Below are 44,008 nucleotides of genomic sequence, written 5' to 3'. Positions count from 1 at the left end.
CCCGCCCGCCCGCGCGTTCACACCAGGGCCTGCGCCTCCATCTCCTCCCGCAAGCGGTACACCTCGACGGTTCCCTTCGCGGTGTAGAACCAGGCGTGCAGCCGCAGTTCGCCGGCGGCGCGGCGGTGGCGCACCTCCGGGTACTCGGACAGATGGGTCAGCTGGGTGACCAGATGGGCCCGGGAGGCCCGGTCCCAGGCCACCTCGTTCAGGGGGCCGGCCGCGAGCCGGCCGGCCGCCGTGTCGCAGGCCACCTTGGAGCGGCCTATCGCCAGCCAACGGCGCATCGCCGGCCGCACGGAGGCGGTGTGACGGTTGAGCAGGCAGGCGACCGCCGTGCAGCGGGAGTGCCCGCAGAGCACGACGTCCCGCACGCTGGGCTCGCGCAGCACGTGTTGGATGGCCGCGATCTCGCTGGAGATCACGTCGGTGCGGTAACGGGGCACGATGTTGCCCATGTTGCGCAGCTCGAACAGCCGCTCGGGGGCGATCCCGGTCAGCCGGGTGGCCACCAGCCGGGCGTCCGTGCAGCTGATGAACAGCGCCTGCTGGTGGCGGGTGAAGTGGGCGCGACGGCCCAGGGGTTCGTCGGTGCGAACGGCGATGGGGCGTGGCTGGTCCAGGCGTGAAGGCATTGCGCGTGCTTCCCCTTCTCTGGGTGGCGAACGGATCGTGGCGACGTGCGCTCACGGCCGGCGGTGCCGGGTCGGGAGCGCGTCGCGGTCAGGTCCGCCAGCTCTGGAGGACGGCTCGGGCGACCCCCGGCGGGGAGTCAACGAGCACCCAGGCGAAATGGAAGCCGGAGAGCGGCGGCCCTCGGCGCTGGTTGGCCGGGATGAGTCCGGGGTGGGAGCAGACCGCCATCGTCGGCAGGCCAGGGCCGCCCGGACCGGGCGCCGCCACCGGGATCGCCCTCCCCCGGCAGCCGCCCATCGCGCGGGCGTCCTCGCGGTCGGACTGGGTGTGCGTGTGCTGCGGCACCGGGCGCTGCAACAGCTCGCTGGCCAGGAAGTGCCCGGGCACCACGCTGTGCTGGTGGTCGAGCGTCAGGCCCCTGGGCGTGAAGGTCAGGCGGTCGACGCCCTGGGTGGGGGTGTGGATGAAGAGTCCCTGCCAGACCATGATGCCGATCAGCAGCGCGCACAGGGCACGCGCGCGGAGCATGGTCCCGGTCACGAAGCGACTCCCGAGTGAGCGCGGCGTCGACCGGTCGGGTCGAGGCGCGGTGAGTTGGGCTGTGCCGCCGCCGAGGCGGGCACGAGCGGCCCCGGCGGGGTGGACGGACGGTGCGGGTGAGCACCGCGAACGGGCGTGGCGGCCCGGAGGCTCAGCCTGACGTCCCGTCAGGCACGGTGGGCTCCACGGGAAGGGAGCCAACGGGCACAGATCGGTGAACGAGCGAGATTAGTTTCTGGCCTCGCGTGGGCATGATGCCCGAGGACGCGGCGCGGCGTTCTCCGCGGGCCGTCCGATCCCGTCTGCTTCCCCACGTCTCTTCCCCCTGCTTCGGTCCTGGTCGCGACCACAGTAACAGCCGACCGACCAGCCAGTCTAGTCCCGTTTATGGGCAACCGGCCCGCCAGACCGTCGAGTTGGGCAGGTGGCCCCTCAGAAGCCGGCGGGGGTGAACCGCACCGGGAGGGACCGTGGGCCACGGGTGAAGACGCCCCGCTCCACCGGCTCGAAGCCGTCGGCGAGGCGGAGGTCGGGCAGGGCGTCGAGGAGTTGGTTGACGCCCGTCTCCACCTCGGCTTTGGCGAGCAGCGCGCCGACGCAGAAGTGCCGGCCGAGCGCGAAGGCCAGGTGGTCGGCGGCGGCGGAGAAGGCGGTCGTGGTGGTGAGGTCGTCGCGGCGGATGTCGAAGCGGTCGGGGTCGCGGTAGCGGGTCTCGTCCCGGTTCGCGGCGCCGATCAGACAGGTGACGGTGGCCCCGGGAGGCACGGTGCCGCCGCTGAGCGTCACCTCGGCCGCCGACTGCCGCATGATCATGTGGACCGGCGGGGTGTGGCGCAGGGTCTCGGCGAAGGCCCGGGGGATCAGACCACGGTCGGCGCGGACGGCGGCGAACTGGTCGGGGTGGCGCAGCAGGTTGGCGAAGAGGCTGGCGATCGCCCTGTCGGTGGTCTCGCCGCCGGCGGCGAGCAGCAGGCTACAGAACGCCCTGATGTCCTCGTCGCTCATCCGCACGCCGTCGATCTCGGCGGCGCACAGCGTGGACAGCAGGTCGTCACCCGGGTTCTCGCGGCGTGCGCGGATGATCGGCAGCATGTACGCGGCGAACTCGACGCGGGTCCGCTCCCCCGCCGCCCTCACCTCCGGGTCGCCCGAGAGGTTGCCGAGGAAGGCGACGACGGACGTGTACCAACGGTGGAAGCGGGGGTGGTCGGCCTTGTCGAGGCCCAGCATGTCGGCGATCACATTGACCGGGAAGCGGGTGGCGTAGTCGGCGACGAGGTCGGCGGAGCCGGCGTGCCGGAAGGCGTCGATCAGTTCACGCGAGTCGCGCTCGATCACGGGGAGGAACCTCTCCCGCAGCTCGGCGCCCCGGAACGCGGGCGCGACCAGGGCGCGGCGCACGGCGTGCTCCCGGCCGTCGAGCTGGAGGATGGTCCTGCCGTGCACCGGCTCGATCTGCCAGGCGTAGTTGTCGGTCGTGAACTCGCCGTTCCTGTCCCGGAAGATCCGCTGGACGTCCTCGTAGCGCGAGACGAGGTAGCTCCGCGTGGCCTCGTGCCAGATGAGCGGCGCGCTCTCGCGCATCACGCGGTAGGCCGGGTAGGGGTCGGCCGCGAACTCGGGTGAGAGGATGTCGGGCACCTGGGGGAGAGACACGGAACGCTCCTCGGATCGGTGTGCGCCGCGGCCCTCCAGGTTATGGAGCGGCCGGCGGACGGAACAGACCGCCCGAAGGCCCCGCGCCGGGAGAGGCGCCCGGGGAACGGTTCTGTCGTTTGGCGATGGCGACCGACCGGGTTCGACGGAACGGTTTCCACGAAGGCCCGAAGCGGGCCCGGGAAACGCCGCATCCCGGGGCGCGTGTTTCCAAAGCACGCCCCGAACCCGCCCGTTCACACCTTCGAACCGGGAAATCAGAAATGCTTTCCCCTGATCGCCTCTTCGTGAATCGGCGCGCGGCCAGGCGCCCTCCCCCCGACGCCACCTCCGCCGGCAACGTCGCACGTCAGGGCCGTTCACGCCGTTCGCTCCGCCGGTGAACTCCCCGTGCGCCGGCGCGCGTTGACGCCACCGAGCGTCACCCACGGAAACACACCGCCTTTACCATGAGGGCACACGATCACATCACCGCACGACCACAGGAATGCCCCTCGGGATATTCCGGTTCTCTTGGCGTGTTGTCCTCTCCCGCGAAACGGCGGGACGGGCAAACGGTCCCCCCTCCTCCGGCTGACCCATCCCCGCGTCATCCCCGAAGGATCACCATGAAGAACTCCGTCCCCGTCCCCTCCTGCCCCGGTGCCCCCGCCTCCCCCGAATCCGGGGCCGACTCCAGGTCCGAATCCGCGTCCGAATTCGGCCCCGGCTCCGGCGGATTCGCCATTGTCGGCATCGGCTGCCGCTTCCCCGGCGGCGCCAACGACCACCGCTCCTACTGGCGCAACCTCGTCGAGGGCCGGGACTGCCTGACCCCCACGCCACGCGACCGCTACGACGTGGCCACCCTGGGCAGCGCCGACCGCGACAAGCCCGGCCGCCTGGTCGGCGGACGCGGCGGCTATATCGACGGCTTCGACGCCTTCGACCCCGCCTTCTTCGGCATCAGCCCCCGCGAGGCGGCCCATCTCGACCCGCAGCAGCGGAAGTTGCTCGAAGTGGCCTGGGAGGCGCTGGAGGACGGCGGCCAGCTCCCCGGGCGGCTGGCCGGCACCGATGTCGGCGTGTTCGTCGGGGCGTTCACCCTCGACTACAAGATCCTCCAGTTCGCCGACCTGGACTTCGAGACACTGGCCGCCCACACCGCGACCGGGACCATGATGACGATGGTCTCCAACCGGATCTCGTACTGCTTCGACTTCCGGGGCCCCAGCCTCTCCCTGGACACCGCGTGCAGCTCCTCGCTGGTCGCCGTCCACCTGGCCTGCGAGTCCCTGCGGCGGGGCGAGACCGGCCTGGCGCTGGCCGGCGGCACGCTGCTGCACTCCGCGCCTCAGTACACCATCGCCGAGACCAAGGGCGGCTTCCTCTCCCCCGCCGGCCGCTCCCGCCCCTGGGACGCCTCGGCCGACGGCTATGTGCGGGCGGAGGGCGTGGCGTTGGTCGCGATCCGGCGCCTGGCGGACGCGCTGGCCGACGGGGACCCCATCCACGCGGTGATCACCGGCAGCGGGGTCAACCAGGACGGCCACACGGCCGGGATCACCGTGCCCAGCGCCGACGCCCAGGTCCGGCTGATCGAACGGGTCTGCGCCGAGGCCGGGATCACCCCGGGCGACCTCCAGTACGTGGAGGCGCACGCCACCTCGACGGCCGTCGGCGACCCGATCGAGGCCGCCGCCCTGGCCCGCGCCCTGCCCGTCGGCCGAACTCCCGGGAACCTGCCCTACGTTGGCTCGGTCAAGGCCAACATCGGGCACACCGAGTCGGCCGCGGGCGTCGCCGGGCTGATCAAGGCCGCGCTGGCGCTGAAGCACCGCACGATCCCGCCGCAGCTCAACATTGAGCGGCTCAACCCGGCGATCGACGAGGCGGCGCTCCCGTTCCGCATCCCCCGGGAGGCGACGCCCTGGCCCGAGCACGAGGGGCCGGCCAGGGCCGGGGTCAACGCGTTCGGCTTCGGCGGCACCAACGCCCATGTGCTGCTGGAGGAGCCGCCGCCCCAGGCCCCGCCCGACGCGCCCGAGTCGCCCCAACCCGCCTACACCGTCCTGCCGTTGACCGCCCGCGCCGAGGAGGCGCTACCCGAGCTGGCCGGCGCGGTGCGGCGCGAGCTGAACGAGGGTCAGCTCGCCGACGTGGCCTGGACGTTGGCGCACCGCAGGGAGCACCTGGGGCGGCGGATGGCCGTCGCCTACTCCTCCGCCGAGGAGTTGGACGAGGCGCTGGCGGCGGCCGAGCGCGGCGAGCCGCACCCCCTGGTCGTCACCGGGCAGCGCCGGGAGGGGCTGCGCCGGCGGCTGGTGTGGGTGTTCACCGGGATGGGCCCGCAGTGGTGGGCGATGGGCCGGCGGCTCTACGCCGAAGAGCCGGTCTACCGGGAGGCGATCGACCGCTGCGACCGGGAGTTCTCGCGGCTGGTGGACTGGTCGCTGCGCGAGGAGCTGCTGGCCGACGAGGAGCGCTCCCTGATGGCGGAGACCTGGCTGGCGCAGCCGGCCAACTTCGCGCTCCAGACGGCGCTTTCGGCGCTCTGGCGGTCCCGGGGCGTGACCCCGGACGCGATCGTGGGGCACAGCACCGGGGAGATCGCCGCGTTCCACGAGGCCGGGGTGTACGACCTGGCGGACGCCGTCGCGGTGGCGGTGCACCGCAGCCGCCTCCAGCACCGGCTGGTGGGCACCGGCGGAATGCTGGCGGTGGGCCTGCCGCAGGCGGAGGCCGCCCGCAGGGCGCGGCGGTACGGCGGGCGGATCGACCTGGCGGCGGTCAACGGGCCCGGCTCGGTGACGCTCGCCGGCGAGTCGGCCGCGCTGGCCGAACTCGCCGAGGAGCTGGGCGGCGAGCGGGTCTTCGCCCGCTTCCTCGACGTGGACGTGCCCTACCACAGCGCCGGAATGCGCCTGATCGAGGGCGAGTTGCGCGAGGCGCTGGCCGACCTCAAGCCGCGCCGCGCCCAGGTGCCGCTCTATCTGACCGCGCTGCCGGGCGCGGTGGCGCGCGGCGAGGAGCTGGACGCCGACTACTGGTGGCGCAATGTGCGGGACACCGTCTGGTTCCAGGCGGCGGTTGACCGCCTCGTCGACGACGGCTTCGAACTGTTCCTGGAGATAGGCCCGCACCCGGTGTTGGGGCACTCCATCGGGGAGTGCCTGGCGCGCCGCGAGGTCGCCGGGCTGGCGCTGCCGTCGATCCGGCGGGGCGAGAACGAGCCGGAACGGTTCGCCCGCACGCTGGGCGCGCTGTTCACGCTGGGCGTTGAGCCGGACTGGCACGCGCTGCACCCCGCCGGCCGGCCCGTCGCCCTGCCGACCTATCCGTGGCGGCACGAGCGGTACTGGACGGAGCCGCCGGCGGTGGCCGGGGTGCGGCTCGGGGAGCGGGACCACCCGCTGCTCGGCCGCAGGCTGCCGGGCGCCGCGCCCGCCTGGGAGACCGCCCTCGACCTGGAACGCGCGCCCTATCTCCGCGACCACCGGGTCGAGGGGCGGGCGCTCTTCCCGGCGGCCGGCTATCTGGAGATGGCGGCGCAGGCGGTGCGCGCGCTGACCGGCGGGGAGCACACGGCCGTCGCGGAGGTGGAGCTGCGCCGGGCGCTGTTCCTGCCGGAGGACCGGGCGGTGCCGGTGCGGCTGACGTTCGCCCCGGAGTCGGCCGCGTTCCATGTGGTGGCCACGGGCGGGCCCGAGCCGGTCACGCACGCCTGTGGCACCGTGCGCAGCGGCCAACCCCGTTCCCTGGGTGCCCCGTTGGACCTGGCGGCGGAGCGGAGACGGGCGGCGGAACGACGCTCGGGGCCCGAGGTGTACGGGCTGCTGGCGGAGCACGGCTACCACTACGGGCCGGCGTTCCAGGGGATCGAGGAGCTGTGGCTGGGGCCCGACGGCGCGCTGGCCCGGCTGCGGCTGCCGGCTGCGGCGCATCAACACGACGGCGGGGACCACCAGTTGCACCCGGTGCTGCTGGACTCCTGCTTCCAGGCGCTGCTGGCCGGGGCGCTCGCCGGCGAGCCGGCGCGGGAGGGCGGCGCGGTGCGGCTGCCGGTGGCGATCGACGAGGTGCGGCTGGGCCCGGTGGGCGAGCGCCCGGTGTGGGTGCGGGCGAGGGTCACCGAGCGGACGGCCGAGCTGCTGGTCGGCGACCTGACGGTGTACGGGGACGACGGGGCGCCGCTGGGCGCGGTGGCCGGCTTCCGCGCCGCCGACGTGGAACGGGCGGCCGGCGCGGTCTCGACGGCCACCGTCGACGGCTGGCTCAGCGCGCCCGCCTGGGACGAACTGCCGCCGCTGGAGCGGGAGTCGGCGCCGCCGCCCGGGCGTCTGCTGGTCCTCGCCGACCCGCCCGGCGGGGTGGCCGACGCGCTGGCCGCGCTGGTCGCCGAGCGGGGCGGCCACTGCCACCTGGTGCGGGCCGACGGCCCGTTGGGGGCGGACGTCGCCGAGGAGGTGGCGCGCTCGCTGGACGGGCTCGGGGCGTGCGACGCGGTGGTGGACCTGAGGGCGCTCGACCAGCCGGCCGCCGATGCCCAACTGTCCCCCGCAGACGCCGCGTTGGGCCCGTATGGGCTGGTGGCGCTGGCCCGGACGCTGCTGGCCTCGGGGCGTTCCGGGCGGCTGCATGTGGTCACCAGGGGCAGCCAGGCGGTGCGCGCCGGGGAGCCGGTGGCGCCGTTCGGGGCGCGCGCCTGGGGCGTGGTGCGGGTGCTGCGCTACCAGGAGCTGACGGGCTGGCCCGGGGTGCTGGTCGACCTGGACGGCGCGGGCGCGGCCGGGCCGCGCGAGGAGGCCGAGGCGCTGCTGGCCGAGCTGTGGGCGGGCGGCGCCGGGGCTGACGGAGTCGGCGGGGCCGGCGAGGACGAGGTGGCGCTGCGCGGCGGGCGGCGGTTCGGCTGCCGGCTGCGGCCGCCGTCGGGGCTGACCCGGCCGCTGCCGCTGCGGCTGCGCGCCGACGGCTGCTATGTGGTGACGGGCGCCTTCGGCGCGCTGGGCCGGCTGCTGTGCCGGACGCTGGCGGCGCGCGGGGCCCGGCGGCTGGTGCTGCTGGGGCGCACCGCGCTGCCGGAGCGCTCCCGCTGGCGTGAGGTCGCCGGGCTGGACGAGCGGACCGCCGAACGGGTCCGGTTCGTCAGCGAGTTGGAGGCGCTGGGGGCACAGGTCACGCCCGTGACGGTGGACGTGACCGACGAGGCGGCGCTCGGCGCGTGGCTCGACGGGCACCGGGCGGCCGCGCTGCCGCCGGTGCGGGGCGTCTTCCACCTGGCGGGCGAGGTGCGGGACACGCTGCTGGCGGGGATGGACCGGGAGACGTTCGCCGCCGTGCACGACCCGAAGGTGCTGGGCGCCTGGGCGCTGCACCGGCGGCTGGCCGGGGAGCCGCTGGAGCACTTCGTGCTCTTCGCCTCGGTCGCGGCCTGGCTGCCGACGGCGGGACAGACCAACTACGCGGCGGGCAACGCGTTCCTGGACGCGCTGGCCCACCACCGCAGGGCGCTGGGGCTGCCGGCGCTGAGCGTGGACTGGGGCCCGTGGGCGACCGGGATGATCGAGGAGCTGGGGCTGGTCGAGCACTACCGGCAGGCCAGGGGCATGACCTCGCTGGCGCCGGCCGCCGGAATGGCGGTGCTGGAGCGGATCGTCGGGCAGGACGTTCCACAGCTGCTGGTGGCCACGGTGGCGGACTGGCCGACGTTCCTGTCCTGGTACACGACTCCGCCGCCGCTGGTCGCCGAGCTGGCCGCTGGCGCCGCCGCCGGCGGCACGGACGGGGCGGGTGGTCAAGGGGCGGCCGGCGCCGAGGAGTTCGCGGCCGCGTTCGCCGCGGCCGACGAGGCCGGGCGGGACCGGCTGCTGGGCGAGCGGTTCGCCGCCGTGGTGGGCGCGGTGCTGCGGGTGCCGGCCGAGCGGCTCGACGCGGAGACGGGACTCCAGCCCCTCGGCCTGGACTCGCTGTTGGCGATGGAGCTGCGGGCGCGGCTGGGTGCCGAGCTGGGGGTGACGCTGCCGGTGGTGGCGCTGCTGAGCGGCGCGACGGTCGGCGAGCTGCGGGGCCAGCTGCGCCAGGAGCTGCTGGCGCGGCTGGCGGAGGGCGATGAGGGCTCGGAGGGGGCGGCCGTTCCGGTTCTCACCGACCCGACCCGCTACCCGCTGACGCAGAACCAGAAGGCGCTGTGGTTCCTCAAGCAGCTCGACCCGGACGGCTTCGCCTACAACATCGGCGGCGCGGTCGAGGTGCGGGCCGCCCTCGACCCGGAGCTGATGCTGGAGGCGTTCCGCCGGCTGCTGGCCCGCCATCCGCAGCTGCGCGCCAACTTCCTTCTGGAGAACGGGAGTCCGGTGCAGCGGATCGCGCCGGAGCCGCGCGAGGACAGCGCGGTCTTCGACGTCGCCGACCAGCCGTGGGAGGCGATCCACCAGCTGATCATCCGCGAGTACCGCAGGCCCTACGACCTGGAACGCGACCCGCTGGTGCGGTTCCGGCTGCTGCGGCGGGCCGACGACCGCTGGATCATCACCAAGGGCGTCCACCACATCATCTCGGACGCCATCTCCACGTTCACCTTCATCGAGGAACTCCTCGCGGTCCACGAGGACCTGCGGCGCGGCGGCACCGGCGAACTGCCCGCGCCCACCACCCACTACCTGGACTTCCTCAACTGGCAGAACACGTTCCTGGCCAGCCCTGAGGCCGAGCGGATGTTCCGCTACTGGCGGGACCAACTGCCCGACACCACACCGGTGTTGACGCTCCCGACGGACCGGCCCCGGCCGGCGGTGCGGACCCACAACGGCGGCTCGGAGTTCTTCGCGCTGGACGAGGAGCTGAGCGCCCGGGTGCACGCGCTGGCCCGGGAGCACCACACCACCGTGTTCATGGTGCTGTTGGCGGCCTACTACCTGCTGCTGCACCGCTACGCGGGCCAGGAGCGGATCGTGGTGGGCAGCCCGGTGACCGGGCGGACCAGGGAGGAGTTCGGCTCGGTCTACGGCTACTTCGTCAACCCGCTGCCGCTCGCCCTGGACCTGTCCGGGGAGCCGACCGTCGCCGAACTCCTGCGCCGGGTGCGGACGGTGGTGCTGGGCGGCCTCGACCACCAGGAGTACCCGTTCGTGCTGCTGGTGGAGCGGCTGGGCCTCGCCCACGACCCGAGCCGCTCGGCGGTCTTCCAGGCGATGTTCATCCTGCTGCACCACCGGGTCGCCACCGAGAAGTACGGCTACCGGCTGGAGTACATCGAACTCCCCGAGGAGGAGGGGCAGTTCGACCTGACGCTCTCGGCGTACGAGGAGGCGGCCGACGGCCGGTTCCACTGCGTGCTCAAGTACAACTCGGACCTGTTCCTGCCCGAGACCGTGGCGCGGATGGCCGGCCACTACACCCGGCTGCTCGACGCGTTGACCCTTGCCGAGGCCGAACGTTCGGCTACCGCGCTGCCGATGCTGGCGGCGGACGAACGCGCCCGGCTGCTGGACGAGTTCAGCGGCGCGCGCGAGACCGTCACGGTGACCCGGCCGGTGCACGAGCTGGTCTCGGGCTGGGCGCGGCGCGCGCCGGAACGGGTGGCGGTGGTGCTGCCCGACGGTTCGGGCGAGGCGATCCGGCTCACCTACGGCGAGTTGGAGCGGCGGGCCGGCGCGCTGGCGCGGCGGCTGCGCGCCCGGGGCGTGCGGCCCGGCGCCGCGGTGGGCCTGTGCCTACCCAAGTCGCCCGCGCTGCTGGTGGCGTTGCTGGCGGTGTGGAAGGCCGGGGGCGCGTGCGTTCCGCTGGACCCCGGCTATCCGGCGGCGCGGCTGGCGACCATGGCGGCCACGGCCGGCGTCGCGCTGACCCTGGTCGACGGGCCGGCGCCCGAGGGGCTGCCCGGCGCCACGGCCGCGCTGGCCGACCTGGAGGGCGCGGCGGACGAGGAGACACCGGGCGGCGCCGGGGGCGGGCCCGCCGGCCTGGACGACCCGGCCTATCTGGTCTTCACCTCGGGATCGACGGGCCGGCCGCGCGCGGTGGCCGTCAGCCACCGCAACCTGGCCCACTCCTACGCCGGTTGGCGGGCCGCCTACCTGCTGGAGAGCGAGGTCGGGGTGCATCTCCAACTGGCCTCGCCGTCCTTCGACGTGTTCTTCGGCGACACCGCCCGCGCCCTGGGCTCCGGCGGCCGGCTGGTGCTGGTGGAGCGCGAGCTGCTCTTCCAGACCGAAGCCCTCTACCGGACGATGCGTCAGGAGAAGGTGGACTGCGCGGAGTTCGTGCCGGCCGTGGTGCGCACCCTCGCCGCCTACTGCGAGTCCACCGGCCAACGGCTGGACTTCCTGCGGCTGTTGGTGGTCGGCTCCGACTCCTGGAAGGTCGGCGAGTACCGGCGGCTGGTCGCCCTGGCCGGGCCCGAGACCCGGGTGGTCAACTCCTACGGCCTGACCGAGGCGGCCGTGGACAGCTGCTTCTTCGATGGCCCGACCGAGGGCATGGACGAGCACCGGATGGTGCCGATCGGCCGGCCGTTCCCCGGCGCCACGCTGTGGGTGCTGGACGAGCGGGGCGAGCCGGTGCCGCCCGGGGTGACCGGGGAGCTGTGGATCGGCGGCGGCGGGGTCGCGCTCGGCTATGTGGGCGAGCCCGAGCTGACCGCCGAACGGTTCCGCACCGACCTGCTGGGCGACGGCCGGCGGCGCTACCGCACCGGGGACCTGGCCACCTGGGACGCCGACGGGCTGGTGTGGCTGCTGGGCCGCGCCGACACACAGCTGAAGGTGCGCGGCCACCGGATCGAACCCGGCGAGGTCGAGGCCGAGTTGCTGACCGTCCCCGGCGTGGCCCAGGCCGTGGTGACCGTGCGGGCCGACGCGGCCGGCGAGCCGGCGCTCTGCGGCTACTGGGTGCCGGGCGTCCCCGGGGACGCGCCCGAGGAGGCCGAGCTGCGCCGCCACCTGGCCGCCGCGCTGCCGACCCAGCTGATCCCCGCGCACCTGGTGGCCGTGGAACGGCTGCCGCTCACCCCCAACGGCAAGGTCGACCTGGCCGCGCTGCCGGCCCCGGCCGCCGGCGGCGACGCCGTTCCCTACGAGGCGCCGGTCACCCTCTACGAGCAGCGGATGGCGGCGCACTGGCGGCGGCTGCTGGGCGTCGAACGCGCCGGGCTGCACCACGACTTCTTCGCGGTGGGCGGCAGCTCGGTGCGGCTGATCGAGCTGATCCACGCGCTCCAGGTCGAGTTCCAGGTGACGATCCCGGTCAGCGAGCTGTTCCGGGTGACCACGCTGCACGGGATGGCCGGCACGGTGGAGGCCGTCGTCACCGGACGGCTGGCCGGGGCCCGCCCCTGGCTGACGTTCAACGCCGACCGGGAGCCGACGCTGTTCTGCTTCCCGCCGGCCGGCGGCCACGGCCTGGTCTACCGGCGGCTCGCCGAGCGGCTGCCCGAGTGGCGGCTGGTCGCGTTCAACTACCTGGCCGGGGACGACAAGGTCGCCCGCTACGCCGACCAGGTCGCCGGGATCGCCCCCGAGGGGCCGCTCGACCTGCTGGGCTACTCGCTGGGCGGCAACCTCGCCTTCGAGGTCGCCAAGGCGCTTGAGGCGCGCGGCCGTTCGGTGCGACGCGTGGTGGTCGTGGACTCGCCCCGGCAGACCGCGACGTTCCAGCTCACCGAGCGGGTGCTCGACGCGTTCGACGAGGAACTCCACGACCATCTGCGCCGCCACACCGGCTCCCGCGTCGTGGCCGAGGAGACCCGCCAACAGGCCAGGGACTACCTGGAGTTCGCCAGCCGCACGCCCAACTCCGGCACGCTGCGCGCCGCGTTGGGCGTGATCACCGAGCGGGGCAACGCCGAGCTGTACGCGCCGGGCGGCGCCGGCAGCTGGCACGGCGCGGGCACGGCCGGAACGGTCGTGCTGCGCGGCGGGAGCGGTCACGCCGAACTGCTCGACGCCGACGGGGTGGAGCACACCGCCGCACTGGTGCGGTCGCTGCTGACCGGCCAGGACGCCGGACAGGACGCCGGCCCGTGCAACGGCGGGGCGCGAGACAGCACCAGGAGCGAGAACAGAGGGAGAGCGCAGGAGGATGGCAGATCCACGAGGGACCCGAGAGACCATGATCATCATCGGCGGCGGCCTGGGCGGCCTCGCCACCGGCGCCTACGCCAGGATGAACGGCTACCGCACCCACATCCTGGAGATGCACGAGATCCCCGGCGGCTCCTGCACCTCCTGGGCCAGGGGCGACTTCACCTTCGACTGGTGCGTCTCCTGGCTGCTGGGCAGCGGCCCGGGCAACGAGATGCACCAGATCTGGCTGGAGCTGGGCGCCCTCCAGGGCAAGACGATCCGGCAGTTCGACGTCTTCAACGTCGTCCGGGCCCGCGACGGGCGGGCCGTCTACTTCTACTCGGACCCCGAGCGGCTGCGCCGCCACCTGACCGCCATCTCCCCCGCCGACGCCCGCCAGATCCGGCACTTCTGCCGGAACCTGCGCACCTTCCAACGCGCCCTGGACGTCTACCCGTTCCTCAAACCCGTCGCGATGATGGGCCGCCTGGAGCGGTGGCGGATGATGGCCTCCTTCCTCCCCTACCTCAACGCCATCCGACGGTCCATCACCGAGCTGATGACCGACTACGCGCGGCGCTTCCAACACCCGTTGCTGCGCGAGGCGTTCAACTTCGTGCTCTACGAGAAGCACCCCGACTTCCCCGTCCTGCCGTTCTACTTCCAGCTCGCCTCGCACGCCAACGGCTCGGCCGGCGTGCCCGAGGGCGGCTCGCTGGGGCTGGCCCGTTCCATCGAGGAGCGGTACCGGCGGCTGGGCGGCGAGATCACCTACAACGCCAGGGTCGAGGAGATCCTGGTGGAGGACGACCGGGCCGTGGGCGTGCGGCTGAGCGACGGCCGGGAGTTCCGCGCCGACATCGTCGTCGCCGCCTGCGACATGCGCACCGCCGTGCTCGGGATGCTCGGCGGGCGCTACCTCAACGACACCTACCGCAGGCTCTACACCCGCACCATCGACGAGCCGGGGATGCTCTCGCCCGGCTATGTCTCCCTCTTCCTCGGGCTGCGCCGCGACTTCCCCGAGGCCGACCCCTGCACCACCTACCTCCTCGACCCCGAACTCGCCGACCGGCTCCCGGGGATGCGGCACCCGAGCGTCAACGTCCAGTTCCGCGACCGCCACTACCCCGAGCTGTCCCCCGCCGGAACCAGCGTGGTGTACGCGACGTACTTCTCCGAGGCCGCGCCCTGGCGCGCGCTGCGCGAGGGCCCCGAACAGGCCAGCCGGGTGCGGCGCGGCCAGGTCCTGCACACCCTGCCCGTGCGGCACGGCAAGGCGTACCTGGCGGCGAAGCGCCGCGTGCGCACAACCCTTGAGGCGTTTCTCGACGAGCGCTTCCCCGGGCTGCGGGACGCGGTGGCGGTGCGGGACGTCGCCACCCCGCTGACCCAGATCCGCTACACCGCCGCGCACAACGGGGCGTTCCCCGGCTGGCAGCCGTTCATGGAGGACGGCGGCGAGACCCTGGAACGCGAGATCAACCGCCTGGGCCCGGTCCTGCCGGGGCTGGCCAACTTCTACATGTCGGGCGTCTGGGTCACCGTCGGCGGGCTGATCCGCGCGGCGGCCGCCGGGCGGCAGGTCATGCAGTTCATCTGCCGTGACGACGGGCGGGAGTTCACCGCCGAGATCGACCGGCACCTCCCGCCACCCCGCCAACTCGTCATTCCCGTCGGCCCGTTGGCCGAACAGCCGGCCCCCGCACCGACCCGGCGGCCGGTCACCGTCCCCAACCTCACCGAGGAGCACTCACGTTGAAGAGCGAGAAGTGGGTCGTCCGCGAGCACGTTCCCGGCATCCCCGAGGCGAGCCGCATCTACGAGAAGGTCACCGAGGAGCTGAACGTCTCGCTGCGCGAGGACGAGATGCTGCTGCGGACCCGCTATGTCTCCGTCGACCCGTACCTGGTGGGGCTGTCGCTGGAGACGCCGCTGGGACACCACGTCGGCGGCGACTCCATCATGGAGGTGATCCAGGCCGGCCCCGAGGCGTCGTTCGCCGTCGGCGACCTGGTGCAGGGCTTCGGCGGCTGGCGCACCCACCTGGTCAGCGACGGCCGCGCCTGGGTCTGGCGGTACGGCGGCTTCCCGCTCCGGCTGCCGGCGATGCGCCGCCTGGACCCGGCCGACCACGACGAACGGCTCCCGCTCACCACGGCGTTGGGCATCATGGGCACGCCGGGGATCACGGCCTGGGGCACCGTGACGAAGTTCCTCGACGTCCAGCCGGGGAACACGGTGCTGATCAGCGGGGCCAGCGGCGCGATCGGCACGCTCGCCGCGCAGCTCGCCAAGCGCGCCGGTGCGGCGCGGGTGATCGGCACCACCAGCAGCGAGGAGAAGATCCCCTACCTGGAACGCTTCGGCTTCGACCGGGTGGTGCGCTACCGGCAGGGCGACGACGTGGACGCCACCCACCAGGCGCTGCTGACCGCGACCGACGGCATCGACCGCTACTTCGACAACCTCGGCGGCAGCGTCACCGACGCGGCGTTCCGGATGCTGCGGCCCTACAGCCGGGTCGCCGTGTGCTGGCAGTGGTCCACGACGGTCAACGGCGACTGGATGGGCCCGAGGCTGCTGCCGTACATCATGTTCCCGCGCACGACGATTCGCGGGATCTTCGCCGAGGAGTGGTTCACGGAGGAGAACCTGGCCACGCTCCGCCGCGAGGTGGGCGAACCGGTCCGACGCGGCGAGATCGCCTTCGACGAGACGATCCACCGGGGCTTCGACGCGTTCCCGACGGCGTACCAGAACCTGTATGCCCTGCGGGCGGCCAGCCGGGGGAAGGTGCTGGTGGAGGTCTGACGCTTTCCCTCCGGCGGGCCCATCCGGCGGGTTCCCTCCGGGGGTTTCGGGGAGCGCGCGGCGGCGCCGCCCGCCCCCGGCGGGGGCGGGCGGCGAAGACGGCAGGCGCGAGGTTTCAATTTATTCCTTGACACGAATATTCTCGATGGGGAATATTCGTGGCCATGCACGCACTCCTGATCGCGCTGGCCGATCCAGCCCGTTGGCGGCTCGTGGGACTGCTGGCCGAGCGACCCCGCTCGGTCGGCGTTCTCAGCCAGCTCGCCGAGGCGCGCCAGCCGCAGACGACCAAGCATCTCCAGACCCTTGAGCGCGCCGGGATCGTCTCCTCCCAGCGGAGCGGCCAGCGCCGCGTCTACGCCCTCAGGTCCGCCCCGCTGCGGGAGCTGGCGGCCGCGCTCAACCAACTCGCCGACACCGCCGACCAGGACGGCAGCTCGCACGCGACCTACGACCGCTACGGACTCCGCCTCCGCGAGGAACGGCTCGCCGCCGCGGAGCCGGGGTGGGCCGACGGCCGCTCGTTCGAGTTCCACCGTTCGCTGGCGGGGCCACCCGAGCTGGTCTGGCGCCACCTCACCGAGGTGCCCCTGCTCGCCCACTGGTGGACGCCGGACGACCTGCGCGTCTCGGAGCTGGTCTTCGAGGCACGGCCGGGCGGGCGGATCATCCAGGAGTATCGCGACGCCGAGGACTCAGGCGGCTCCGACCAGGTCGTCGGCCGCGCGGAGGGAGCCGTCGAGGTCCTCCTCCCGGGCGAGCGCCTCGTCTACCGACTCTCCCCCACGCTGCCCGGCGGTGGCGTCGCCTTCACCGCCCACATCGACCTCCGGCTCACGCCCACCGGCACCGGCACCGGCCTCGACGCCCACTGGCGGATCAGCGACAGCACCGTCGACGCGGCGGACTTCGTCGCCGGCATCGAGATCGGCTTCGGCCAGAGCCTCGACAAACTCGCGGCGACCCTCGCCGGGGACCCGCAAGACACCACCAGCACCAACACCAGGAGCACCACATGACTCACCCGACCAGCCGCAAGGTGACCGCGAACCTGGCCCTCAGCCTCGACGGGCGGTACAACGGCCCCGGCGGGGCGCACGACTTCGCCGCGTTCGCCCCCTATGTGACCTCCGAGGTCGCGCGCGACCACCTGACCCGCATCTGGGAGTGCGCGACGACGGCGCTGCTCGGCAGGGTCAACGCCGAGGGGTTCTTGGGGTACTGGCCGTCGGTCGCCGAGGACGAGAGTGCCGACCCACGTGACCGTGGCTACGCGAAGTGGCTGGTCGACGTGGAGAAGGTGATCCTCTCGACCACCCTGACCGAGGCGCCGTGGGAGCACACCCGCGTGGTGAACGCGCCGGCCTCGGACGTCGTCGCCGACCTCAGGGCCACCGGCGAGGGCGACATCCTCGTCAACAGCAGCGCCAGCGTCATCAAGCCGCTTCTCACGGCGGACCTGGTGGACCGGCTGTATCTCCTGATCGTTCCGGAGATCGTCGGGGGTGGGCAGCGGCTGTTCGAAGACGGCCTGCCGGGCTCGCGCTGGCACCTCGCGCACCAGGAGACCGGCGAGTTGGGCGAGATCGCCCTGGTCTACGACCGGTCGCGCTGATCCGGCCACCCCGGGAGGCCCCCGGGCCTCCCGGGCCAGGCGGCACCGCCCCCTCACACCCGCGGCGCGTCCGCCGCCCGGAGGGCCTCCCGCGCGGCGGCGATGAACGCGAACCGCGCGCGTTCCAGCTCGTCCAGGCCGCGCTCGCGGCGCAGCGCCTCCAGCAGGGCGCTCGCCTCGTTCGCCGCCGGGCCCTCCAACTGCACGGCGCCCATGGCGCGTTGGAGCGCGGCGCGGTCCTCGGCGGTGGAGCCGCCGACCCTGCGGGCCAGCAGCACCGTCTCGGCGGCGTCGAGGAAGCGGAGGTAGGTGGCCCGGCGCGCGGCCAGCGCGCGTTCCTGCCGCTGCTGCTCGACGGTGATGCGCACCGTCTCCAGCATCGCCGCCGCCTGCCGCCGGCCGGCCGACCGGGCGAAGATCCCGCTGATCAGGCTGGCCAGCAACGCCGAGCCGGCCGCGATCAACGCCACTCCCCACTCCGTCATGCCGGCATTCTTCCCAGGGCGGCTGGCCCTCCCACCCCCGACGAGTACGATCGAGCCATGCCGTCGGACAACCCATGCAACCGCCGGTGACCAGCGGCGACAGCCCCAGGTCCGCCGCCGGCGCGGCGACGGCGGACAACCGGCGCACGGCCCGGACGGTGCTCTTCGCGGCCCGCTCGGCGACCGCGCTCCACCGCCTGTTGGACGTGCTGCCGGTCTTCGCGGGGGACGACAGGATCGCCCGCAGGTTCACGCTGGTTCCCGGTTCGGAGTTCGACGCCGAGGCGCTGGTGGCGGTGGAGCGCGCCGGGGGCAGGACGGTGCCGTGGGGGCGGGCGAACGCCGACAGGTTTGACCTGATCGTGGCGGCCAGCCCCAAGGGCGAGCTGAGTTCCTTGAAGGGAACGCTGGCCCTGCTCCCGCACGGCGCGGGCTTCGGCAAGACCCTGCCGGACGAGGGCACCGAGGGCGCGCCCTCCGGGCTCGATCCGGCGTTCCTGCTGGCCGGCGGCGCGACCGTGGCCGCCCGGCATCTGTTGGCGCATCCCGAGCAGGTGACCCGGCTCGCCGAGGCCAGCCCGCAGGCCGCCGCCCGCGCCGTGGTGGTCGGGGACCCGACGCTGGAGCGGCTGCTGGCCTCGGTGGGGCACCGGGACCGGTACCGGGCGGCGTTGGGCACCGGGGCGCGGCGCCTGGTGGTGCTGGCCTCGACCTGGGGCACGGAGTCGCTGCTGGCCCAACGCCCGAGGCTGGCCACGGAGTTGCTGGGGTCGCTGCCGTGCGACGGCTATCAGCTGGCGCTGGTCGCCCACCCCAACGAGCGCAGCAAGCTGGGCTCGTTCGACCTGGAGCAGTGGCTGGGGCCGGCGTTGCGGGCGGGGCTGCTGGCGCCGGGGCCGCACGCCGAGTGGGCGACGCTGCTGGTGGCGGCGGACGCCGTGGTCACCGACCACGGTTCGACCGCGCTCTACGCCGCAGCGCTGGGCCGGCGGGTGATCGCGGCGTATGACGGCGGTCGGGAGCTGATCCCGGGCAGCCCGATGGCCCACCTACTGGCCGCCAGCCCCCGGTTGACCGCCGCCGAGGAGCTGCCAGCGCTGCTGTCGGCGCCGGTGCCGCCCGGTGTCGGGGCCGCCGCCGACGCGGCGTTCGCCCGGCGCGGGCGGGCGTTGGCGCTGCTACGCGAAGAGCTTTACGGGCTACTGGAGTTGGCACCCGTCGGCCCGCCGCCCGAGCCGGAGCCGCTGCCGGTGCTGGCCGAACCGCCGCGCGTGCCGGCGGCGTTCGCGGTGAACGCCACCGTGGCGGGCGAGCGGGTCACCGTGGAACGGCACCCGCCGTGGCGTGAGGCGCCGGCCCGTTTCCTCGCCGCCGAGCAGGGCGTGGCGGGTGAACGGCACGCCCAGAGCGCCGGGTTGCTCTATCGGCACGTCGAGCGTTCCGGCGCCGCGCACCGGGTCGCGTGGACGGCTGCCGGCTGGATCGACACGGCGCTTGACGACCATCCGGGGTGCGCCACGGCCGGCGTGGTGCTCTCCCCGGACCGGGTGGTGCTGCGGGCCAGGGGCGGCCCGTCGCTCGCGCTGGAACTGGGGCCGCTGGCGACGGGCGGGCGGCTGATCCACACCGACCCGGTGGCCGCGCTGTGCGCCGCGCACGCCCGGCTGCTCCAACGCCCGGACGGTGTGGGCGCGTTCACGGCCGTGGTCGGCGGCCGGCCGTTCCCCGTCGTGCTGCGTCGGGCCACGGCGGAGGAGGCCGGGCGGGCGGTGTGACGGGACGTCAGGCCGCATAGCATCGGCGGCGCGATCTCGGGGTCCCTTCACGCGGGACTGAAGCGCCGCCCAATCCCCCTCCCCCGGCGGCAAGCTGAGATCCCCCGCCGATCCCGGCGGGGTCGTGAACGGAGGGGGACCTCATGCGTTTTCGCAGGACCGTCGGCGCGGCGGGGGCCGCGCTCGCCGTCGCCGCCACCACCCTGACCCTGGCGCCCTCGGCGTCGGCCGCCAAGGCCGACTGTCCGCGCGGCTATGTGTGTGTCTGGGACACCCCGAGCTTCGAGGGCGAGCCGACGCGCATGTCGCAGGGGGACATCGAGACCAACCTCACATCCAACACGGGCATCCGCATCTACAACAACGGCGTGCACCACCAGAACGCCGACCACATCTGGTATCGCGTGACGAAAGGGGACGGCGAGGTGGTGGAGGGCTGCCCGCACTACCCGCCGGACACGCCGAACTACAGGACTGTCTCGGGCCCGGTCACCTTCGAGTGGGCGCGCTGGGGTGGCGAGTGCTGACGGGCAGAGCGGTCGAACGCCGAACGGGCCTTCCCGTGGCGGGGGGACGGGGAGGCCCGTTCGGCCTCGGACGGTTCAGCCGGCGGCGGCCCCGCGCCGTTCCTCGATCGCCTGGGCGGCGGCGCGGAGTTGGGCCGCCTCCGCGCGCTCGCCCTGCTCCTCGGCGAGGTCGGCGTAGGCGCGCAGCACCCGGGCCTCGTCCCAGTCGGCGCCGCGTGCGCGGGCGGCGGCCAGGGCCGCCTCATAGAGCGGGCGGGCCTCGGCGGCACGCCCCTGGCGGCGCAGCACGCCGGCCAGGGCGAACGCCGCGCGGGCCGCGATGCGTTCGCGTCCCCGCTCCTCGGCGCCGGCGCGAGCCTGCGCCAACAGCTCCTCGGCGCGGTCCAGTTCGCCGAGCGCGGCCAACGCCTCGCCCAGGCGGTAGGTGCCGAGCAGCACGCCGTAGGCGTTGTCGATGGCCCGGTGGGCCCGCCGGGCCTCGGCGAAGTCGGCGGCGGCCGACTGCCAGTCGCCGCGCCTGCCGTGCAGGGTGCCCCTGAACTCCACGACGGAGGCGGCGAGTTTGCGGTCCCGTTCCCCGTCGCCGAGCAGCGCGGCCGTGGCCTGAGCCTGCGTCAGCTGCTCGGACGCCTCATCGAACTCGCCCCGCTCCCAGTGGACTCGGGCCAGCTGGCTGCGCATCCGCACCAGGGCCGGCGGGTTCTCGTCGCGCTGCGCGGCCTCGATGGCCAGGCCGAAGGACTCGGCGGTCTCCGCGTGGTGCGGGTGGTCGAGGAAGTGGGTCCACAGCGGCTCGCCCAGCGCCCAGCACTCCGCGTGCAGGCCGAGCCGCAGCGCGAGGGCCACCGAGCCGTGCAGCGCGTGGCGTTCGGCCTCCAGCCAGCGGTGGGCGTCCGAGGGCCGGCCCTCGCCGAACTCGACGTCGGGCGCTCCCGGCACGGGCCCGGCCGGCGCGGCCAGGGTCAGGCGGGGCCCGGCGGCCAGCAGGTCGGCGCGCTGCGCCTGCCGCAGATACCAGCGGACGGCGCGGGTCGCCGCCGCCCGCCGTTCCTCCTCGTCGCCGTCCTCCCGCGACCTGCGCTCGGCGTGCGCGCGCAACAGGTCGGGCAGCCGCGTCCGTTGGCCCCTCGGGTCGAGCAGCCCGGCCGTCTCCAGCGCGTCCAGCGCGTCGTCCGCCGCCTCGCGGCCCCGGCCCAGCAGCGCCGCCGCGCCCTCGGCGGTGAACGATCCGCCGGGGAAGAGCGGGACCAGTCGGTAGAGCAGGGCGGCGTTCTCGTCGAGGGAACGGTAGGCGGCGTCCCACACGGCTTCGATCATCGGCAGTCCCCTGTCGGTGAGTTGGGCGTCCAGCTCGGCCAGCAGCCGGGCCAGCGGCCGCCTGCGGTGGCGGCGCATCCACCGCCCGGCGACCAGCAGCGCCGCCGGCAGCCCCGAGCACAGCCGCAGCAGCCCGCCGACCGCCTCCGGCTCCTCGACCAGCCGGGGGTCGTCCACGATCAGCCGCAGCAGCTCGGTGGCGTCCCGGTCGGCGAGCGGGGCGAGCGGCAGCTCGACGGCGGAGCCGCTCTCCAGGTCGTAGAGCGGGCCGTGGCTGGCGACGATGACGAGGCTGTCGCCGGAGGCGGGCAGCAGCGGCACCACCTCGGCGGCGGTGCGGGCGTTGTCGATCAGCACGATCAGCCGGCGTCCGTCGGTGCGGTCCCAGTACTGCCGGCTGCGGTCGCGCAGGGTCCGGTCGAGCCAGCGGCCCTCGACGTCCAGCGCGGCGAGCAACTGGCCCAGGGCGTCGGTGACTTCGACGGCGCCGTCCCGGCGCAGGTCGTCCAGGTCGACGTGCAGCACCCCGTCCGGGTAGCGGTCGCGCAGGGTGCGGGCCAGCCGGTAGGCCAGCTCGGTCTTGCCCGTGCCGCCCAGCCCGCTGAGGGCAAGGCACAGCGGCCGCGAGGCGCCCTTCCACTCCGAGACGGCGCGGAACGCCCGGGCCTGCTCTTCCTCCCGATCGACGAAGTGTGCTGTCTCCGGTGGAACCTGGTACACCATTCCGGGCCGACTCCGCATGTCCGCTGCACGCCCACGCCGGCATCGGCCGCCGCCGGGCGACGCCCCCCGTGGAGCGTCTGCTCACTCTAGGTGCACCGGAGCTAAGGGAACCAGCGAACACCGGTCCGTTTCCGCCCTGTTCAGGCCAGTTTCGGTCGGTCGGGCCTCCGGGTCGCGCCGCCGGCGTTTAATGGCTGGCGTCGCGCCGTGGCGCGAGTACGCTGCCCGGGCGGGATCCCCTCGACCGGGGCACCGACCGCGCGCACGGATACGGATGTGTGAACGGAAACGGACAGGAGAGGCAGATGCGGCGTCACTTCGGAGCAGTCGAAGCGTCCACCCGTTCCTTCCTGATCTCCGAGGACCTCCGTGCCTTTGCCCACTCTGAACATCGGCGTGCTCGCCCACGTCGACGCGGGTAAGACCAGCCTGACCGAACGCCTCCTCTTCGACAACGGCGCCATCGCCCGGCTGGGCAGCGTCGACACCGGCAGCACCCGCACCGACGCCGGCGAGCTGGAGCGCGAACGCGGCATCACCATCCGCACCGCCGTCGCCCCCTTCGCGCTCGGCGACCGCCAGATCAACCTCGTGGACACCCCGGGACACCCCGACTTCATCGCCGAGGTGGAACGCGCCCTCTCGGTGCTGGACGCGGCCGTGCTGGTGCTCTCCGCCGTGGAGGGCGTCCAGGCGCAGACCCGGGTGCTGATGCGCTCGCTGCGCCGAACGGGGCTGCCCACCCTGCTCTTCGTCAACAAGATCGACCGGCCGGGGGCCCGCCCCGCGGCCCTGCTCGCCGACATCCGGGCGCGGCTGACGCCGGCCGCCGTCCCGTTGACCACGGTGCTCGACGCCGGCAGCCGCCGGGCGGCGGCCCGGGCGCGCCCGCTGGACGACCCGGCGGTGGCGGCCGAGGTCGCGGAGGCGCTGGCCGAGCGGGACGAGACGCTGCTGGCCCGGCTGGTCGAGGACCGGCCGCCGTCCGGCGGCGAGCTGGGCGCGCTGCTGGCGGCCCGGACCTCGGCCGGACAGGCGCACCCGGTGCTGGCCGGCTCGGCGCTCACCGGGGAGGGCGTGCCCGCGCTCGCGAGGGCGCTGGCCGCGCTGTCGCCGCCCCGGGAGCCGCGCGAGGAGGCCGCGCCCAGCGGCACGGTCTTCGCCGTCGAACGCGGCGGGGACGGCGCGAAGGTGGCGTATCTGCGGCTCTTCGACGGGCAGTTGCGCGCCCGGCGGCGGGTTACCTTCCGGCGGCGCGAACCCGGGGGCGCCGAGGGCGAGTTCGGCGGCCGGATCGGCCGGATCGAGGTCGTCGCGCCGGGCGACGGACCGGACGCCGTCGGGCCCGGGTACGGTGAACGGCCGTTGCGCGCCGGGGAGATCGGGCGGCTGCACGGGCTGCCCGGGGTGCGCATCGGGGACCGGATCGGGTCGCCGCCGCGCGCGGCGGAGCCGACGCACTTCGCCCCGCCCAGCCTGGAGACCGTGGTGGCGCCGACCCGCCCCGAGCAGAGGGTGGCCCTGCACGCGGCGCTGACGGCGCTGGCCGACGAGGACCCGCTGATCAGGACGCGCACCGCGTTCGACGGGACGCTCAGCGTGCTGCTCTACGGGGCGGTGCAGCGCGAGGTGATCGGCGAGCGGCTGCGCCGCGACTTCGGCGTGGAGGCGGTCTTCGCGCCGGTCACCCCGGTCTACTTCGAGCGCCCTGCGGGCGTCGGGGAGTCGTTGACGGAGCTGAGGAAGCGGGGACCCAACGAGTTCTGGGCCACCGTGGGCCTGCGGGTGGAGCCGCTGCCGCCGGGCGGCGGGGTGCGGTTCGAGCGGAACGTGGAGTGGGGCGCGATGCCGCGCGCGTTCCACCAGGCCGTGGAGGAGGCCGTGTTCCACACCCTGCGTCAGGGCCTGCACAACTGGGAGGTGACGGACTGTCGGGTCACGCTGTTCCGGGTGGGCCACCACTCGCCCAACAGCGTCGCCGCCGACTTCCGGGGCCTGACCCCGGTCGTGCTGATGCGGGCCCTTCAGGCGGCCGGGACCCATGTCTTCGAGCCGTGCCTGACGTTGGAGATCGAGATCCCGCCGGACACCCTCGGCGCGGTGACCGCCCACCTGGCCACGGCCGAGGGCCGGGTGCTCAACTCCGAGGAGCGTGGGGACGCCTGGCTCCTGACCGCCGAGGTGCCGAGCCGGCTGGCGCCCCAACTGCTGGCCGCGCTACCCGAGTTGACCCGTGGCGAGGGGATCGCGCTGTCGCGCCCCGAGGGCGACCGCCGGATGCGCGGCACCCCGCCGAGCCGGCCACGGCACACGGGCAACCCGCTGGACGGCCACGAGTACCAGCGGTACCTGGCCCTGGGGTTGACGGGCACCGGGTACGAGTGACCGCGCGGTGGCGCCCGGTCTCCCGACGGTGCCGGCCCGGCCGTCACGCGACGGCCGGGCGCACCAACTCGACGGCGCCGCCTACCCGTTGGGCGCCCAGCGAGCGCAGCAGCCGGAGCGAGCCGGCGTTGGTGTCGTCCACCCCGGCGACCACCCGGGCGGCGCCGCGTTCGGCCACCACCGTCAACGCCCTGGTCAGCAGGGCTCCGGCGAGGCCGCGCCGGCGGGCGGCCGGCAGCACGCCGATCAGCCCCAGGCGCGGCTCGCCACCCGCCCTGATCCAGATCCGGGCCAGGGCCCGGTAGTCGCCGGTGGCCTCGTCCACGGCGACCAGCCAGGTGGCCGGGTCGAACTGCGGGTCGGCCCGCAGCCGTTCGGCGAAGCGCAGAGGGTCGTTGCGCCACTTCCCCACGCCCGGAACGTCACGGCGCAACGCCTCATCCAGCGCCGCCAGCCGCACGGGGTCGGCGGTCGCGGCCGTGATCACGGCGAGGCCGGCCGGCAGCGGCCGGAGAGCCACCCGGGCCGGCAGCCGGAGTTCGTGCTCGCGCCGCCGTACGGTGAACCCCCGTTCCAGGAACGGTCCCTGGTCGGCCGCCTCGTCACACTCGATGGCCAACTCCCCCGGCGGCAGCCCGGCGAGGGCGGCGTCGAGCAGCGGCCCGACGGCCTCGCCGGCGCAGTCCCGCGCCACCAGGAACCGCCGCCCGTCCGGCCGGTCCAGCCAGCTCAACTCGCCCGCCGGCCGCCCCGCCACGGTGGCGAGCCACCGGTCGGCCCGCCGTTCCACCCTCGGCGTCATGCGCGTGAGGGTAGGCGGGAACGTACCGCGCCACACCCGGTTTTCGTTCGGCGGGCCGGCCACGGGAGTTGGGGCCGGCCGGCCGCGCGCGTGGTGAACGTTTGCCCCGGGGATGGGGCCGGTTTTGTCCCTGGACCGGGCCCCGGCTCCGCCCTACCCTCGCGTTTCCGGGATATCGGCATGTGTTCGATATGCCGAACAGGCGGGTCGACCGCTCCGGTCGTTCCCGCGCCCGTTGCCCGCATGGCCCCCACACACGTCCCCTCACTGGAGCCGCGATGAGATCCCCTCACCCCCTCCGCCGCAAGCGGCGGCTGGGCGCTCTGACCGCCGCCCTGCTCGGCTGCCTGCTGCTGGTCTTCCAGGCCGGCGGCCCCGCCGGCGCGTCGCAGGAGGCGCCGGACGACCCGGCGCCGACCGCCGCGTTCAGCAACCCGATCGTCGCCGAGAACGGCGCCGATCCCTGGATCGTCCAACACGAGGGCCGCTACTACCACCTGGGTACCACCTGGGCCTCGCACTGGGAGATGCGGGTCGCCGACACCCTCGGCGGGCTGGGGAACGCCGAGCCGGTGACCGTCTACACCGAGAACGACCCCAGCCGCTGCTGCAACTTCTGGGCGCCCGAGCTGCACCGCCTCCAGGGCCCCGACGGGCCGCGCTGGTATCTGACGTACTCGGCCGGCGTCGCCGAGAACATCGACCACCAGCACGTCCACGTGCTGGAGAGCGCCGGCGACGACCCGCTGGGCCCGTACACCCACCGGGGCCAGATCGACCCCCATGGCGACAACCGCTGGATGATCGACAGCAGTTATCTCACGATGCCCGACGGCCGGCTCTACCTCCTGTACTCGTTCTGGGAGGGCGGCACGCAGAACCTCTATGTCGCCCCGCTGACCAACCCCTGGACCCCGGCGGCGCCCGGGGTGCGGATCTCCACGCCGACCCACGCGTGGGAGCAGCAGGGCGGCAGCGTCAACGAGGGCCCGGTGATCCTGCGCCACGACGGGCGGACGTTCCTGGTCTACTCGGCCTCGCACTGCGACACCCCGGACTACAAGCTGGGCATGTTGGAGCTGGTCGGCGACCCGATGGACCCGGCTGGCTGGGTCAAGCACCCCGAGCCGATCCTCCAGCGTGACGACGCCGCCGGCGTCTACGGCCCGGGACACAACGGGTTCTTCACCTCGCCGGACGGCAGTGAGACCTGGATCGTCTACCACGCCAACTCCTCGCCGTCCGACGGCTGTAGCGGCACCCGCACCAGCCGCGCCCAGCCGGTGCGCTGGAACGCGGACGGCACGCCGAACCTCGGCACCCCCGTCGCCGAGGGCGTCGAACTCCCCGGGCCGGCGGGCGAGTAGCCCCGGGTCCGCGCCCATCCCCGGGCCGGCCGCTCCCCGCACGGTGCGACGGCGCGGAGCGGCCGGTTCCGCCTCGTCTCCCGCCGGGCCCGGAACGCGCCGGCCGGGCCCGCCGCCGGCCGCCGCTAGACCGGATCTGCCGGTCGCGAGGTCGCGTCTCGCGCCTGAGAGGGTGAGAACGATGTGAGGGGAGGGCCGTGTGATGACGGTCGACGAGGCCACCGAGAGAGCCGGGGCGCGTGAGTGGGTCGGGCTGGGCGTGCTGGCGCTGCCCACGCTGCTGCTGGCGTTGGACATCAGCGTGCTGCACCTGGCCGCGCCGCAGCTGAGCGCTGATCTCGGGGCCAGCAGCAGCGAGCTGCTGTGGATTCTCGATGTGTACGGCTTCATGATCGCGGGCTTCCTGGTGACGATGGGCACGCTCGGTGACCGGATCGGGCGACGGAAGCTGCTGTTGCTGGGCGCGACGGCGTTCGGCGCGGCCTCGGTGGCGGCGGCCTACGCCACCTCGCCGCTGATGTTGATCGTGTCGCGAGCGCTGTTGGGCGTCGCGGGAGCGACGTTGATGCCCAGCACGCTGGCTCTGATCAGCAACATGTTCAAGGACGTCCGGCAACGATCGATGGCGGTCGGCGTGTGGATTGTCTGCTTCTCCGCCGGCGCGGCCGTGGGCCCGGTGCTGGGCGGGGTGATGCTGGAACGCTACTGGTGGGGCTCGGTTTTTCTGCTGGGCGTGCCGGTGATGGCGGTGCTGCTGGTGTCCGGGCCGCTGCTGCTGCCGGAGTACCGGGACGACAAGCCGGGGCGGCTCGACCCGATCAGCGTCGGTCAGTCGTTGGCCACCATGATCCCGCTGATCTACGGGATCAAGGAGCTGGCGAAGGACGGCCTGGCGACGCTGCCGCTGGCCTCGCTGGTCTTCGGCGCGCTGATGGGACTGCTGTTCGTGCGGCGGCAGCGGACGTTGCCGGCGCCGCTCATGGATATCAGGCTCTTCCGGAACGGTGCGTTCACGAGCGCGCTGACGCTGCTGCTGCTCGCCACCTTCACCTCGGGCGGGGTGTTGCTCTTCTTCGTCCAGGGCCTCCAGATGGTGCAGGGCATGTCGACGCTGCGGGCCGGGCTGTGGATGCTGCCGATGACGGCGGGCATGATCGTGGGCTCCGTCCTGGCGCCCGCCCTGGCCCGCCGCGTTCCGCCCGGGCGGGTGGTCGCGGCCGGGTTCGTGCTGGCGGCGGTGGGCTATGCGCTGATGTCGGTGGACCCCGGCTCGCTGGCGTGGACGGTGACCGGGCTGCTGGTCGGCTCGGTCGGACTGTCGCCAGCGATGGTGTTGGGCACGGACCTGGTGCTGGGCACGGCGCCGCCGGAGAAGGCGGGGGCCGCGTCCTCGCTCTCCGAGACGGCCACCGAGTTGGGCATGGCGCTGGGCATCGCGGTGCTGGGGAGCGTCGGCGCGGCGGTCTACCGGAACCGGATGGACGGCGAGAGCCCGGAGCGACTGCCGGCGGAGGCGGCCGAGTTCGCCGAGGACAGCCTGCCGGGCGCGGTGGCCGTCGTCGAGGAGATGCCCGGGGCGGCCGGCGAGACGCTGCTCAACTCGGCTCGGGACGCGTTCAGTTCGGGTGCCGGGCTGACCACGCTGCTCAGCTCCGGGCTGATGCTGGCCGTCGCCTGGCTGGCGCTGCGTGGACTGCGCGGGCTCCGGCCGATCGGGGCCGAGCGGCCGGAGGCCGCCGGGGGCGGCGCGGACGGCGAACACGCCGAGCCGGAGGAACGGGGCGAACGCCGCGCCGGCGAGGGCGCGTTGAGCGGCTCGGCCTGAGCCGGCGGGCCGCGCTTGGGCCAGCGGGTCCCCGTCAGCCGCGTTCGAAGCAGTGGACGCGGCCGACGGGGACGAAGCCCAGCCTGCGGTACCAGTGGCGCGGCCAGTCGTCGGCCTCCGCGATCAGGAACCGGGTGGCGCAGCCTTCGGCGTCGGCCAGGCGCAGCGCCTCGCCCAGCACGGCGTTGCCGTGGCCCCCGCGCAGGTGTTCCTCGGCGGTGAGCACGTCCTCGATCTGGGCGAGCCCGGCGGCCGGGTCGAGATAGAGGTCGGCCCACGAGGCGACCTCGCCGCCGGAGGCGCGGGAGCCGACGAACCGCACGACGGGGGCGCCCCGATGGCGGACCGCGCGGCGTTCGACCAGCTGCCGGAGCGTCTCCTCGTCCGCGCCCGGCAGGAAGCCGCGCCAGCGGCGGGTCAGGGGCGCGCGCAGCGCGTCCAGATCGACCACCTCGGCGCGCGGCCGCCCCGACTCGGCCTGCGGAACCGGTCCCTGATGGACCATCAGCAGTTGGACGGTGTGGTCGTAGCCGGCCTCGGTCAGGGGCGCGGCCAGGGCCTGGCCGGTCTCGTCGTCCAGCACGGTGACCAGCCGGTGCGCGAGACCGGCCAGGGCCCGGTCGACGAGCGCGGGCAGGGCCGTGGGGTCGACGACCGCGCGGTCCACGAAGAGCTGGTTGTCGGCGCGGGAGTGCGGCAGCTCCTCGTTCACCACCGCGAAGCCGCAGGGCAGTTCGTCCACGCGGGGCGCCTGGCGGCGGGCGAAGGCGGCCAGGAAGGCGCGCAGCGCGGGGAGTTGGGCGGCGGGGTCGGCGGTCGAGATCATGGGCGGGAACGATACGGCGCCGGGCCCCGCGCCGCCCAACGGTTTTCGGCGGGCGGGACCAGGCTTCGGGCTCCCGTCGGGGGGCGCCGGGGTCAGCTCGGGATGGGCGTGGTCTGGGCCGAGGTGATCCGCCAACCGCCGCCGGCCCGGCCCCCGTTGTCCTCCCTGACCAGCACATAGGTCAGCCGGCCTGAGCTGGCCGGCAGGGGGGCGGCCTCCTCGCCCTCCGCGCCGGGGCCGCGCCCGTCGTAGACGTTCTTGATCGAGGCGACGATCGCCACATCGGGCCGGATCAGCCGGACCGCCTCGATCTCCACCGTGGTGGTCACGTCGGCGAGCGGCGAGGCCAACGCCGCGCGCATCGCCGCCTCCAGCGCGTCCCGGCCGGCGACCCGGCGGCCGCCGAAGTTGACCACGGTCGCGTCGGCCGTGTGCAGCGCGAGGAAGCGCTCGACATCGCTCTGGTGGGCGGAGGCGTCGGCGACCAGCTGCCGGATGGCGGCCTCGTCCTCGGGCGTGGGGACGGCGGCGGGCGTGGCGTTCATGGCGGTGCTCCTCGGGCGTGGCGGTGGCGGGTCGTTCCCGTCGCGCCCCAGCAGACAACCTCAAGTCCGCTTCAGGTCAAGCCGAGCCCGGGGCGTGCGGAACGCGGAGCGCGGGCGCCCGCGCGGGCCCACGCTCGGCCGGCCAGGCTCGGCCGCCCGCGCTCAGCCGGCCGTGGCCCCCGGCAGGAGGTGCCCGCTGATGATGCCGGCCGCGCGGTGCATCCGCTGCGCGATCAGCGGAATCCGGGGCGGCAGCAGCCGTTCCGCCGGCGCCGCCAGCGCGACAGCGCCCACCGGGTGGCGCGCCTGGTCGCGGATGACCACGCCCACGGCCGCCACGTCGTCGGCGCTCTCGCCGTGGTTGGTGGCGTGCCCGGCCTGGGCCACGGTCGCCAGGTGGCGTTGGATCTCCGCGAGGCTGGCCAGGGTGCGGTCGGTGAGGGTCTGCACGCCGCGCGGGTAGAGGTCGGTGACCCGCTCCGGCGGCAGCGCCGCGAGGATCGCCTTGCCGGCGGCGGTGGCGTGCGCCGGCAGCACCATGCCGACCCGCAGCCCGACGCGCAGCGGCTGGGTGGACTCGACGCCGTCCACGAAGCGCGCGCCGTTGCCCTCCAGCACCACCAGGTGCACGGTCTCCCCGGTCTCGTCGGCCAGCGCGCGGAGTTGGGGCCGCGCGATCTGCCGCAGGTCGAGGCGGGACAGGGCGCGCAGCCCGGCGTCCACCAGGGCGGGGCCCGGACGGTAGACGGGGCTGTCGCCGCGCTGGGTCGCGAAGCCCCGGAAGCAGAGCGTCGACAGCAGGCGGTGCGCGGTGGAACGGGCCACGCCGAGTAGTTCGGCCGCCTCACAGACCCGTAGCTCGCCGCGCTCGTCCAGCGCGTGGATCAGCCGCAGCGCGTTGTCAACCGAGGCGAGGCTGTAGGGCGGGGGCGTGGCGGACCAGCCGGCCGCCGCGCCCCGGGTCGCGGTCTCCCGCTCCCTGACGGACGGGCGGCCCGCGGACGTGACGGAGCCGGCGGGGGCGGCGGGGGCGGCGTCACTGGCGGTTGACGAGATCCTTGTCATATGCGGCGACTCTCTTGTAGTGGTCGGAGATCGCGGCCATCTCCTCCCGGCTGATGACGTCCTCGATCCGCTCGAAGGGGCGGTCCCCGGTGCGGTCGTGGACCTCCTTGAGGATGGTGTCCGGCGGTTGGACGCGGTTGGTCATCACGACCCGGGTGGTGGCCGGGAGGCGTTCGGCCTCGTAGGCGAGCAGCGCCCGGCGCGGGTCGCCCGGCGTTCCGGCCAGGGCGGCGCGCAGCGCGTGGGCGTCGAGGATGGCCTGCCCGGCGCCGTTGGAGCCGCGCGGCACCATGGGGTGCGCGGCGTCGCCGAGCAGGGTGACCCCGCCGAAGGTCCAGCGGGGCAGCGGGTCCTGGTCGACCATGGGGTACTCCAGCACGGACTCGGCGCCCCGGATCAGCGCCGGAACGTCCAGCCAGTCGAAGTGCCAGTCGGCGAAGACGTCCAGAAAGTCGTCCAACCGGCCGGCGCGGGTCCAGTCCCGGGTGGTGTCGCGGGGACGTTCCACCTCGGCGACCCAGTTGACGAGCTGCTCGCCGGCCTCGTTGACGTCGTTGCGCACCGGGTAGATCACCATCTTCCCGGAGGCGAGCCAGCCGGCGCGGACCATGCTGGCGCCGCTGAGGAACGGGCGCCAGGGCGTCACGCCGCGCCACATGGTGACCCCGGAGTACCTGGGCTCGCCCTCCTCGGGGTAGAGCTGGGCGCGGACGGCTGAGTGGATGCCGTCGCAGGCGATGACCACGGTGGCGGAATCGGTGCCGCGCGCGCCCGTCGCGGCGTCCTCGACGGTGACGGTGACCCGTTCGCCGTCGTCGGCGAACGAGACGACGCGGCGGCCGAGTTGGACCGCGTCGGGGCCGAGCCGCTCCTGGACGGCGGCGAGCAGGCCGCGTTGGACGTCGCCCCGGTGCAGGGACAGCTGCGGGTGGTCGTAGCCGGCGCGGCGGCCCAGCGGCTCGCGGTAGCAGAGCTGGCCGAAGCGGTTGAAGAACACGGACTCGGCGGTCTCCACGCCGACGGCGGCGAGCCGGTCGGCCACCCCGAGGCGGTCCAGCACCCGGACGGCGTGCGGCAGCAGGTTCACCCCGGCGCCGATGGGCGCGAGCCGGGGCACGGCCTCCAGCACCCGGCAGGGGATTCCGGCCTGGTGCAGCTCCAGGGCGAGGGTGAGCCCGCCGATCCCCGCGCCGACGACGAGAACGTTCATGTGCCGTGCCCTTCCTTCCGGCCGCCCCGACGGCCGTCTCCTCGGCCGCTGACGGGCCTGCCTACGGCCTCGCACCCTAGGAACTCCGCCCGGCGGGGTGGGCGGCTTCCGTTCGGCGATTCTGCTATACGGGACGCGTCCCGACAAGAGACGACCTGATCACGACCTCGTTGAACCCTCCCTGCGCGCCCGTGGCCCTCCACGGTTCGCCATAACAGAATCCGGGACGGCTCCGCCTCGGCCGCGCCGGTGCCGCTCCTAGCGTGGCGGGCGGAACGGGCCGACCGGCGGGCGGCCCGCAGGGCGCCGACGCCACGGGGCGGCGGCGTCGCGACGCCGAAGGCGCGAGACGCGAGACGCGCGCGCAGACAAGGAGCGGCTCATGACCGTGGAGGAGCGACCCACCGACCACGCTTCGGTCGCCAACACCATGACCGGCGAGGACTCGCCCGAACTGCGGCGACTCCACGAGGACTTCGAGGCCGAGCACCTGATCCCGCTGTGGACCCAGCTCGGCGACCTGATGCCGATGAGCCCGGCGCCCCGGGCCAGGCCCCACGTGTGGCGCTGGTCCACGCTCCACCCGCTGGCCGCCCGGGCCGGCGAGCTGGTCCCGGTGGGCCGGGGCGGGGAGCGGCGGGCCATCGCGCTGGCCAACCCCGGGCTGGCCGGGCACGCCTACGCCACCCCGACGCTCTGGGCGGCGATCCAGTACCTGGGCCCGAGGGAGACCGCCCCCGAGCACCGGCATTCGCAGAACGCCTTCCGCTTCGTGGTGGAGGGCGAGGGCGTGTGGACGGTGGTCAACGGCGACCCGGTGCGGATGAGCCGGGGCGACTTCCTGCTCACCCCCGGCTGGCACTTCCACGGCCACCACAACGAGACCGACCGGCCGATGGCCTGGCTCGACGGGTTGGACATCCCGTTCTCGCACCACACCGACGTCGGCTTCTTCGAGTTCGGCTCCGACCGGGTCACCGACTACGCCACGCCCAACTACTCGCGCGGCGAACGCCTCTGGTGCCACCCGGGGCTGCGCCCGCTGACCGGGCTCGCCGACACCGTCTCCTCCCCCATCGCGGCCTACCGCTGGGAGCACACCGACCGGGCGCTGACCGAGCAGCTGCTGTTGGAGGAGGAGGGGCAGCCGGCGACCGTCGAACAGGGGCACGCGGCGGTCCGCTACGTCAACCCGACCACGGGCGGCGACGTGATGCCCACCATCAGGGCCGAGTTCCACCGGCTGCGCCCCGGCGCGCGGACCGCCACCCGCAGGGAGGTGGGCTCCAGCGTCTTCCAGGTCTTCGATGGACGCGGCCTGGTCGTGCTGGACGGCGTCGAACACACCGTCGAGAAGGGCGACCTGTTCGTGGTGCCCTCCTGGGTGCCGTGGTGGGTGGGCGCCGAGGGCGGCACGCCCCTGGACCTGTTCCGCTTCTCCGACGCGCCGGTGATGGAACGACTCGGCTTCGCGCGCACGCATGTTGAGGGTCTCGAGGGCCCGGAGGGCCCTGGCGGCCCGCAGGGGAACGAGGGAGACGAACGATGAGGCTGGCGACGATCCGGCTGCCCGAGGGCGGCACCTCGGCGGCGCGGGTGACGGGCGAGACCGTCACGGAGCTGGACTTCGAGGACGTGGGCGCGCTGCTGGCGGCCGGCGCCCTGGAGCGGGCGCGGACTGCGGAGGGACCGCGACGGCCGCTCGCCGAGGTGGAGTTGGCGCCGGTGATACCCCGACCCGGGAAGATCCTGTGCGTGGGGCTGAACTACCGCAGCCACATCCTGGAGATGGGCCGCGAACTGCCGACCGCGCCCACGGTGTTCACCAAGTACCCGGAGGCCCTGGTGGGCCCGAACGACCCGGTGTTGCTGCCGCCCGAGTCCGAACAGGCGGACTGGGAGGGCGAGTTGGCCGTGATCGTCGGGGCGACGGTGCGGCGCGCCGACTGGGCGACGGCCGAGGCGGCGATCGCCGGCTACGCGGTGCTCAACGACGTGACCATGCGGGACTGGCAGTACCGCACGCTCCAGTGGCTGCCGGGCAAGTCCTTCGAGGCGACCACGCCGTTCGGGCCCGAGCTGGTCACCCCCGACGAGTTCAGCCCGGGCGCCGCGCTGGTGACGTCGGTGGACGGCGAGGAGGTGCAGCGGGCGGCGACGGACGATCTGGTCTTCGGGCCGGCCGAGTTGATCGCCTATCTGTCCACCGTGTTGACGCTGCGGCCGGGCGACGTGATCGCCACCGGCACCCCGGGCGGGGTCGGGCACGCGAGGAGGCCGGCGCGCTATCTGACGCCGGGTCAGACGTTGACCACCACGGTCGAGGGCCTGGGCACGCTGCGCAACGTGACGGTGGCCGACCCGGGGGCCGCCGGGGCCGGGGACGCGGCGCCGGCCGGCGCCGCGACGGCATGAGCGGCGACACGGCGGCGGCCCGTCTCGACGGCGCCGCCGGCGGTGCTGGCACCGGTGCCGGCGGTGAACTCGCCGAGGCCAGGGCCGCGTTGCGGCTCCGGCAGGGCGCCGGGCTGCGCGAGGACGCGGCGGCGGCGCCGCACGCGGAGCTGGCGCTGGCCCGGCTGGGCACCGCGTTCTTCGCCCGGCGGCTGACGCGGCTGGAGGACGCCGAGCTGGCCGGCCCGAGCTTGCTGCCCGGCTGGAGCCGGGCGGCGCTGGTGGCCCATGTCGGGTACAACGCACGGGCGTTGACCCGGCTGGTCGCCTGGGCCGAGACCGGCGTCGAGACCCCGATGTACGCCTCGCCCGAGCAGCGGGCGCGGGAGATCGAACGCGGGGCGAGCCTGCCGCCGAGGGCGCTGCGCGCGCTCTTCGCGCACAGCGAGGTCCATCTCAACGTGGCCTGGCGCGATCTGCCGTCGGCCGCCTGGAGCGCCGAGGTGGTCACCGCGCAGGGCCGCACCGTGCCGGTCAGCGAGACGGCCTGGATGCGGGCCAGGGAGGTCTGGGTGCACGCCGTGGACCTGGCGAACGGCGTGGGCTTCGGCGAGCTGCCGCCGGAGCTGCTGGACCGGCTGGCCGCCGATGTGCTCGCCGGCTGGCGACGGCGGGGCGAACGGGTCGCGTTGACCCTGGTACCGACCGACCGGAACGAGCCGCTGGTGGTGGGCGACGGCTCGGGCCCCGAGGTCGTGGGCGCCCAGGCGGATCTGGTGCGCTGGCTCACCGGCCGGGGCGCACGGCGCCTGACGCACCCGGGCGACGCACCACCGGCGCTTCCGCGCTGGCTGTAACACCACCATCTCGCGACCTTCTCGCGCCGGCGCGCGCCGTCCGCACTCGTGGACGACGCGCGCCGGCGCTCACTCATGAGCGCCTCCACAGAAGGGCGACAACTCACCCACAGAACCGCCATAATCGAGGGCGGCACCCCCTGAGAAATGGATCACAGTCGACACCCCCTTGACGGGATGCGGCCCCACCACGAGCATCTGTAAACGATTCCAGCGCCTGGAAACGTTTACCGGAGCCCACCGATAGCGGCGCGAGACGCCACAAGAGGTGGGAGAACACCAGAAAGCCGGCAGACGGGAGACAGCGGGCAGGAGCGACACCGAACACGGATGAACACACCACAAGGGGACGGGACATGCCCAACGGCGGCCAGCCGACCATCGTGTCCATAGCCGAACGCGCCGGCGTGTCCATAGCCTCCGTCTCCCGCGTCCTCAACGGACAGGGCGCGCGCCGGGACACCACCGAGCGCGTGCGCCGGGCGGCGGCCGAGCTGGGCTACGTTCCCAACGCGGTGGCGCGTTCCCTGAAGGGCGGACGCACGCGTCAACTCACCTTCGCGATACCCGACATCGGCAACCCGGTCTATGTGGCGATGGTCCGGGCCATCCAGGAGGTGACCAAGGCCGCCGGCTACCGACTCCTGCTGCACTCGACGGACGCGGTGGCCGAGGACGAACTGGCCGTGCTGCGCAGCCTTCAGGACCGCACCAGCGACGGGCTGATCCTGGTCCCGATCCGGATCACCGAGGCCCATATCGCGGCGCTCGGCGAGGCCGCCGGGCCCGTGGTGGTCATCGGCTCGCTGCCCGACGGCGTGCCGGTGGACAGCGTGCGGGCCGACTCGGTGGCCGGCGCCGCCCTGGCGGTGCGCCATCTGCACGCCATCGGGCGACGCAGGATCGCGTTCGTCAACGGCCCCTCGGACACCGTCCCCGGGCGCAACCGCGAGCTGGGATACCGCAGGGCGCTCGCCGAGTGCGGGCTGCCCTACGACCCGGAGCTGGTGGCCCACACCGAGTTCGGCGTGGACGCGGGCGCGCGTGCCGTCGAACGGCTGCTGCCGGCCCGCCCGGACGCGGTGTTCTGCGCCAACGACCAGTTGGCGCTGGGCGCCTCGCACGCGCTGCTCGCCCGTGGCCTGCGGATTCCGGATGACCTCGCGGTCGCCGGCATGGACGACAGCGAGTTGGCCCAGGTCGGCTGGCCGCCGTTGACCAGCGTCGACCTGGGCTCGTCCGAACGCGGCCGGCGCGCCGCCGAGTTGCTTCTCGACCGGCTCGAAGGCCCGGGCTCGGGCCCGGCCGCCGGGCCGGGTGCGTGGGGCGCCGCCGGCCCTGGCGCCGGGCCGGGAGGCTCCCCGGTCGGCGAGCCCCGTTCCTCGGTCGCCGCACCCGCCGACCGGACGGGCGGCGAGGCGGCCCACGCCGGCTCCCGCTCCCCCGCCCCCGCTCCGCCCCGCACCAGCACCGCCCACCCCCGCCTCGTCGTGCGCGCCTCCACCGCGCCGGCGACCGACACCCCGACGCGATGAGGTTCGCATGACTCTGTTGCCCTCCCGGGCCAAGGCCGTCCCGGGACAGGGAAACCGGGGCACCCCGCCCCCCAGGACCCCGGCGCAGCGCAGACGCGCCCTGGGCCTGGACCGGGGCGCCTGGTTCCTGCTGCTGCCCGCCCTGATACCCATCCTGGTGCTGAGCGTGGGGCCGCTGCTCTACGCGGTCTCGCTGGCGTTCACCGACGCCCAGGCGGGGCGCACCGAGCCGACCCAGTTCGTCGGCCTGCTCAACTTCACCGACCTGCGCCACGACACCCTCTTCTGGGACTCCTTCCGGATCGGCATGGTGTGGGCGCTGTGCGTGACCACGCTCCAGTTCCTGCTGGCCCTGGGCCTGGCGCTGCTGCTCAACCAGAACCTGCGGCTGCGCTGGCTGGCGAGGACGCTGGCGCTGGTGCCCTGGGCGATGCCCGAGGTGGTCGTCGGCGTCATGTGGCGGCTGGTCTACCACCAGGACGCCGGCATCCTGAACCAGACCCTGGGCCAGTTGGGGATCATCGACTCCAACGTGGACTGGCTGACCAGCCTCTCGCTGGCGCTGCCCTCGGTGATCGCGGTGGGCGTGTGGGCCGGGATGCCGCAGACCACGGTGGTGCTGCTGGCCGGCCTCCAGAACGTGCCCGTCGAGCTGCGGGAGGCGGCCGCGCTGGACGGGGCCGGCGCGTGGCGGCGGTTCGCCACGGTGACCTGGCCGGCGATCCGTCCGGTGGTGCTGGCCATCACCGCGCTCAACTTCATCTGGAACTTCAACTCGTTCGGCCTGGTCTACGTGCTGACCCAGGGCGGGCCGGGCGGCAGGACCAGGTTGCCGATGCTCTTCGCCTACGAGGAGGCGTTCAAGTACGGGCAGTACGGCTACGCGGCGGCGATGGGGCTGGCGATGGTCGCCCTGATCGCGGTGCTGCTGGTGCTGTTCCTGCGCCGCAGGCTCAAGGAGGACGCCCAATGAGCACGACCCGCACCCCCACGCCCCCCGCCGTCTCCCGGCCGCCGACCCGCCGTCGGCTGACGCGCGGCGCCGGCCGCGCCGGGCAGTACCTGGCGCTGGCCTGCTATCTGGTCTTCCTCGGCTTCCCGCTGGTGTGGCTGCTGTCCACGGCGCTGAAGTCCCCGCAGGAGCTGGGCTCCATCAACCCGACCTGGATACCCGAGCACCCGACCCTGGAGAACTTCCGGGCCGCCTTCGACACCCAGCCGCTGCTCCGCTCCGCGCTCAACAGCGCGCTGGTGGCGACCAGTTCGGCGGTGATCGCCGTCGCCATCGCGGTGCCGGCCGCCTATGTGATGGTGCGCTACCGCTCCCGGATCGGCCAGGCCGGCACGGTGTGGGTGCTGGTCAGCCAGATGTTCCCGTTCGTCCTGGTGATCATCCCGCTCTTCCTGGTGCTGCGGAACCTGCACCTGATCAACGCGCTGCCTGGCCTGGTCGTCGTCTATGTGGTGTGGAACCTGCCGTTCTCGCTGTGGATGCTGCGCGGCTATGTGCAGGCGGTGCCGATCTCCCTGGAGGAGGCGGCGGCGATGGACGGCGCGAGCCGGTTGCGGACCCTGACCAGCGTGGTGCTGCCGCTGCTGACGCCCGGTCTGGTAGCGACCTTGATGTTCTCCTTCGTCACCGCGTGGAACGAGTTCTTCTTCGCCCTGGTCCTGCTCAAGTCTCCGGAGAAGCAGACGATGTCCGTGATCCTGACCCACTTCATCGGCGCCGAGGGCGTCGCCGACCTGGGCCCGCTGGCCGCCGCCGCGCTGGTGGCGACGCTGCCCAGCCTGCTGTTCTTCGCGCTGCTCCAGCGGCGCCTGGTCAGCGGGATGCTCGCCGGGGCGGTGAAGGCGTGAGGGCCGCCGGACGCGTCCGCGCGACGGGCGCGGCGCTCGCGTTGACCCTGCTGGCGGTCGCCGGCTGCGGCGGCGGGTCGGACGAAGGGGACGGCAAGGTCACCCTGGAGTTCCTGAGCCTGGCCTGGCAGGCCGAGTCGGTTGAGGCCAACAAGGCGCTGGTCGAGGAGTGGAACGCGGCCAACCCCGACGTGCGGGTCCGCTATGTCCAGGGCTCCTGGGACAACATCCACGACCACCTGCTGACCTCGTTCGAGGGCGGCGAGGCCCCCGACATCATCCACAACGACGCCTCCGACCTGACCGACTTCGCCAACGGCGGCTATCTCGCCGACCTGACCGGGCTGCTCCCGCGGGAGCTACGCGACGACATCCCCGAGGCGGCCTGGTCGACGACCGAGTACGACGGAGGGGACGGCCCCGGGATCTACGGGGTGCCGTTCCTCCAGGAGCCCCGGGTCCTGGTGGTCAACGCGGAGCTGCTGGAACGGTCGGGGGCCCGGGTGCCGACGCCCGACGAGCCGTGGAGCTGGGCGGAGTTCGAGGCGGCCAGCGCCGCGATGACCGAGGACACCGACGGCGACGGGGACACCGACACCTACGGCGTGGCCTGGTCGCTGAAGGAGCCGGTCACCCAGACGGTGAACCTGGCGCTCTCCACGGGCGGCGAGGTCTTCACCCGCGAGGACGGCAAGAACGTGATCCGCTACGACGCGGCCGACTCCTCCGTCGCCGAGCTGATCAACCGCCAGGTCCACGAGGACGGCACGGCCGCCGCCAGCAGCCTGGGCATGTCGGGCTCGGACACCCTGCCCGGCTTCTACGACGGCCGGTACGCGATGCTGCCGCTGAACTTCTCGTTCCGGCAGCAGGTCGCCCAGCAGGCGCCCGACGGCTTCGACTGGACGGTGCTGCCGATGCCGAGCGGCGGGCCCGAGCACGGGCTGGCCCAGGGCGTGGTGCCGCAGACGCTGTCGGTCGCCGAGGACAGCGACCACCAGCAGGCCGCCGCCGACTTCATCGCCTTCCTCACCCAGCCCGAGCACCAGGTGGACCTGGCGCTGGGCGACTGGATGCTGCCGACCAGCCAGCGGGCGCTGGCCGAGCCGGCGTTGGACACCGAGGAGTACGGCTGGCGCACCGGGGCCCGAATAGCCGACGAGCTGCGCCCCTCCCCGGTGCTCGGGGTGCGCGGCTACCCCGAGTGGAAGGACAAGATCGCCACCCCCGCCCTCCAGGAGTACTACAGCGGCGGCATCGATCTGGACACGCTACGCGAGAAGCTCACCGACGACGGCCAGCGAATTCTCGACCGCTACCAGCGCTGACCCACGCGCCGCCACGGACGCGTCGGGCCGGCAGGCCCCTCGTCCGGCGGCACCCGCACGACCGAAGAAATGAGCACGACACACATGAGCGTCAGCCTCGACCCCGTTCCCGAGCCGACCCCGGCGGCGCAGGCCGCCGGGGACCAGGACGGGCCGCGCAGGCTCAGGACCGTTCCCCGACGCCAGCCGCCCGCCCCCGTCGTGCCCAGGGACCGGGCCAGGGGCGCGATGCTTGGCCTGGCCGTCGGCGACGCGCTGGGCGCGCCGGCCGAGAACCTGACCCCGTCCCAGATCAGGGAGCGGTGGGGCCGCATCGACGGCTTCGTCCGCGACGAGCCGGCCGGCACCGACGACACCGAGTACGCCATCTTCTCCGGGCTGTTGCTCGCCGAGCACGGCTCGGGGCTGACCGTGGCCCAGGTCGAGTCGGCCTGGCACGAGTGGATCGCGGACCGGGACGAGGGCCCGTTCCGGGGCGCCGGGTTCAGCGAGCGCGGCACCCTGGAGAACCTGCGGCGCGGCCTGGCCGCGCCGATCTCGGCGCAGCACCGGCACGCCTGGAGCGACGGGCTGGCGATGCGGGCGGCTCCGTTCGGGGTGTTCGCGGCAGGGCGGCCGGCGGAGGCGGCCCGGCTGGTCGCCATCGACGGCACCGTCTCGCACGACGGCGAGGGCATCTACGGCGGGCGCGCGGTCGCGGCCGGCGTGGCGGCGGCGATGGTCGGGCACCGCCCCGAGGTGGTGGTGCAGGCCGCGCTGTCGGTGGTGCCGGAGGACTCGTGGACGGCGCGTTCGCTGCACCGGGCGGTGGCGGCGGCGCTGCGCGCCCGGCGCGACCCGTTGGCCACCCAGCTGTCGGTGGAACGCGCGGTCCGTTCGGCGACCGTGATCGGCGGCTATCCGTGGACGGATCTGGCGCCGGAGGCGGTCGGGCTGGCGTTCGGCGCGTTCGCGGCGGCCAGGGGCGACTTCCGGGACGCGGTGATCACGGCCGTCAACATGGGCCGGGACGCGGACACCACGGCGGCCGTGGCCGGCGCGCTGGCCGGGGCGCTGGGCGGCGAGTCCGCGATCCCCGCCGAGTGGGCCGGCGCGATCGGCCCGGCGCGCGGCAGCTGCCTGCCGTCGATGGCGGGGCGCCATGTGCTGGACGTGGCCGAGCGGTTGACCCCACCGCCCGGCGGCAGGGCGGGGGCGGTCGCATGACCGCGCGCACCCCGGCGGGCGGGCCGCGCCGGATCGAGGGCCTGCTGCTGGGCATCGCGGCGGGCGACGCCGCCGGCTGGCCGTCGGGCCGGCACCGGGCGACCCGGCTGCCGGACTGGACCCGCAGGCTGACCAGGGAGTTGGACACCTTCGCGGAGCAGAACGCGACGACGACGCTGCCGGTGCCGATCGCGCTCAACCAGCCGCCCGACCCACTGCGGCTGGGCCCCTCGGACGACGCGGAGTGGGCGGCGTTCACCGCGCGGGCGGTGCTGTCGGCCACGGCGGCCGGCGGCAGCGACCTGTCGGTCGACCAACGGGTGCGCTCCGCGCTGGCGTTGGCGTGGAACGCGCTGGCCGACGAGGTGGCGGCGGCCGCCGAGCAGGCGGACGAGATCGAGTCGGCGCACATTCCGCTGCGCGCCAGGATCTCGGTCCGCGCCGGGCTCGGCAACCTCGCGGCCGGCCTGCGCCCGCCGGCCACCGGCCACGACAACCCGCACTACTTCGACGACGCGGCCTGTGTGCGGGCCGCCGTGCTGGCCGTCGTCCACCCGGGCCGTCCGGAGGCTGCGGCCGACCTCGCCGAGTTCGACGCCCGTTACACCCAGGACGGCGACGGGGTGCACGGGGCGCGGGCGGTGGCGGCGGCCGTCGCGGTCGCGCTGGGCGGCGGGTCGATGGACGCGTGCGTGGCGGCGGCGCTGCGCCAGCTGCCGGAGGAGACCGAGATCCGGCGGAACGCGCTGCGCGCCGTGGAGTTGGGCCAGTCGGCCGCGGCCGCCCGGCCGGGTCTTCCGGGGAACGCGTTCGCGCTGGTCCCGGTCCTGGAGCACGAGATCGTCGACCATGTCTACAGCTATGGCATCGCGGCGGCGGAGACCGTTCCGGTGGCGCTCGCGGTGGCGACGGCCGCCGCCGGGGCGGTGACCGAGGCGGTGCCCAGCGCGGCCTGTCTCTCCCGGGTCGCGGACTCGGCGCCCGCGCTGGCCGGCGCGCTGACCGGGGTGGTGGGCGGCGCCGAGGCGCTGCCGGCCAGCTGGCGGGACGCCTGCCGTTCGCTGGCGGGCTGCGCGCTGCCCCGGCTGGCCGGCACCGATCTGGTCGAGCTGGCCGAGCAGTTGGAGAACGCCCAGTCGCTCGGCGCCCTGCCGCCGCCCCCGACGCCGGCCTCCCCCGAGACGGCCCGCCACGACACCGACCCGGCAACCGAACCCGCAACCGACCACGCGACAACCACCCACGATCCGGTCACGAACGAGCACGTCGCACCACCTTCGGAAGGACTCCGAGCATGAACGAGAACGAGCCGGTCACTCCGCTCCCCTCCCTGGCCGAGCGCACGGCGGGGGTGCTGGTGGGCGCCGCCGTGGGCGACGCGCTGGGCGGGCCCGTCGAGGGCTGGACGCCGGAGGCGATCGTCGAACGGCACGGGGGCCGGGTGCGGGGCATCGTCGAGCCGTTCCACCGGGACGACTGGCGCACCGCCCGCCCGATCGCGCCGTACCACAAGGGCGACGGGCACGTCACCGACGACACCCTGATGACCCATGCGCTGGTGCGGGTCTACGAGCGGGTCCGCGACCACCTGGACGCCTACGCGGTCGCCGACCACCTGGTGCCCGACCTGATCGGCACGCCCCGCTGGATTCCCGAACTGGAGGCGGAGGCCCTGCCGTTGCAGCGGATCTTCCTCGCCGAGAAGTGGATCGTGGCGCGGCTGCACTACGGCCATGTGGACCCGCGCGAGGCCGGCGTGGGGAACATCGTCAACTGCGGCGCCGCGATGTATATGGCACCGGTCGGGGTGGTCAACGCGGCCAACCCGGCCGCCGCCTACGCGGAGGCGCTGGACGTGGCCGGCGCCCACCAGTCGAGCTACGGGCGGGAGGCGGCCGGGGTGTTCGCGGCCGCCGTCGCCGCCGCCTACCGGCCGGGCGCCACCCCCGCCTCGGTCGTGGAGGCGGCCCTGGCGCTGGCCAAGGACGGCACCCGCTCGGCGATCGAGGCGGTCTGCGAGGTGGCCTCGGGGCTCGACGACTGGGAGGCGGCGCTGGGCCCGCTGCGCGCGGCGGTCGCCCCGTTCGACACGGTGGGGCCGGAGTACCGCAAGCCGTCGCTGGGCGCGCGGCGGCCCTCCCGGCTGCACGCGATCGAGGAACTCCCCATCGCCCTGGGCATGGTGCTGATCGGCGACGGCGACTACCGGCGCACGGTGCTGGGCGCGGTGAACTACGGCCGGGACTGCGACTCGATCGCCACCATGGGCGGCGCCATCGTGGGCGCGCTGCGCGGCGAGCGGGCGGTGCCCAAGGAGTGGAGCGCGGAGGTGGCGCGGGCCAGCCGGCTCGACCTGCACGCGCCGGCGGCGGCGCTGACCGAGGTGGCCCGCGAGGTGTTCGCGCGGGACCTGGAGCGGCGCCGCGCGCACGAGGCGTACTTCCGCGCGATCGAGGCGGCCTGATGACGGGCCCCAACTCCCCTACGGCGCCTGAACGTTCGGCGCTGCGGCTGACCTGGGTGCAGCCGGAGGACCTGGTCGGGCACGAGCTGGCGCAGGCCGCCCTCGACGGGCGGGACGCGGCGGCGGTGGAACGCCGCTGGCTGGCGGCCGGCGGCCACCGGGCGCCCGAGCGGGCCGGCGCCTCGCCGGAGCCGGCGACGCCCGCGCTGCG

29 protein-coding genes and 2 pseudogenes are annotated in these 44,008 nt (G+C 74.3%); 21 read left to right on the top strand and 10 right to left on the bottom strand.

The genetic code is table 11. From position 1 onward, the window contains the following. Positions 1-17: 17 nt before the first annotated feature. The 3 genes from EBN88_RS07710 to EBN88_RS07700 all read right to left on the bottom strand — a co-directional run bounded on the left by EBN88_RS07710 (position 18) and on the right by EBN88_RS07700 (position 2,832). Complete coding sequence (locus EBN88_RS07710) at positions 18-635, bottom strand: carbonic anhydrase (protein ID WP_122182519.1); 618 nt, start codon at positions 633-635, stop codon at positions 18-20. An 88-nt stretch (positions 636-723) separates the two neighbouring features. Then, a complete protein-coding gene (locus EBN88_RS07705) occupies positions 724-1,176 on the bottom strand; it encodes a hypothetical protein (RefSeq protein WP_122182518.1) in 453 nt (150 codons plus the stop codon). 432 nt (positions 1,177-1,608) lie between these two features. Further along, on the bottom strand, positions 1,609-2,832 hold the full coding sequence (locus tag EBN88_RS07700; protein WP_233580458.1) for a cytochrome P450: 1,224 nt from the start codon (positions 2,830-2,832) through the stop codon (positions 1,609-1,611). A 608-nt stretch (positions 2,833-3,440) separates the two neighbouring features. Between EBN88_RS07700 and EBN88_RS07695 the strand changes: the two are divergent. From EBN88_RS07695 to EBN88_RS07675, 5 genes and pseudogenes are all read left to right on the top strand, one after another. Continuing rightward, positions 3,441-12,809 (top strand): annotated as a pseudogene (locus tag EBN88_RS07695) (amino acid adenylation domain-containing protein); the annotation flags it as partial. A 79-nt stretch (positions 12,810-12,888) separates the two neighbouring features. After that, positions 12,889-14,634 (top strand): phytoene desaturase family protein, encoded by a 1,746-nt coding sequence (locus tag EBN88_RS31680; protein ID WP_233580457.1) that lies wholly within the window; start codon positions 12,889-12,891, stop codon positions 14,632-14,634. Then, a complete protein-coding gene (locus EBN88_RS07685) occupies positions 14,631-15,686 on the top strand; it encodes an MDR family NADP-dependent oxidoreductase (protein WP_122182515.1) in 1,056 nt (351 codons plus the stop codon). Before EBN88_RS31680 ends, EBN88_RS07685 begins: the two co-directional genes overlap by 4 nt. Before the next feature lie 164 nt (positions 15,687-15,850). Next, entirely contained in the window at positions 15,851-16,705 is an 855-nt protein-coding gene (locus EBN88_RS07680; protein ID WP_122182514.1) for a metalloregulator ArsR/SmtB family transcription factor, read from the top strand. Next, positions 16,702-17,301, top strand: coding sequence for a dihydrofolate reductase family protein (locus EBN88_RS07675; RefSeq protein WP_122182513.1), 600 nt, complete (start codon positions 16,702-16,704; stop codon positions 17,299-17,301). Before EBN88_RS07680 ends, EBN88_RS07675 begins: the two co-directional genes overlap by 4 nt. A gap of 53 nt (positions 17,302-17,354) precedes the next feature. Here the strand turns inward: EBN88_RS07675 and EBN88_RS07670 are convergent, their stop codons facing one another. Continuing rightward, positions 17,355-17,786 carry a hypothetical protein gene (locus EBN88_RS07670; RefSeq protein ID WP_122182512.1) on the bottom strand — a complete coding sequence of 144 codons (432 nt, stop codon included), beginning with the start codon at positions 17,784-17,786 and terminating at the stop codon, positions 17,355-17,357. An 86-nt stretch (positions 17,787-17,872) separates the two neighbouring features. Here EBN88_RS07670 and EBN88_RS07665 point away from each other — a divergent pair, with 86 nt between their 5' ends. Next, positions 17,873-19,561: a translation initiation factor 2 gene (locus EBN88_RS07665; protein ID WP_233580456.1), complete on the top strand. Its 1,689-nt coding sequence runs from the start codon at positions 17,873-17,875 to the stop codon at positions 19,559-19,561. A 143-nt stretch (positions 19,562-19,704) separates the two neighbouring features. Further along, positions 19,705-20,088 (top strand): peptidase inhibitor family I36 protein, encoded by a 384-nt coding sequence (locus EBN88_RS07660; protein ID WP_122182511.1) that lies wholly within the window; start codon positions 19,705-19,707, stop codon positions 20,086-20,088. 75 nt (positions 20,089-20,163) lie between these two features. Here EBN88_RS07660 and EBN88_RS07655 read toward each other — a convergent pair whose 3' ends face one another. Further along, on the bottom strand, positions 20,164-22,128 hold the full coding sequence (locus EBN88_RS07655; RefSeq protein WP_122182510.1) for a tetratricopeptide repeat protein: 1,965 nt from the start codon (positions 22,126-22,128) through the stop codon (positions 20,164-20,166). A 369-nt stretch (positions 22,129-22,497) separates the two neighbouring features. On the opposite strand from EBN88_RS07655, the gene EBN88_RS07650 reads away from it, so the two are divergent. Further along, a complete protein-coding gene (locus EBN88_RS07650; RefSeq protein ID WP_325052722.1) occupies positions 22,498-24,513 on the top strand; it encodes a translation factor GTPase family protein in 2,016 nt (671 codons plus the stop codon). 43 nt (positions 24,514-24,556) lie between these two features. Here the strand turns inward: EBN88_RS07650 and EBN88_RS07645 are convergent, their stop codons facing one another. Then, the gene (locus EBN88_RS07645; protein ID WP_122182508.1) at positions 24,557-25,315 is read right to left on the bottom strand and encodes a GNAT family N-acetyltransferase; all 759 of its coding nucleotides are present in this window, start codon (positions 25,313-25,315) and stop codon (positions 24,557-24,559) included. Between the two features lie 278 nt (positions 25,316-25,593). Here EBN88_RS07645 and EBN88_RS07640 point away from each other — a divergent pair, with 278 nt between their 5' ends. Both EBN88_RS07640 and EBN88_RS07635 read left to right on the top strand, forming a co-directional pair. After that, on the top strand, positions 25,594-26,682 hold the full coding sequence (locus tag EBN88_RS07640; protein WP_122182507.1) for a glycoside hydrolase family 43 protein: 1,089 nt from the start codon (positions 25,594-25,596) through the stop codon (positions 26,680-26,682). Between the two features lie 202 nt (positions 26,683-26,884). After that, on the top strand, positions 26,885-28,507 hold the full coding sequence (locus tag EBN88_RS07635) for an MFS transporter (RefSeq protein ID WP_122182506.1): 1,623 nt from the start codon (positions 26,885-26,887) through the stop codon (positions 28,505-28,507). 34 nt (positions 28,508-28,541) lie between these two features. Here the strand turns inward: EBN88_RS07635 and EBN88_RS07630 are convergent, their stop codons facing one another. The 4 genes from EBN88_RS07630 to EBN88_RS07615 form a co-directional block, all read right to left on the bottom strand. Continuing rightward, on the bottom strand, positions 28,542-29,333 hold the full coding sequence (locus EBN88_RS07630; RefSeq protein ID WP_122182505.1) for a GNAT family N-acetyltransferase: 792 nt from the start codon (positions 29,331-29,333) through the stop codon (positions 28,542-28,544). A gap of 92 nt (positions 29,334-29,425) precedes the next feature. Further along, positions 29,426-29,878: an SgcJ/EcaC family oxidoreductase gene (locus EBN88_RS07625; protein ID WP_122182504.1), complete on the bottom strand. Its 453-nt coding sequence runs from the start codon at positions 29,876-29,878 to the stop codon at positions 29,426-29,428. A 162-nt stretch (positions 29,879-30,040) separates the two neighbouring features. Beyond that, positions 30,041-30,943, bottom strand: a complete 903-nt coding sequence (locus EBN88_RS07620; protein WP_122182503.1) for an IclR family transcriptional regulator — start codon at positions 30,941-30,943, stop codon at positions 30,041-30,043. Continuing rightward, complete coding sequence (locus EBN88_RS07615; protein WP_122182502.1) at positions 30,915-32,153, bottom strand: flavin-dependent oxidoreductase; 1,239 nt, start codon at positions 32,151-32,153, stop codon at positions 30,915-30,917. Before EBN88_RS07615 ends, EBN88_RS07620 begins: the two co-directional genes overlap by 29 nt. A 382-nt stretch (positions 32,154-32,535) precedes the next feature. On the opposite strand from EBN88_RS07615, the gene EBN88_RS07610 reads away from it, so the two are divergent. The 11 genes and pseudogenes from EBN88_RS07610 to EBN88_RS07560 form a co-directional block, all read left to right on the top strand. Further along, positions 32,536-33,702 (top strand): cupin domain-containing protein, encoded by a 1,167-nt coding sequence (locus tag EBN88_RS07610; protein WP_122182501.1) that lies wholly within the window; start codon positions 32,536-32,538, stop codon positions 33,700-33,702. Next, positions 33,699-34,568 carry a fumarylacetoacetate hydrolase family protein gene (locus EBN88_RS07605; RefSeq protein WP_122182500.1) on the top strand — a complete coding sequence of 290 codons (870 nt, stop codon included), beginning with the start codon at positions 33,699-33,701 and terminating at the stop codon, positions 34,566-34,568. Before EBN88_RS07610 ends, EBN88_RS07605 begins: the two co-directional genes overlap by 4 nt. After that, positions 34,565-35,404 carry a maleylpyruvate isomerase family mycothiol-dependent enzyme gene (locus tag EBN88_RS07600; protein WP_122182499.1) on the top strand — a complete coding sequence of 280 codons (840 nt, stop codon included), beginning with the start codon at positions 34,565-34,567 and terminating at the stop codon, positions 35,402-35,404. Before EBN88_RS07605 ends, EBN88_RS07600 begins: the two co-directional genes overlap by 4 nt. Positions 35,405-35,760: 356 nt before the next feature. Further along, a complete protein-coding gene (locus EBN88_RS07595; protein WP_233580455.1) occupies positions 35,761-36,939 on the top strand; it encodes a LacI family DNA-binding transcriptional regulator in 1,179 nt (392 codons plus the stop codon). A gap of 7 nt (positions 36,940-36,946) precedes the next feature. Beyond that, positions 36,947-37,912: a carbohydrate ABC transporter permease gene (locus EBN88_RS07590; protein WP_122182498.1), complete on the top strand. Its 966-nt coding sequence runs from the start codon at positions 36,947-36,949 to the stop codon at positions 37,910-37,912. Further along, the gene (locus EBN88_RS07585; protein ID WP_122182497.1) at positions 37,909-38,799 is read left to right on the top strand and encodes a carbohydrate ABC transporter permease; all 891 of its coding nucleotides are present in this window, start codon (positions 37,909-37,911) and stop codon (positions 38,797-38,799) included. Before EBN88_RS07590 ends, EBN88_RS07585 begins: the two co-directional genes overlap by 4 nt. Further along, a complete protein-coding gene (locus tag EBN88_RS07580) occupies positions 38,796-40,127 on the top strand; it encodes an ABC transporter substrate-binding protein (RefSeq protein ID WP_122182496.1) in 1,332 nt (443 codons plus the stop codon). Before EBN88_RS07585 ends, EBN88_RS07580 begins: the two co-directional genes overlap by 4 nt. A gap of 69 nt (positions 40,128-40,196) precedes the next feature. Next, positions 40,197-41,333 carry an ADP-ribosylglycohydrolase family protein gene (locus tag EBN88_RS07575; protein ID WP_122182495.1) on the top strand — a complete coding sequence of 379 codons (1,137 nt, stop codon included), beginning with the start codon at positions 40,197-40,199 and terminating at the stop codon, positions 41,331-41,333. Continuing rightward, complete coding sequence (locus EBN88_RS07570) at positions 41,330-42,631, top strand: ADP-ribosylglycohydrolase family protein (RefSeq protein WP_122183044.1); 1,302 nt, start codon at positions 41,330-41,332, stop codon at positions 42,629-42,631. The genes EBN88_RS07575 and EBN88_RS07570 overlap by 4 nt, the downstream gene beginning before the upstream one ends. After that, positions 42,628-43,797: an ADP-ribosylglycohydrolase family protein gene (locus tag EBN88_RS07565; protein WP_122183043.1), complete on the top strand. Its 1,170-nt coding sequence runs from the start codon at positions 42,628-42,630 to the stop codon at positions 43,795-43,797. Before EBN88_RS07570 ends, EBN88_RS07565 begins: the two co-directional genes overlap by 4 nt. Beyond that, positions 43,797-44,008 (top strand): annotated as a pseudogene (locus EBN88_RS07560) (ADP-ribosylglycohydrolase family protein); the annotation flags it as partial. The gene EBN88_RS07565 and the pseudogene EBN88_RS07560, both read left to right, overlap by 1 nt.

The organism is Streptomyces triticirhizae (assembly GCF_003696235.1).
In the GTDB taxonomy this organism is placed as follows: Bacteria; Actinomycetota; Actinomycetes; order Streptomycetales; family Streptomycetaceae; genus Streptomyces; species Streptomyces triticirhizae.
Note: the sequence above shows the minus strand (reverse complement) of the source record. Positions and strands in the feature narration are given on the sequence as shown.

What these genes read in the sequence shown, in the direction of transcription:
- EBN88_RS07710 (WP_122182519.1), bottom strand. Translation starts at nt 635, where the DNA reads ATGCCTTCACGCCTGGACCAGCCACGCCCCATCGCCGTTCGCACCGAC.
- EBN88_RS31680 (WP_233580457.1), top strand. Translation starts at nt 12,889, where the DNA reads ATGGCAGATCCACGAGGGACCCGAGAGACCATGATCATCATCGGCGGC.
- EBN88_RS07680 (WP_122182514.1), top strand. Translation starts at nt 15,851, where the DNA reads ATGCACGCACTCCTGATCGCGCTGGCCGATCCAGCCCGTTGGCGGCTC.
- EBN88_RS07675 (WP_122182513.1), top strand. Translation starts at nt 16,702, where the DNA reads ATGACTCACCCGACCAGCCGCAAGGTGACCGCGAACCTGGCCCTCAGC.
- EBN88_RS07670 (WP_122182512.1), bottom strand. Translation starts at nt 17,786, where the DNA reads ATGACGGAGTGGGGAGTGGCGTTGATCGCGGCCGGCTCGGCGTTGCTG.
- EBN88_RS07660 (WP_122182511.1), top strand. Translation starts at nt 19,705, where the DNA reads ATGCGTTTTCGCAGGACCGTCGGCGCGGCGGGGGCCGCGCTCGCCGTC.
- EBN88_RS07655 (WP_122182510.1), bottom strand. Translation starts at nt 22,128, where the DNA reads ATGGTGTACCAGGTTCCACCGGAGACAGCACACTTCGTCGATCGGGAG.
- EBN88_RS07645 (WP_122182508.1), bottom strand. Translation starts at nt 25,315, where the DNA reads ATGACGCCGAGGGTGGAACGGCGGGCCGACCGGTGGCTCGCCACCGTG.
- EBN88_RS07640 (WP_122182507.1), top strand. Translation starts at nt 25,594, where the DNA reads ATGAGATCCCCTCACCCCCTCCGCCGCAAGCGGCGGCTGGGCGCTCTG.
- EBN88_RS07635 (WP_122182506.1), top strand. Translation starts at nt 26,885, where the DNA reads ATGACGGTCGACGAGGCCACCGAGAGAGCCGGGGCGCGTGAGTGGGTC.
- EBN88_RS07630 (WP_122182505.1), bottom strand. Translation starts at nt 29,333, where the DNA reads ATGATCTCGACCGCCGACCCCGCCGCCCAACTCCCCGCGCTGCGCGCC.
- EBN88_RS07625 (WP_122182504.1), bottom strand. Translation starts at nt 29,878, where the DNA reads ATGAACGCCACGCCCGCCGCCGTCCCCACGCCCGAGGACGAGGCCGCC.
- EBN88_RS07620 (WP_122182503.1), bottom strand. Translation starts at nt 30,943, where the DNA reads ATGACAAGGATCTCGTCAACCGCCAGTGACGCCGCCCCCGCCGCCCCC.
- EBN88_RS07615 (WP_122182502.1), bottom strand. Translation starts at nt 32,153, where the DNA reads ATGAACGTTCTCGTCGTCGGCGCGGGGATCGGCGGGCTCACCCTCGCC.
- EBN88_RS07610 (WP_122182501.1), top strand. Translation starts at nt 32,536, where the DNA reads ATGACCGTGGAGGAGCGACCCACCGACCACGCTTCGGTCGCCAACACC.
- EBN88_RS07605 (WP_122182500.1), top strand. Translation starts at nt 33,699, where the DNA reads ATGAGGCTGGCGACGATCCGGCTGCCCGAGGGCGGCACCTCGGCGGCG.
- EBN88_RS07600 (WP_122182499.1), top strand. Translation starts at nt 34,565, where the DNA reads ATGAGCGGCGACACGGCGGCGGCCCGTCTCGACGGCGCCGCCGGCGGT.
- EBN88_RS07595 (WP_233580455.1), top strand. Translation starts at nt 35,761, where the DNA reads ATGCCCAACGGCGGCCAGCCGACCATCGTGTCCATAGCCGAACGCGCC.
- EBN88_RS07590 (WP_122182498.1), top strand. Translation starts at nt 36,947, where the DNA reads ATGACTCTGTTGCCCTCCCGGGCCAAGGCCGTCCCGGGACAGGGAAAC.
- EBN88_RS07585 (WP_122182497.1), top strand. Translation starts at nt 37,909, where the DNA reads ATGAGCACGACCCGCACCCCCACGCCCCCCGCCGTCTCCCGGCCGCCG.
- EBN88_RS07575 (WP_122182495.1), top strand. Translation starts at nt 40,197, where the DNA reads ATGAGCACGACACACATGAGCGTCAGCCTCGACCCCGTTCCCGAGCCG.
- EBN88_RS07570 (WP_122183044.1), top strand. Translation starts at nt 41,330, where the DNA reads ATGACCGCGCGCACCCCGGCGGGCGGGCCGCGCCGGATCGAGGGCCTG.
- EBN88_RS07565 (WP_122183043.1), top strand. Translation starts at nt 42,628, where the DNA reads ATGAACGAGAACGAGCCGGTCACTCCGCTCCCCTCCCTGGCCGAGCGC.